The organism is Providencia sp. 2023EL-00965, assembly GCF_033550225.1.
GTDB classification, from domain to species: domain Bacteria; phylum Pseudomonadota; class Gammaproteobacteria; order Enterobacterales; family Enterobacteriaceae; genus Providencia; species Providencia manganoxydans.
In genome coordinates this window covers 57011-110363 of record NZ_JAWUEH010000003.1, presented here as the reverse complement: position 1 = coordinate 110363, position 53353 = coordinate 57011, and the positions used below count along the sequence as shown (strand labels likewise).

Annotated in this window: 80 protein-coding genes (2 of these 80 cut by a window edge); 12 read left to right on the top strand and 68 right to left on the bottom strand. The window is 47.5% G+C overall.

Going from position 1 to position 53353, the window contains the following annotated elements:
* The 17 genes from SC428_RS05650 to SC428_RS05570 all read right to left on the bottom strand — a co-directional run.
* Positions 1-592, bottom strand: a protein-coding gene (locus SC428_RS05650) for an IS3 family transposase (RefSeq protein WP_094963266.1) whose coding sequence is annotated in 2 segments (ribosomal slippage) — positions 1-343 and positions 343-592 — 1170 coding nt in all (it extends 577 nt beyond the left edge of the window). Because the reading frame shifts where the segments join, the coding sequence is not laid out codon by codon here.
* Between the two features lie 42 nt (positions 593-634).
* Positions 635-1963: an NERD domain-containing protein kinase family protein gene (locus SC428_RS05645; protein ID WP_204162592.1), complete on the bottom strand. Its 1329-nt coding sequence runs from the start codon at positions 1961-1963 to the stop codon at positions 635-637.
* Positions 1964-2568: 605 nt separating this feature from the next.
* The gene (locus tag SC428_RS05640) at positions 2569-2958 is read right to left on the bottom strand and encodes a hypothetical protein (protein ID WP_042847106.1); all 390 of its coding nucleotides are present in this window, start codon (positions 2956-2958) and stop codon (positions 2569-2571) included.
* A 40-nt stretch (positions 2959-2998) separates the two neighbouring features.
* Positions 2999-3280, bottom strand: a complete 282-nt coding sequence (locus tag SC428_RS05635) for a hypothetical protein (protein WP_042847108.1) — start codon at positions 3278-3280, stop codon at positions 2999-3001.
* Positions 3281-3367: 87 nt separating this feature from the next.
* On the bottom strand, positions 3368-3874 hold the full coding sequence (locus SC428_RS05630; RefSeq protein ID WP_373370580.1) for a GNAT family N-acetyltransferase: 507 nt from the start codon (positions 3872-3874) through the stop codon (positions 3368-3370).
* 2 nt (positions 3875-3876) lie between these two features.
* The gene (locus SC428_RS05625) at positions 3877-4164 is read right to left on the bottom strand and encodes a DUF1778 domain-containing protein (RefSeq protein ID WP_042847112.1); all 288 of its coding nucleotides are present in this window, start codon (positions 4162-4164) and stop codon (positions 3877-3879) included.
* Between the two features lie 145 nt (positions 4165-4309).
* Positions 4310-5596: a sel1 repeat family protein gene (locus SC428_RS05620; protein ID WP_042847114.1), complete on the bottom strand. Its 1287-nt coding sequence runs from the start codon at positions 5594-5596 to the stop codon at positions 4310-4312.
* A gap of 95 nt (positions 5597-5691) precedes the next feature.
* On the bottom strand, positions 5692-6606 hold the full coding sequence (locus SC428_RS05615; RefSeq protein ID WP_042847118.1) for a tetratricopeptide repeat protein: 915 nt from the start codon (positions 6604-6606) through the stop codon (positions 5692-5694).
* A gap of 279 nt (positions 6607-6885) precedes the next feature.
* Positions 6886-7518: a hypothetical protein gene (locus SC428_RS05610; RefSeq protein ID WP_052219367.1), complete on the bottom strand. Its 633-nt coding sequence runs from the start codon at positions 7516-7518 to the stop codon at positions 6886-6888.
* Entirely contained in the window at positions 7515-8075 is a 561-nt protein-coding gene (locus SC428_RS05605) for a hypothetical protein (RefSeq protein ID WP_052219368.1), read from the bottom strand. The genes SC428_RS05610 and SC428_RS05605 overlap by 4 nt, the downstream gene beginning before the upstream one ends.
* A gap of 59 nt (positions 8076-8134) precedes the next feature.
* Positions 8135-8311, bottom strand: a complete 177-nt coding sequence (locus tag SC428_RS05600) for a hypothetical protein (RefSeq protein WP_162762197.1) — start codon at positions 8309-8311, stop codon at positions 8135-8137.
* Positions 8312-8417: 106 nt separating this feature from the next.
* Positions 8418-8906 (bottom strand): hypothetical protein, encoded by a 489-nt coding sequence (locus SC428_RS05595; protein ID WP_166268109.1) that lies wholly within the window; start codon positions 8904-8906, stop codon positions 8418-8420.
* 335 nt (positions 8907-9241) lie between these two features.
* Positions 9242-9673: a hypothetical protein gene (locus SC428_RS05590; protein ID WP_042847127.1), complete on the bottom strand. Its 432-nt coding sequence runs from the start codon at positions 9671-9673 to the stop codon at positions 9242-9244.
* 6 nt (positions 9674-9679) lie between these two features.
* The gene (locus tag SC428_RS05585) at positions 9680-9934 is read right to left on the bottom strand and encodes a hypothetical protein (RefSeq protein WP_042847130.1); all 255 of its coding nucleotides are present in this window, start codon (positions 9932-9934) and stop codon (positions 9680-9682) included.
* Positions 9931-10488 carry a hypothetical protein gene (locus SC428_RS05580; RefSeq protein WP_042847132.1) on the bottom strand — a complete coding sequence of 186 codons (558 nt, stop codon included), beginning with the start codon at positions 10486-10488 and terminating at the stop codon, positions 9931-9933. Before SC428_RS05580 ends, SC428_RS05585 begins: the two co-directional genes overlap by 4 nt.
* Positions 10485-10949, bottom strand: a complete 465-nt coding sequence (locus tag SC428_RS05575) for an ASCH domain-containing protein (protein WP_052219369.1) — start codon at positions 10947-10949, stop codon at positions 10485-10487. The genes SC428_RS05580 and SC428_RS05575 overlap by 4 nt, the downstream gene beginning before the upstream one ends.
* On the bottom strand, positions 10946-11248 hold the full coding sequence (locus SC428_RS05570; protein ID WP_042847133.1) for a hypothetical protein: 303 nt from the start codon (positions 11246-11248) through the stop codon (positions 10946-10948). The genes SC428_RS05575 and SC428_RS05570 overlap by 4 nt, the downstream gene beginning before the upstream one ends.
* A 326-nt stretch (positions 11249-11574) precedes the next feature.
* Between SC428_RS05570 and SC428_RS05565 the strand changes: the two genes are divergently transcribed.
* The 3 genes from SC428_RS05565 (at position 11575) to SC428_RS05555 (ending at position 13861) form a co-directional block, all read left to right on the top strand.
* On the top strand, positions 11575-11835 hold the full coding sequence (locus SC428_RS05565) for a hypothetical protein (RefSeq protein WP_318706259.1): 261 nt from the start codon (positions 11575-11577) through the stop codon (positions 11833-11835).
* A gap of 45 nt (positions 11836-11880) precedes the next feature.
* Positions 11881-12624 carry an HNH endonuclease gene (locus SC428_RS05560; protein WP_318706257.1) on the top strand — a complete coding sequence of 248 codons (744 nt, stop codon included), beginning with the start codon at positions 11881-11883 and terminating at the stop codon, positions 12622-12624.
* 151 nt (positions 12625-12775) lie between these two features.
* A complete protein-coding gene (locus SC428_RS05555) occupies positions 12776-13861 on the top strand; it encodes a hypothetical protein (protein ID WP_042847135.1) in 1086 nt (361 codons plus the stop codon).
* A gap of 17 nt (positions 13862-13878) precedes the next feature.
* Here the strand turns inward: SC428_RS05555 and SC428_RS05550 are convergent, their stop codons facing one another.
* From SC428_RS05550 to mobI, 39 genes are all read right to left on the bottom strand, one after another.
* Positions 13879-14208: a hypothetical protein gene (locus SC428_RS05550; protein WP_042847137.1), complete on the bottom strand. Its 330-nt coding sequence runs from the start codon at positions 14206-14208 to the stop codon at positions 13879-13881.
* Entirely contained in the window at positions 14205-14978 is a 774-nt protein-coding gene (locus SC428_RS05545; protein ID WP_166268107.1) for a hypothetical protein, read from the bottom strand. The genes SC428_RS05550 and SC428_RS05545 overlap by 4 nt, the downstream gene beginning before the upstream one ends.
* Positions 14965-15543 (bottom strand): hypothetical protein, encoded by a 579-nt coding sequence (locus tag SC428_RS05540; RefSeq protein WP_042847139.1) that lies wholly within the window; start codon positions 15541-15543, stop codon positions 14965-14967. Before SC428_RS05540 ends, SC428_RS05545 begins: the two co-directional genes overlap by 14 nt.
* A 108-nt stretch (positions 15544-15651) precedes the next feature.
* Entirely contained in the window at positions 15652-16176 is a 525-nt protein-coding gene (locus tag SC428_RS05535) for a hypothetical protein (protein WP_042847142.1), read from the bottom strand.
* Positions 16176-16550, bottom strand: coding sequence for a hypothetical protein (locus SC428_RS05530; protein WP_042847144.1), 375 nt, complete (start codon positions 16548-16550; stop codon positions 16176-16178). Before SC428_RS05530 ends, SC428_RS05535 begins: the two co-directional genes overlap by 1 nt.
* Before the next feature lie 14 nt (positions 16551-16564).
* Entirely contained in the window at positions 16565-17470 is a 906-nt protein-coding gene (locus SC428_RS05525) for a DNA cytosine methyltransferase (RefSeq protein WP_080750912.1), read from the bottom strand.
* A 10-nt stretch (positions 17471-17480) separates the two neighbouring features.
* A complete protein-coding gene (locus SC428_RS05520; protein ID WP_042847145.1) occupies positions 17481-17702 on the bottom strand; it encodes a hypothetical protein in 222 nt (73 codons plus the stop codon).
* A gap of 22 nt (positions 17703-17724) precedes the next feature.
* Positions 17725-17913: a hypothetical protein gene (locus tag SC428_RS05515; protein WP_042847147.1), complete on the bottom strand. Its 189-nt coding sequence runs from the start codon at positions 17911-17913 to the stop codon at positions 17725-17727.
* 11 nt (positions 17914-17924) lie between these two features.
* Positions 17925-18329 (bottom strand): hypothetical protein, encoded by a 405-nt coding sequence (locus SC428_RS05510; protein WP_166268103.1) that lies wholly within the window; start codon positions 18327-18329, stop codon positions 17925-17927.
* A gap of 13 nt (positions 18330-18342) precedes the next feature.
* Positions 18343-18672: a glutaredoxin domain-containing protein gene (locus SC428_RS05505; RefSeq protein ID WP_052219372.1), complete on the bottom strand. Its 330-nt coding sequence runs from the start codon at positions 18670-18672 to the stop codon at positions 18343-18345.
* 177 nt (positions 18673-18849) lie between these two features.
* The gene (locus tag SC428_RS05500) at positions 18850-19161 is read right to left on the bottom strand and encodes a hypothetical protein (protein ID WP_042847150.1); all 312 of its coding nucleotides are present in this window, start codon (positions 19159-19161) and stop codon (positions 18850-18852) included.
* A gap of 57 nt (positions 19162-19218) precedes the next feature.
* Positions 19219-19593 carry a hypothetical protein gene (locus SC428_RS05495; protein ID WP_042847151.1) on the bottom strand — a complete coding sequence of 125 codons (375 nt, stop codon included), beginning with the start codon at positions 19591-19593 and terminating at the stop codon, positions 19219-19221.
* 78 nt (positions 19594-19671) lie between these two features.
* Entirely contained in the window at positions 19672-20352 is a 681-nt protein-coding gene (locus SC428_RS05490) for a hypothetical protein (RefSeq protein ID WP_052219373.1), read from the bottom strand.
* A 40-nt stretch (positions 20353-20392) separates the two neighbouring features.
* Positions 20393-22453: an ATP-dependent DNA helicase DinG gene (gene dinG, locus SC428_RS05485; RefSeq protein ID WP_072035186.1), complete on the bottom strand. Its 2061-nt coding sequence runs from the start codon at positions 22451-22453 to the stop codon at positions 20393-20395.
* A gap of 106 nt (positions 22454-22559) precedes the next feature.
* Positions 22560-22868 carry a hypothetical protein gene (locus SC428_RS05480; protein WP_042847153.1) on the bottom strand — a complete coding sequence of 103 codons (309 nt, stop codon included), beginning with the start codon at positions 22866-22868 and terminating at the stop codon, positions 22560-22562.
* A 17-nt stretch (positions 22869-22885) separates the two neighbouring features.
* Positions 22886-23164 carry a hypothetical protein gene (locus tag SC428_RS05475; protein WP_166268101.1) on the bottom strand — a complete coding sequence of 93 codons (279 nt, stop codon included), beginning with the start codon at positions 23162-23164 and terminating at the stop codon, positions 22886-22888.
* Between the two features lie 276 nt (positions 23165-23440).
* Positions 23441-24460 carry a ParB family protein gene (locus tag SC428_RS05470; RefSeq protein ID WP_042847158.1) on the bottom strand — a complete coding sequence of 340 codons (1020 nt, stop codon included), beginning with the start codon at positions 24458-24460 and terminating at the stop codon, positions 23441-23443.
* A 2-nt stretch (positions 24461-24462) separates the two neighbouring features.
* The gene (locus tag SC428_RS05465) at positions 24463-25710 is read right to left on the bottom strand and encodes a ParA family protein (RefSeq protein ID WP_042847160.1); all 1248 of its coding nucleotides are present in this window, start codon (positions 25708-25710) and stop codon (positions 24463-24465) included.
* A gap of 215 nt (positions 25711-25925) precedes the next feature.
* Positions 25926-26204: a hypothetical protein gene (locus SC428_RS05460; protein ID WP_042847162.1), complete on the bottom strand. Its 279-nt coding sequence runs from the start codon at positions 26202-26204 to the stop codon at positions 25926-25928.
* Between the two features lie 56 nt (positions 26205-26260).
* Positions 26261-26605, bottom strand: coding sequence for a hypothetical protein (locus tag SC428_RS05455; RefSeq protein ID WP_042847164.1), 345 nt, complete (start codon positions 26603-26605; stop codon positions 26261-26263).
* A gap of 105 nt (positions 26606-26710) precedes the next feature.
* Positions 26711-26971: a hypothetical protein gene (locus SC428_RS05450; RefSeq protein ID WP_042847166.1), complete on the bottom strand. Its 261-nt coding sequence runs from the start codon at positions 26969-26971 to the stop codon at positions 26711-26713.
* 30 nt (positions 26972-27001) lie between these two features.
* Entirely contained in the window at positions 27002-27238 is a 237-nt protein-coding gene (locus tag SC428_RS05445; protein WP_042847168.1) for a hypothetical protein, read from the bottom strand.
* Positions 27235-27504 carry a hypothetical protein gene (locus tag SC428_RS05440; RefSeq protein ID WP_042847169.1) on the bottom strand — a complete coding sequence of 90 codons (270 nt, stop codon included), beginning with the start codon at positions 27502-27504 and terminating at the stop codon, positions 27235-27237. The genes SC428_RS05445 and SC428_RS05440 overlap by 4 nt, the downstream gene beginning before the upstream one ends.
* A gap of 50 nt (positions 27505-27554) precedes the next feature.
* A complete protein-coding gene (locus SC428_RS05435; RefSeq protein ID WP_161595377.1) occupies positions 27555-27701 on the bottom strand; it encodes a hypothetical protein in 147 nt (48 codons plus the stop codon).
* Positions 27702-27821: 120 nt separating this feature from the next.
* Positions 27822-28262, bottom strand: a complete 441-nt coding sequence (locus SC428_RS05430; protein ID WP_042847174.1) for a hypothetical protein — start codon at positions 28260-28262, stop codon at positions 27822-27824.
* Between the two features lie 208 nt (positions 28263-28470).
* Entirely contained in the window at positions 28471-28653 is a 183-nt protein-coding gene (locus SC428_RS05425; RefSeq protein WP_162762199.1) for a hypothetical protein, read from the bottom strand.
* A gap of 30 nt (positions 28654-28683) precedes the next feature.
* A complete protein-coding gene (locus tag SC428_RS05420) occupies positions 28684-28989 on the bottom strand; it encodes a hypothetical protein (RefSeq protein ID WP_162762190.1) in 306 nt (101 codons plus the stop codon).
* 75 nt (positions 28990-29064) lie between these two features.
* Positions 29065-29292 carry a hypothetical protein gene (locus tag SC428_RS05415; RefSeq protein ID WP_042847181.1) on the bottom strand — a complete coding sequence of 76 codons (228 nt, stop codon included), beginning with the start codon at positions 29290-29292 and terminating at the stop codon, positions 29065-29067.
* Positions 29293-29316: 24 nt separating this feature from the next.
* Positions 29317-29550, bottom strand: a complete 234-nt coding sequence (locus tag SC428_RS05410; RefSeq protein ID WP_162762200.1) for a hypothetical protein — start codon at positions 29548-29550, stop codon at positions 29317-29319.
* A 164-nt stretch (positions 29551-29714) separates the two neighbouring features.
* Positions 29715-30233, bottom strand: a complete 519-nt coding sequence (locus SC428_RS05405) for a hypothetical protein (RefSeq protein WP_042847185.1) — start codon at positions 30231-30233, stop codon at positions 29715-29717.
* Between the two features lie 170 nt (positions 30234-30403).
* On the bottom strand, positions 30404-30703 hold the full coding sequence (locus SC428_RS05400) for a hypothetical protein (protein ID WP_042847189.1): 300 nt from the start codon (positions 30701-30703) through the stop codon (positions 30404-30406).
* 75 nt (positions 30704-30778) lie between these two features.
* Entirely contained in the window at positions 30779-31336 is a 558-nt protein-coding gene (locus SC428_RS05395; RefSeq protein ID WP_052219409.1) for a hypothetical protein, read from the bottom strand.
* 177 nt (positions 31337-31513) lie between these two features.
* Positions 31514-31891: a hypothetical protein gene (locus SC428_RS05390; RefSeq protein ID WP_042847192.1), complete on the bottom strand. Its 378-nt coding sequence runs from the start codon at positions 31889-31891 to the stop codon at positions 31514-31516.
* A 205-nt stretch (positions 31892-32096) separates the two neighbouring features.
* On the bottom strand, positions 32097-32354 hold the full coding sequence (yfaE, locus tag SC428_RS05385) for a class I ribonucleotide reductase maintenance protein YfaE (RefSeq protein ID WP_080750913.1): 258 nt from the start codon (positions 32352-32354) through the stop codon (positions 32097-32099).
* A gap of 181 nt (positions 32355-32535) precedes the next feature.
* On the bottom strand, positions 32536-32832 hold the full coding sequence (locus SC428_RS05380; protein ID WP_042847195.1) for a hypothetical protein: 297 nt from the start codon (positions 32830-32832) through the stop codon (positions 32536-32538).
* A 202-nt stretch (positions 32833-33034) separates the two neighbouring features.
* A complete protein-coding gene (locus SC428_RS05375) occupies positions 33035-33454 on the bottom strand; it encodes a hypothetical protein (protein ID WP_144139060.1) in 420 nt (139 codons plus the stop codon).
* Between the two features lie 116 nt (positions 33455-33570).
* Positions 33571-33786, bottom strand: a complete 216-nt coding sequence (locus tag SC428_RS05370; protein WP_252446774.1) for a hypothetical protein — start codon at positions 33784-33786, stop codon at positions 33571-33573.
* Positions 33787-34636: 850 nt separating this feature from the next.
* The gene (locus SC428_RS05365) at positions 34637-35125 is read right to left on the bottom strand and encodes a hypothetical protein (RefSeq protein WP_042847204.1); all 489 of its coding nucleotides are present in this window, start codon (positions 35123-35125) and stop codon (positions 34637-34639) included.
* Positions 35126-35193: 68 nt separating this feature from the next.
* A complete protein-coding gene (mobI, locus tag SC428_RS05360; protein WP_042847206.1) occupies positions 35194-35625 on the bottom strand; it encodes a conjugative transfer protein MobI(A/C) in 432 nt (143 codons plus the stop codon).
* Between the two features lie 1013 nt (positions 35626-36638).
* Between mobI and SC428_RS05355 the strand changes: the two genes are divergently transcribed.
* The 7 genes from SC428_RS05355 to SC428_RS05325 all read left to right on the top strand — a co-directional run bounded on the left by SC428_RS05355 (position 36639) and on the right by SC428_RS05325 (position 41152).
* Positions 36639-37664, top strand: coding sequence for a ParM/StbA family protein (locus tag SC428_RS05355; protein ID WP_042847207.1), 1026 nt, complete (start codon positions 36639-36641; stop codon positions 37662-37664).
* Positions 37665-37680: 16 nt separating this feature from the next.
* A complete protein-coding gene (locus tag SC428_RS05350) occupies positions 37681-38211 on the top strand; it encodes a hypothetical protein (RefSeq protein ID WP_042847210.1) in 531 nt (176 codons plus the stop codon).
* 29 nt (positions 38212-38240) lie between these two features.
* Complete coding sequence (locus SC428_RS05345) at positions 38241-38804, top strand: transglycosylase SLT domain-containing protein (protein WP_042847212.1); 564 nt, start codon at positions 38241-38243, stop codon at positions 38802-38804.
* A complete protein-coding gene (locus SC428_RS05340; RefSeq protein ID WP_042847215.1) occupies positions 38797-39330 on the top strand; it encodes a hypothetical protein in 534 nt (177 codons plus the stop codon). The genes SC428_RS05345 and SC428_RS05340 overlap by 8 nt, the downstream gene beginning before the upstream one ends.
* Complete coding sequence (locus SC428_RS05335; protein ID WP_042847218.1) at positions 39327-39842, top strand: FlhC family transcriptional regulator; 516 nt, start codon at positions 39327-39329, stop codon at positions 39840-39842. Before SC428_RS05340 ends, SC428_RS05335 begins: the two co-directional genes overlap by 4 nt.
* The gene (locus SC428_RS05330) at positions 39842-40261 is read left to right on the top strand and encodes a hypothetical protein (protein WP_042847219.1); all 420 of its coding nucleotides are present in this window, start codon (positions 39842-39844) and stop codon (positions 40259-40261) included. Before SC428_RS05335 ends, SC428_RS05330 begins: the two co-directional genes overlap by 1 nt.
* A gap of 144 nt (positions 40262-40405) precedes the next feature.
* Positions 40406-41152 carry a hypothetical protein gene (locus SC428_RS05325; RefSeq protein WP_042847220.1) on the top strand — a complete coding sequence of 249 codons (747 nt, stop codon included), beginning with the start codon at positions 40406-40408 and terminating at the stop codon, positions 41150-41152.
* 52 nt (positions 41153-41204) lie between these two features.
* Here the strand turns inward: SC428_RS05325 and traN are convergent, their stop codons facing one another.
* Entirely contained in the window at positions 41205-43919 is a 2715-nt protein-coding gene (gene traN, locus SC428_RS05320; RefSeq protein WP_196053746.1) for a conjugal transfer mating pair stabilization protein TraN, read from the bottom strand.
* A gap of 192 nt (positions 43920-44111) precedes the next feature.
* On the opposite strand from traN, the gene SC428_RS05315 reads away from it, so the two are divergent.
* The gene (locus tag SC428_RS05315) at positions 44112-44288 is read left to right on the top strand and encodes a hypothetical protein (protein ID WP_200129300.1); all 177 of its coding nucleotides are present in this window, start codon (positions 44112-44114) and stop codon (positions 44286-44288) included.
* A 52-nt stretch (positions 44289-44340) separates the two neighbouring features.
* Here the strand turns inward: SC428_RS05315 and SC428_RS05310 are convergent, their stop codons facing one another.
* From SC428_RS05310 to SC428_RS05295, 4 genes are read right to left on the bottom strand one after another with little or no spacing between them, the layout of a single operon-like run.
* Positions 44341-47499, bottom strand: coding sequence for a conjugal transfer protein TraG N-terminal domain-containing protein (locus SC428_RS05310; RefSeq protein WP_052219375.1), 3159 nt, complete (start codon positions 47497-47499; stop codon positions 44341-44343).
* Positions 47500-47513: 14 nt separating this feature from the next.
* Positions 47514-48950 (bottom strand): conjugal transfer protein TraH, encoded by a 1437-nt coding sequence (locus tag SC428_RS05305; RefSeq protein ID WP_042847221.1) that lies wholly within the window; start codon positions 48948-48950, stop codon positions 47514-47516.
* 21 nt (positions 48951-48971) lie between these two features.
* Positions 48972-50033 (bottom strand): conjugal transfer protein TraF, encoded by a 1062-nt coding sequence (traF, locus tag SC428_RS05300; protein WP_042847222.1) that lies wholly within the window; start codon positions 50031-50033, stop codon positions 48972-48974.
* Positions 50011-50349: a hypothetical protein gene (locus SC428_RS05295; protein WP_166268095.1), complete on the bottom strand. Its 339-nt coding sequence runs from the start codon at positions 50347-50349 to the stop codon at positions 50011-50013. The genes traF and SC428_RS05295 overlap by 23 nt, the downstream gene beginning before the upstream one ends.
* A 36-nt stretch (positions 50350-50385) precedes the next feature.
* On the opposite strand from SC428_RS05295, the gene SC428_RS05290 reads away from it, so the two are divergent.
* Complete coding sequence (locus SC428_RS05290) at positions 50386-50787, top strand: hypothetical protein (protein ID WP_042847223.1); 402 nt, start codon at positions 50386-50388, stop codon at positions 50785-50787.
* Positions 50788-50838: 51 nt separating this feature from the next.
* Here SC428_RS05290 and SC428_RS05285 read toward each other — a convergent pair whose 3' ends face one another.
* The 7 genes in view from SC428_RS05285 to SC428_RS05255 are tightly spaced (at most 60 nt apart) and all read right to left on the bottom strand, a layout consistent with a single transcriptional unit that may run on beyond the window.
* Positions 50839-51051 (bottom strand): hypothetical protein, encoded by a 213-nt coding sequence (locus SC428_RS05285; RefSeq protein WP_042847224.1) that lies wholly within the window; start codon positions 51049-51051, stop codon positions 50839-50841.
* A 42-nt stretch (positions 51052-51093) separates the two neighbouring features.
* Positions 51094-51603: a hypothetical protein gene (locus SC428_RS05280; protein ID WP_042847225.1), complete on the bottom strand. Its 510-nt coding sequence runs from the start codon at positions 51601-51603 to the stop codon at positions 51094-51096.
* Between the two features lie 37 nt (positions 51604-51640).
* The gene (locus SC428_RS05275; RefSeq protein WP_042847226.1) at positions 51641-52030 is read right to left on the bottom strand and encodes a hypothetical protein; all 390 of its coding nucleotides are present in this window, start codon (positions 52028-52030) and stop codon (positions 51641-51643) included.
* A 35-nt stretch (positions 52031-52065) separates the two neighbouring features.
* On the bottom strand, positions 52066-52326 hold the full coding sequence (locus tag SC428_RS05270; RefSeq protein ID WP_042847227.1) for a hypothetical protein: 261 nt from the start codon (positions 52324-52326) through the stop codon (positions 52066-52068).
* 43 nt (positions 52327-52369) lie between these two features.
* Entirely contained in the window at positions 52370-52597 is a 228-nt protein-coding gene (locus SC428_RS05265; RefSeq protein WP_042847228.1) for a hypothetical protein, read from the bottom strand.
* Between the two features lie 3 nt (positions 52598-52600).
* Positions 52601-52915 (bottom strand): hypothetical protein, encoded by a 315-nt coding sequence (locus tag SC428_RS05260; protein WP_042847229.1) that lies wholly within the window; start codon positions 52913-52915, stop codon positions 52601-52603.
* 60 nt (positions 52916-52975) lie between these two features.
* A protein-coding gene (locus SC428_RS05255) for a hypothetical protein (RefSeq protein WP_285316587.1) crosses the window boundary here: on the bottom strand, positions 52976-53353 show its 3' portion. The gene runs 168 nt beyond the window's last position; only the last 378 of its 546 coding nucleotides appear in the window; its start codon lies beyond the right edge, outside the window; its stop codon occupies positions 52976-52978.

Below are 53353 nucleotides of genomic sequence, written 5' to 3'. Positions count from 1 at the left end.
TTATACCGGTGAACAGGCTGCTGACAGCTCACCAGCCCCATCTCCTTCATTAGCCGTCCGGCAAGCCATCGTCCCATCCGGAAGCCCCTGTGTGTTGCCATTACAGCGATACTTCTTGCACCTGCTGAGCCATGACTGAGGCCGTGCAGCTCCTGAACCTGACTACGTAATACGGCTCTCCTGCCGTCCGGATTGTCAGGCCGGTTTTCCCGGTATCTATAGCTGCTGCGGTGAACTCCGAACACGCAGCAAAGAGTGGCCACAGGATAATGCGCTCTGAGTTTCCCGATCACCGAGACCTGTTCAGGGAGTCTGACATCAAGAGCGCGGTAGCCTTTTTTAATATTTCGTTTTCCATTTCAATACGTTGAATTTTTTTCTTCAGCTCACGTATCTCAATTTGTTCCGGCGTGATAGGGGATGCTTTCGGTGTTTTGCCTGCCCGTTCGTCCCGTAATTGCTTTACCCACCGCGTCAAGGTGGAAAGCCCGATATTCATGGCTTTCGCGGCATCTGCAACTGTATAGTTCTGATCCACAACCAGCTGGGCTGATTCACGTCTGAATTCTGCACTGAAATTTCGTTTTTTCATTAAGGCACCTGTGTTGTTCTGAGGTGAGCATATCACCTCTGTTCAGGTGGCCAAATTTATTAAACCACTACATAGGTAAATACCATCCATTTTTATAGGAGGCTTACCAAATGCTATATAGTGGCATGCAGCAGTAGCTAAATATACATCTCGAGTAAAATGTGTGCCGTCTGAATCTTCGTATAACTCTTCAGGTGTAGCAATCTGATTGTGCTGAAGAATTTTACGAATATTAGAGACTGTTTTATTTTGCGGATCTGGATACGTTGCGGTCAGGAAATTAGACAATACTACCTTACTAGGGAGGGACACCCAGATACTGTGATTACCAATATCACGGTGAGCCACATCTATATCATGAAGATTCGCAAGACGACTAACAAGAGCTTGAATTAAGTTAATTCTATTTTCTTCAGTAAGTTTTAAACTATTCTTTCTAATAAATGTATCAAGACGCTCTTTTTTGTTTGGCCACTCATACAATTCAACAAAGTCAGAAGATAACTCACTAGGTAAATATTCTAATCGCAAATATGTATCCCTAAGATCTTCATCCTGACTTGCTATATAACCGAGTACATCACTTTCTCTGTGGGCAATTAGCGACCTCTGTTCAGGTGTTCTGGCATGCTCAATGATACAAGGAGAAGTAAAGTCCCAGCGCCGCATTAGTGCTTTATAATTATGATTATCAGAACGTTGACTCAGGTACTCTGCATAAAGTCCATCACGATGCCGGAATTGAGGTTTACCTTGAAGAACATAATTATTGATAGAAAAGTCTTTGGCTTTAAAATCAGCACTATTATTAGAGAAAATCCTATCCCACTGTTTCAGGTTCTTATTAGGCGCATCTTCCTTACGCTTAATCATCCACGACTTATCTTTGAAGTATTGTTTATAAATCTTATCATCACCAATTTTTGAAAATTCTTCTAACGAGAAAACGTACTCTTGTTCGTCAGGAGGAAGATCATCTTTGGTTGCGGTTCCACATAGAACCACACAAAAATCAACCCAAGGTATAAACTTATTGCCCAACCTTTCTTTTAATTTGGTTGAGAGTATCTTTGCAGATCTACGAGACTGATTAACTCCATGTTTTCGATGTTCTTCATTACCATTAGGAAACTGAACTACCCATTGACCGTCCTTCGAAAAAACTCTTCCTGACCACTTTTTAAACTCAACATTTATTATTCTATCGTGAGTGATAATAATTAAGTCACCTTCAAATTCTCCACTTTGTCTACCTCGCATTTCCAAGGATGAATAACCTTTCCAGTTTTGAGGTAGACTAGCTTCAAGTTTTTCATTAGCTTCTCGTTCATAACTGTTAATTCCTAAAGGGTCCAAGCATTTTATTTTCATTATTTTTATTCCTAACTAACCTAAAACATATTGGTTATTGACGTACATAAATCCTGATTTATGATTTTAATTTCTTTGTAAATATGTTATTTCTATTTTCGACCTACGCGTTCTGACTTTCTACAGCCATTGCATTCTCTTTACAAATAATATCAAATAACTATATTGCTGTTTTAATGCTCGGTTGTGACCGATTTCCATCATTTCATCAGGTTTTTATCTTTAAAGTTGTTCCAACGCACATTGCTTTCATTTTATCTAAACATTGACTGGGCACTGGTTTGTCCCATAGTTCAGCGTGTTCAGTATTTTTTAGCTCATTTTAATGTCAGATGAGTAAAAAGTAAGAACTACAAAAATGGGATTGCAATACCACCTGTTCAAAATTTCCCTAAATTTCATCTAGTTGATTGAGTACTTCCCTGTTAACATGGAGTTTCCCATCAATATGATCAGCCAACTAATTTACTTATATTGGATTCATTTTACTGAATAAGCGCTACTTTAGCATTTTGTTTTCCTAGTTATAGGACCATTATCCCGGCTTTTGACTGCTGGCAAAGAAAAGCCCGGACATTGCCGGGCTCAGTTCGCACTCGCTGATCTTACTTCTTGAACAAACGTGAGATTAACTTAATCCCGAATTTATCCAGGCCGTCAAGTTGCTTATTGATGACTTGTGACAGCGTATGGATTGACAACAGACTCATGCCAATGAACACACAGATGAACAGCAATGTGATGCATCCCGCCCCACCAGCAACGAGGTATCCCCAAAACGTTGTTGGGGCATCAATGATGGTCAGACAACCGGGCTCAGGTTGCCATTGCCAAGAAAACCCTCGGAGCGCATAAGGGAAAGCATCAAGCCCGTTCATAACGGTGGTGATCAGCCATCCCGTCCCGAAGAGCAATGCCACTCCAGAAGAGAACAGCAAGAACATAAAGGTAATGCCCGCCCCTCTGGGCAATTCGCGGCTTTGTTTAAAAGTCATTACGGCCTCTCGATTTTGACAGCAACACTCTGCTATTGGTTTATGGCTTAGCCTTTGTGTTGACTGCTTCGGAGAATTGCAGCCCAGCTCTTCTCAGCCAGAAGGCCACCGCCTTTTCAACGGCATCTTTGGCTGCGGCCATATCAGGGAAATGTCCCAGATCGCCTTTGAGGCCTGGCAGGCTGCAACGGGTAGCATAAGCCTCCTGCCCACGCGTATGCGTCGCATCGTAGTAAGCTGAACCGATCTTAAATTGACCCAAATAAAGTTGCTCGCCTTGGTTCCAACGGCTTTCGCTCGGTTTCCAGTTAAGAGTTGTCATTGCGGTGTCTCGATCGTGAAAAAGGTGCTTTCATTATGCGAGCAGTAAGGCGGGTGACGAAAAAAAAGCCCTGCATTCCGGGCTTGATCAGTTTGGATGAATACCCATTGCGAGTTGCAGATCGGCGAGTGTTATCATTAGCATCATAGGGTCAAGTGGTGAAGGGACGAAACCAATGTGTTCATAGAAGCGTTTAGCATCATCAGTTAGAGCGTGGACCACTATTCCTCGTATGCCCACCAGCCCAGAGGCCTGAATAACACGATGACAGGCATCTTTGACCAATCCCCTTCCAACTCCAAGCCCTTTAGCTCTTGTATCCACTGCCAGTCTACCGAGAAGGATGACTGGTATGTCAGAAGGCATATTGCGGCGGAATCGGCCAACAGCTTGATTGGTGCTCACAATCCCGGAAGACAAGGCATAATACCCCATCACTTGGTTATCAGAAGTGGTTACAAATGTTCGTGAAGCTCCTGAGTTTTGATTACTCATGGCCCGATTTTTTAGCCAGAGATCTAAAGCCTCTTCACCAGATGAAAAGCCTTCCAGCAAATGGCCTGTTTTGAGGGGTTCGGGTGCTGTCAGCTTCAATGTCATTTCTCCCAAGGGGATTTAGACATCAATGTTTTTCGTAATGCCTCATTGTTCCTTGGTGCGGCATCAAGCTGATTAATAAACTCCTGGTATACCTCGGGGCTGACGTTAATAACCCGCAGGTCCGCCAGTGTCTCTTCAGCAGCTCGTCGAGCGGCTTCCAGAACGAACTCAGTTCGATTTTTGCCTACCGCATTTGCGGCGCGGTCGATCAGGATTTTGTCTTCCGGTTTAATTCTCAGGTTCAGAGATGAGCGTGTTACCGCTACATCATTTTGAGTTGCCATATATGCCTCCCAATTAATTGCTTATTCTGCTAAGTATATAAGAGTGTAATGTCGTTGTCATTACAATTATAAATAGGCTACTGCACAAGAAACCTAGCAAAAACTAACAATTTACAGCGCTAGGTATCTAAGAGAGATGGAAGAGTTAATCTAAGTGTTTGTTAAAGATATGATTGAATAGATTTTTAACTAGATTGCACCTTAACTTGATTATATCGCTAAAGTCCTCCGTTTTTCTAAGAGGTATGGTGACATGATCAAAAATGTCACTAAAAAGCGATGCGTTAGGGGTCAGCTCCTCCCCTCCATTTCGATAGAACTCACTGTTGGGTGATATTTCATGGACATATTGCTGCGCTAATTCATTACCTATAGATGCACAATCGAGCTCATATCTTATCCAGCTAACAATATCACCTTCGCTTAAGCTATTAATTAAGAAGAAATAAAAGAAGTATAAAACAGTTCCGTCATGTAAGTGACTTGCTTCATTTAATACCAGAGGGTAGTTGGATAGGTCGGCAGACAGTTCCTTAGCTTTTACCAGTTCTTTTATGTGCCTCAGAGCCCCTTGATGTCCTTCATCTTGTGATTTTATGAACAATTGCATGGAATCTTCATAGCTATAATCACATCCATTTCCATTTTTATACATTAGTGCCAAATTGAATGTAGCTGAAGTATGTCCATATTTAGATGCAATCTTAAAATTATTAAAGGCCATTTTAAAATCAGCTATTTTTAGATATTCAACACCTTGTTCATATATTTTATTTGCTGATTCGTTATCGCTTTTAATGCAACTTGAAGACACAGAGTATTCAGTATTGGTTTTAGGGTAACAGTACACCTGTGCTTCAGGTTCACTATGTGTAGTTTGTTTGGTATGCCAAAATTTTTCCTTCAGCAAATCCCCTTCCCCTTGCTCGAAAGTATCTTCACTAATTAAATAACCAAAGGTTTGGTTGGCGTTAATCAGAAAATTTGTACTGTTTTTATTATATAATTTATATGTGTACTCATACTGAACTGAATATCCTTCCCACGAAAACACACCATTAATACGATTGCTGGAAAAGAATCGCATCAAAGATTGCCCAACAAATTCAAATCTATCTTGTAAGTTAGCTTGTAGAGTGAACATTATATAGGCGTCATTTTCATCAAAGCCAATAAAGACTTGCACTTCATCCTTTGTTGTTTCACCTAAGTATTTGTAGTTCACTACGCGACCTTTGAAAAGGCGGTCACCACCACGATCGACCTCAAAGAGGTTTTCTATTTCATGGTTTACATACAAAACATCGCCATTCTTAATTATAAAGAGGATATCCACTTCGGCATCGTTTAATCGCGCTCCGTTACTCAAAATTTTCTTATCTACCAGAGGTTTACGGTTTGGTCTGGAAAATATCTTATTGAAGAATCCCATTTTAAATTCCCTATTACTAGTGAGATGTTATAAACCTAATTAAACCTGTTAAATCATGCGCTTAAATACTCTTTTTTAATGGGGTAACTATATTGTTATTCCTCTAATCTATCGCAGGCCTTGTTACTTCCAAGCGAACATGACTTCTTAAATAGTTTGTTAGCTTTTGATTTATCCTTTTCAACTCCGTTACCTGTTAAATACAGCAAGCCGAGAAAGTAATTTGCATCTGCATTTCCTTGCGCTGCTGATTTCTCAAACCAGTATTTTGATTTTTTATAATCTTCTTTGACATACCCATTTGAGTCACCATACATAAATCCCAATTGCAATTGAGCATAGGCATTCCCTTGCTTGGCCGATAATTCAAACCATTTAAAAGCTTCCTCATAATTATGGCTGTTATAATAGTGTGAGCCAAGGCCATATTGAGCTTGGTCATTTCCTTGTTCAGCCTCCCTTTTAAGTATTTTTAATGGTTTATCATCCATTATTCCAACTGTACTTTTACCATTTTCAGTTTGATTATTTAACCTTGCCAGTACATCAGCAGCCTCTTTAACTCCTCTGCTCGAGGCTGACTGAAGGTATTTAATACCTAAGACTTCATTTTGCTTCACCCCCTCACCGACCATGTACATAGAGCCCAAAACTACGTCAGCTTGGCCAGAACCGTTCTCAGACGCTCTCTTTAGCCAATACAAAGCTTTTGAGTAGTCTCGTTTCCCGTCATAGCCCATATAGTAAAAAAATCCAGCCTGAGCTTGAGCTTCAGGGTTATTTTGTTCTGCTGATTTCATATACCATTTAATCGCCTCTTCGGGGTTTCTTTCGACTAGCCGCCCCTCTAGGTATACATTGCCTAAAGCTTGTTGAGAAAGAGCATCGCCATTGTTTGCCAGGGTTGTTAGTTTAGATATCAAGGATTGCTCACTTTTGACAGGCAAATTATTAGCAGTAGCACTGAGGCTTAATATCAATGTTAGCGATATAAAAAAAATCCGTTTCATATGTAAACCCTTTAATTGCTTATAAATACTTGGTGATTTTTGATAATTATACGTATCAACCTAAGATTGGCTGATCAAGCTGAAAAGTCTAAGAAATAGTATTTTTAATACCTTTAATTAAAGACAATAAAATAACGTATTTTTTCAGTATACATAAGGGGAATTTTGATATCCTCACGTACAGGTCATCAGCTGTTAATGATTAAAAAAAGCCCGACATAATGGGGTCACTTCATAAGCAGGACTTTCTGGGGGAAGTAGGAAAAAGAAGGAGAGGTGTTATTTTTGTACTTTGACCGCTTCAGCCTTCATGGCTGCATCAATTTGTTCTCGCAGCTTAGTGGCGTGATGATCATCCTCTTCATCGGTTATGGTTTGGGCTGTGAACATAGCCTCACTTCCATAGCGAAGCGGTTTTCTAACCGCAACATGATGCGCCACCAGCCAATTCATGCGCCGGGCATCGTCTGCTAACGTGTAACAGCTACTTACAGGCTGAGCAAGCAATGCGGTGCGGTAGGCGTTCCAGCCTTTGCACTCAGCAATAGCTTCGATAACCTCTCTATCTTGGCTGGTAGTGTCGAGATCTGAATAATCGACAGCATCTGGCACTGCTGGCGCTGGTGGAACGGCGACATTGCATAGAGCAGCACGTAGACCGACCTTGATTTCTTCTAGTTCGTCGTTGCCGATACTGCCATCAGTCAGGGCGTGATGAAAGTCGAGCGCCATCCGTTCTGTTACTTGAACTGCCTGAGCCTCTCGGCTCGCCCGCCCTTTCCACCCTTCCCACATGGCCGCAGCCATCATAAACCAGACGTTGCCACAGCTGTCTTTTTTGTTGTCGAAGAACCAATTCACAAAGTCCATCGACATGGCGTTATCTTTGGCAAACTGCTCACGTTCGGTCATGCTATCGTTTCCTCTGACTGCCCGGCCAAAGCCAGGTGCTGTTGCAGTGCAGCCCGAACGATGTCAAACATGCTATTCAGGCGGATAAAGACTGGGTTCGGCACCGTCGGCCACGGCAGGTACCACGGTTCAGTGCTGAAGTATGGCACCTCACTGATCACTGAAGAATAGGCACAGACTGTGCTTTTGATATCGTCAGATCCGTCGATTTCCTCCCAGCACACACGGGCTTGGTCTTTGGATAACTCCCCTTCCCGGCGCAGGCGCAGCACTTCACTGAACATGAAACGCATATTCGCCTCATTGTCATTGTCGATTTCGCTGCTCACGTTACCGGCCATGCAATTGACCAGGTAATCATTGCCGCAGTCACAGAAAAACTGCTCAACGGAGCGGTCGCTCATTGCGAACCAGGAGCCTGTCCACGCCTTGCCCTCACACGTTATCGTGATTCGGCCACGCCCAGGCCCGTAGTTTTCAGTCACCACGCGGATCGGGTCAAAGTCCCGAAGCTCGCTGATCTCAAGGCTCATCACCTTGGTTTCAGTTACTTTCATCGTCATTACCTTTTGTATAAGTTGACTTTCATCAGCGCGCGGGTGGCTTAAGCCAACATCTACTGATCGGTTAGTTTTACCAGCAAATTCCACATCACAACTTCTTCATCAGTGGCCGGACAGCACCCACCGCCAGACTTCCATTGTTTGACCCAAATACCCGAACGGTCTTCAATGAAAAAATCCAGATCCTGGAGAATTGGATTTTCCGCTGGCTTCTCTTTTGCAATTGGCATGATTAACAACCCCAATAATTTTCAGAAAGATAGAACACGGTACTTTAACGCTTGAATTTTTGAGTCTAACACCGGGTTCACCTTCCGGGAATTACTGACATTGCTTTTAACTCTGCTTGATTTCAGTAGGCAGATCCGCCTCAGGTGAAGCACACATCGCCGCAGCATACTGACGGGTAGCGACATCAATGTCGTCTTCAGTCTTTTTCGCTGACTTCGGCCCGTTGTCTGGGTGGCGAAGGTGTTCACGGTAGATCGCAGGCCACTGCACTGCGAGCATCGCCCGCAGCTGTTCGTCGGTCGGTTTTTTCGGTACCAGCATAAACCCGACAGGAATATGCAGCGCTGGTGGAGCGGCAAACACCGGCACCGGGTTTGTAATGCGATCGGCACGGTCAACCGGATAAATGAAGCCTTTGCCGTTTTCGGCATAACCCAATGGAGGCGCTTCCTTCAGTTCGGCCAGCTCTTCCAAAGCATCAGCATTATCCCGCAGCCGTTTCGTTTGCTCGGAATAGCCCATGTCTTCCCAGCGCAACGCCTCCAGACGAAATGCCGCAGCGCGCGTTTTTAACTGCTCTACTGTCATTGCCATTACGATTTCCTGTTTTGCTACGTCAATTAGAGGGTATGTGGCTTTTCAAACAGCTCACGGAACTGGTATGAACCATCGGTATGAATAGCCCGCATACGTTGGTACAGCGATTCGTTAGGGATGGAGTGCCGGCGCTCCACATACTGCGATCGGAAGAACTATACCGGTATTGATACTCCGCCACCGGCATAGGCGCTGTTGCCCTGTATAGTTCCGCCTCCACAGAGGCCTTTTCACGGCGCGCAGTGTCCAGGTCTGTCTGAAGCTGAATAACCCAGCGCGCGAGCTCACCGGTTTCATTCCGGAGGCGGCTCAGGTCTTGAATCTGGTATTTGTCAATTTTGCCCATTAGCAGGGAATCCCTTTTCAGTGAAGAAAGCCAGCCCTTCGGAGTACATCTGCTTCAGTTCAGCAGAACCCGGCTCAGCAGCGCACTCCGGCGACCATTTCGCCATGTCGGCCAGACCGACAACCAGCTTTTTAACGATCACACGCTGAATGTATTCCCGTCGCTCTTCCAACAACCAGGCAGAAGCTTCAGTCATGTAGAAATGCAGGGTCTTGGCGAAGCCCACTCGCTCTGTCGTTTCAGCCCGGCCAGCCAGATAGTCGCAGCGTGCGATCGCAATGCTCAGACCATCTTCAGTGAGTGCATAAGCACTATCCCCCTCGGAGTGGGTTACACCGGACTTCATCACGCAGTAAGCATCTTTATCGCGCAACACCCAAAATTTTCCATTCTCGTGAACGATGTCTTTTTCCTGCATGGGGTATTACTCCTGCTTTACAGCCGAATCGAAGTCAGTTGCCCGGAACGAACGGCAGGTATTGAAGATTGCCCAGCAATTGGGACAGTTAACTTTTGCGCCACGAGGTGCGGGTTTGGTTTCCATCGCCGTGTCGCTCAGGCCACCATCAAGGCCGCACAGAGTCGTATAGCCGCCACCCGTGCCCAAATCCCCCACGGGCAAGTGAACATGCTCTTCCCCGCCGTCTTCCAGCAAAGTCACAACAACCAGGCGGCTCATCGGGCATCTTCCACGACTTTGAAGTCGATCACCCAAACCATCGGATTGGCCTCCCAGCAGTCAACGCCGTGGATAACCGACCACTTACGGGCGAACACATCGGCCAGGCAGTCACCGCTGCGGGTATCCCTGATAGAACAGCCTTCCCTCAGCGCATCGGCATCACTGATGTCGCGAAGGGGCTCAATACGAACCGCCGTAATCTCCAGCGTAATTCGCGACTCAAACTGCGTCATTTGCTGCGCCGGAAACCAGCGTTTAACTTTATTGGCTGAGCCATCTTCAAGGTCTGCACGATAGACCAGTCGCACACCGCAATCGCCATAGGTTTCACGGACCCACAACCGATCGCCTACATGCCCGAAACGACAGAAAAACGTCGGCCCAAACTTGGGGGGCAAAACCTTATCCACCAGCGCGCGCTGGCGTTTGGTCAGGGATTCCGGGAAGGTATCGAGGCAGATTTCTTTGATCAGTTGGCGGGTTTGCACCTTCTGGCCGCTGTGGATTGCCCGTACCTGTTCGTCGGTGAAATTGATAGGAAACAGTTTCATGCCCTTTCCCCCTGCAAACATGCTGCTTTGGTTTCGGTATCATCCGTATGCTCATTAGGTACGAGCAAGCTGAATACCGCATGTGGACGAAGGCCAGTCTCGAAAAAGCTCAGTCGGCCGCGAATAGACACTGGCTTCAGCGTCTTGGCATCCGCCAGCGTGAAGCCTTTCGGCCCGAAGAACCACGGAGATTCGCTCTCTTCGACACAGCCTGTGATTGTGGCTACGCCGACAATCGCGCCGTAAGATAAATACTTTCTTTCAGGCAGCATCAGGGAATCGCCATATTTGGCGCGCAGGATCTCCCGCGCCTTTTCCATGTCGGCTTTGGATGCCAGTTGCGCACTGGCGTGAATGAGCACCGGTCCGCGCTGGTGGGTGTTCCAGCTGCGGTTTTCGATGTCCTTGTGGCCGTGAGTGATAAGCCATGCCCACGGCTGTCGGATAGATAATGCTTTCATGCTTTGGCATCCTTCGCTTCGGAGCGCTTAGCTGCACTCAAAATGGCTTCCACCACGGATTGTGCGATAACGGAGCTACCCAGACCGCCGACATATTTCACGATCTGTTCACGGAACGCCACAGCACCCGGAGCGCTGATCGTTTGGCTTATTTCAGCGCGCTGCGCCGCATCAATCACTTCATTAGCCCAATCGCGGTCGAACCCTGGCATTGCAGGCAAACGTGACACAACATCAGACGGCAGCGCGTCGATGTAATCGCGCATTGCAATGACAACTTCCAGCAGTTCGTTTTTCATGTCAGATCCTTATCGCGCTGATGGCGCATAAATTATTTATGGATTGTGTGGCGGTGTTGCTTGCCGTGAAACCAGTATTACCCCACCCGTTCAGCTGACGAAGTTATTGAAGGCGCCTATTTTATTGCTTACCGATCTGATTTTTGGCATGAGGCATGAGTGATGTATAGAATGGATATTTTGTGTTGGAAGGTTTGGCACTCACAACCTTCCATACACTTTAATTTGATAGTTGTCATTCGCTACAGTTGCGTTAATGAATTATAGTGAACGTCGTAACGGAATCTGTTATTACTCAGCTCAATTCATTTTTGCTAGAGGGGCTTATGGAATTAAATAAAAATGGCTATCCAACTGGCTTGCTAGTGCGGGCGGTTTGGGACTGTTGTGATGATCTTTATGAAAAACTTGGCCGCGCTCCTAGCCGTCAGGAATTTAACAATGAAATACGAAAACGTGAGCCCCATCGAACTGGTATTAGCACTCATTCTCGGCAATGGGGAGAATGGATTCGTTTTCATAACTTTTCAACTTATGTAGCAGACATTCCGGGGATTATTCCTGAAGAAATGCTTCATCCTCAATAACTTCGTGTTTGGTATGCTGTCACTCAGCTTAGTTCTGCTTCAGCAGTGGATATTGTCAAATGGATTCTTAATAGCAATGCTCCGTTAAAGGAATCTGAAGTTCGTATTCAATTAGATGCATTAACAGTTAACAGCAAGGCCAGATATAGATATCTTGGTAGCCGCAAAAATGCACGTTCTGATCAGGGCAGCCCATATGACTTATTATTCCGTACAGGAAAATTGAGAAATACAAGATATGAGCTATATGTTCAGGAGCTTCATGGAGTTTGGGATATTAGTGATGATGGCAAAACGCCAAAGCGCATTATTTCCCCTAGGCAATGTGATCGCTTAGTTGTGGAAGCTAGGGATGAATTATTTGCTGATTTATCTGAAGAAGAAGTTGATTCCCGATTAAAAGCTTTACGTGAAGTTGTTATTCGACAAGGCCAGCCAGCGTTCAGAAGAAAGCTGATTGAAGCTTATGAGGGTAAGTGCGCTGTGACAGGGTGTTCTATCCAAGTGTTATTAGAGGCTGCTCATATAATTCCCTATGAAGGCCTCTGGCACACCCAAGTCCAGCATGGATTGTTACTTAAAACAGACATTCATACTCTTTTTGACCGAGGCTTGCTTTGGATTGATTCCAAAATGTTAATTAGGTTATCTGATTTGTTAGCTGGAACAGAATATGCAGAACTTGATGGGCAAAAACTAAGATTACCAAGTGATAAACGACATTGGCCATTAGAAATTCACTTGGAAGAACATCGTCAATATTGTAATGAAGAATTAAATGAAAATTAATATCTTTTTTATTCCTTATTTACTGGAACTCCAATCAACCCCCGATGTTCTGTTATGAGGAAAGCAGAGCTATCGTACTATCTTTGGCAGCCTTATCGTGCCAAGTATGGCATATTCAAGAGGGGGAAACCTCTGAAAGGAGATATAACCAATGTTTCGTGTTGATGTAGAAAATAAGTCATTAATCAAACTAAAACCAACAAGCTTTTCGGAGCTTGGGCTAAAGGAACGCTTTGATATTCAGGAGTGGATCGAAAAAAGTCCAACTATTTTAGGCCAGGAACTCCTTGTTATTGGAAAAGAGGTCACCCTTACTTCCAACAAGCGTCTTGATTTGCTTTGCGTGAATAAATCGGCAGCACTTGTTATTGTAGAACTAAAAAGGGATGATTCAGGCTCGTCCGTTGAATGGCAGGCAATAAAATATGCATCGTATTGCTCAAGCCTTTTACCCAGTGAGATTTTTAAGCAATACGCGTCGTATTTAGGTAAATCAGAATTTGATGCAACAAAAGAAATTGAGCAATTTATCGATGCTGATATCACGTCACTTAACACTAAACAGCATATTATCTTGGCCTCAAAGGAGTTCAATTCGGAAGTCATCTCAGCAGTATTATGGTTGCGAGAATATGGTGTAGACATTCAATGCACTCGCTTGGCTCCATATGTTGATTCCAATGGGGAGCTATTTATTAAGCCTGAAACGATTATTCCGTTACCGGAGGCTAAAGATTATATTGAACGAAAAGAAGTTAAGCAAAGAGTCATTGCTTCAAGTCAAGATGATTGGACTGGTAGTTGGTTCGTGAATGTAGGTGAATGCGAATATAGAACTTGGGATGATAATAGAAAATTTGGATTCATTGGCGCAGGTCAAGGGAAAGTGTATTCATCTGCGCTTAAGCGACTTGCAGTTGGTGACAAAATTTATGCTTACATGAAGGGATGTGGTTATGTCGGTTTTGGAGAAGTAACCAAATCAGCAGTTATGATTCGCGATTTCATTACTGATTCAAATGTTCCTCTTCTCTCTGCCGGATTAAAAGCGCAATACCCAGACGAAAACGCTGACAATGAAGAGCTTTCAGAATGGGTTGTTGGTGTTCGCTGGATCAAACAACTTCCGAAAGAGCAGGCGAAAACGTTTTCAGGCGTCTTCGCGAACCAAAATGTCGTTTGTAAATTACGGCATGAGCAGACATTAAAATTTGTACAATCCCAACTTGGTCAGTAAGAACTGCTAAGTTGGGACTATAACTGCCTACTTTCACCTTTCAGTTCGCTGATCATCTGCTCAGCCAATACCGCCGCAGAGCGCGCCTGGTTAATCAGCGCCGTGCTCATGCTGTCGTCCACTAGCTGATTAGCGCGCTGGTACATGCGAGCAACAAAGCGCTCCAACCCAGCGATTTCAGCCCCAGCCAGCAAAGGTGCAACGCCTTCAGTCAGCTGGTTAAGCGCTTCGTGCATACCGTCCACAAAGCCTTCGCAGTAGTCGCCGCTTTTACCTGTGCGATCGCTCACGCAGTCCATATCATCGCCATCCAACATCCGGCGCATCGTTGCCTTCAGGTTGTTCATTGGCCGTTCCCTACATGTTCCGCCAGCACAAGGAGGCGACGACCGACGGCCTTGACAACTTCCTGGCTAGTTTCACGCGTCATTTCCTGCGCAATGTTACCGGCATGGTTTGCCGCTGCGATGGTGGCATCCTTCTTGATTTTCCGCAGGCCGCGTTCAATCGCCGGGTAGTCCGTGTTGTGGAGAGCGTCGTTTGCGATCATAGCCGCAGTACCGGCCGCGCCTTTGTCCGTCACGTCGATGTGCTCAAGAATGGCCGCATGAGCATCTTTCAGCATTTTACCTTCAGCCATCAGCTGTTCCACTTCAGACGTCGGGATGTAACCTTTCGTCGGGCTGTTTTCCAGTGCAGGCATCAGTGCATAGCCACAAACCTGAGTGATGTGACGGCCCACGCTGTCTTCCGGCCCCACTTCGCGCAGGTCGGTCTGACTGGCGCGTTGCACGACGATACCCCAAACAACCTGGTCTGTTTCTTCAGGCCAGCCGTCACAGGCCTCTCCCCGGTAGTAGTCGATATGCTCTTCAGCGGCTTTTCGGGCTTTGTCGGCGCTGTCGTGCTCATCGTAACCGCCGTCGGTACTGTAGGAGAAAAACTCCAAACCGTCGGTCACGCGCTTGAGCTCTTCCACCAGATGGATGTTCTCAGCGCGCATCTGCTCGCCTTCAGTCAATTTGCGCGCCAGATAATTCACCAGCGGCTCGTTGACCTTCATGTCGCGAGGAATGCATTTGCCGTCCAGCAGACCTTGGATCTCAATTGGTGTCATCTTTCTTCTCCTGATATACCAGTTTGCCAGTCAAAATGGCGTCGCGGATGGTGTTGAACTCCTTCGCCCAATACTGCGAATCGACGAAAATTTCCAACTTGTTGTAGTCGTGCTTTTTGCGTTGAATGAAGGCCTGCGCGGCTTCGCGCGTGAAGTGTGCGTTGACGTATTCCCACTCCCAGACGTAGCCGGTTACGGTATGCTCTGGTAACTCGCCGAGCACATCCCATTGCTGATCGACGCGAATAGCCAGAAAATCAGCTTGGTATTCGGCCTGGCATTTTTGGTTGAGCTCGTTTCGCTCGTCCGTATCCAGGTCATCCCAGTATTCTTGGGGGCTAAACCAGCGAGCATCATCTACGGCCACCAGCCGGTCTTCGATGTAGTCCATATCCAGCCCCGTGATCAGGCGTTTCTTTTGAACGACGAACAACGGGTCTGCGGTACAGTGCTCATCAACGCCTTTGCCGACGCAGTGATATTTCAGGCGGGAGACAAAATCAGCCCAGGTTTCCGCGTTTAATGGCGCACCGGTCGCGAGCGAGGGTTTCTGTTCAGTAGTCATTGTTTCGTTTTTCCATCCAAAGGGCGCTTATATTCCACAACCAGTATCGCCCCGCCCTCTCAGCCAACGAAGCTATTGCAGGTACAAAAAAAGGGGCTTTCGCCCCTGTCATTTGCAACATGACCAGAAATGTTTGGCGTGCTCTCCTGGCAATGTATATTGCTTCAGCGGCGAGACGAACTCAGTCAGCAGCGGATCCCTCATCCAGACGTTGAACAGCGTCGTTAACGTGAGCACTTCATTTTTAAAGCACTCACCTTCAGCCAGATCGCGCGCGCGGATGCGGGCTTCAGGCGACAGTGTTTGCCCCGCAATCTTCTCCAGAAAATTCACCAGTTCTAAAGGGATCCGGCCTAGCGATGATGGTGCAGGTGGCTCATTTAACAGGTGAGTGATGATTTTGAGCCAATCATCATTGTTAACGACCACCAGGGGGATATTGCCAGGACGGAAATACTCAACCGATACAGCCCCGCCGTCATAGGCCTTAACCGTTGCACAATCGGATAAGACAGCCCTGTTTTTGCCTATCACATAATACCCCTGGTGATCGCTGTGCGTGCAGGTGTGAATTATCCGCAGCCCCGCTTCCAGTATCTGTTCGCTGGTGGTTTTAGCTGGTGAGTGGCTCATTACTGCATATCCTTTTTTTCCTGCCGACGGTATAGCGCTGTAACGATGAACACAATCAGCGCGGCCATAATGAGTGGGTTTTTAAACGGTGGTTCAAAGGGACCGAAACCGATCACGATCGGCCCGCCAAGGGCACACGCCCACAGCGATAACCAATAGATGGTTTCAGGGAAGTTCTCTCGGACAGAAGGCCTGGAAAAAATGAGAACATGAGAAACCAGCGCAATCGCGACTCCCATCCACAGTGAGTTGATATCCAACGCTCCCAGAATTCCCGCGACGCCTGCACCAAACAGTGCGTATGCCAAAGCGGCATACTGAACCAGCATGGCAAGTTCCCGACGGTCGGCTTTTTGCTCTTCCGTTAATTTCATCTTTTTCTCCAGGGTTAATGAATGAGGGAAAACTTATCGCTAACCTGCGCCATGTAGCGGATCATCTCAATCCCTACCCACTCGCCGACGTAGGTGCTGACACCGTTACCGATCTGCTTATACGCGGAGGTATCGCATACCGGGAATTCAAACCAGTCTGGAACCCCTTGCAAACGTGCATATTCACGCACTGAATACGGACGCGCTCCCAGAGGGAAACGTTTATCAACGACTAATCGTGTCGATTTATCCTTTGCATAGTGAGCTACACACGTCGGCGCGATATCGTCTTTGGCCGGGTCGCTAATGATGGGTAAATCGCGATATCCGCCCTGTAGGCGTGTTTCTACCGACTTAGGGATACGAACATCCGGGTTATCCTCTAAAATCGCGCTGAGGGGGATTGGGCGCGTATTTTCCGGCGGGCGGATATCGAACGGGCGTCGTGTGCCAATGATGATCAGGCGGTGCCGACGCTGCGGTACCCACAGCTCAGATTTCACGGGGCAGAATACCTGAATGAAATAGCCCGCCAGCTTGGTCATGGCTTCCATAACGACCGGGAAAGCCTGCATGCCCGGCACGTTTTCAATGACATAGAACTCAGGCCGGGCGACAGCCAGGTGGCGCAGTGCGTGAAGGAATAGCTCATCACCCGTTCGCGTGCCGTGGATGTCGCCGATCGTCGAATACTTCGTACAGGGATAGGTAAACGACATGCCGTGGCAGCTATCCTGCTCCAGCACCATTTCCTGTGTGATATCGCAGTGTTTGATATGGTCGCCCAGGTTGTGGCGATAGGTCTTAACGGCATCTTCGTCCAGTTCGAAAGACTGGGCGATCTGAATACCGGCATTCTTCAGGCCGATATCCATCAGCCCGGCACCGCAAAAATAACTGTTCATCAGAACTGGTGACATTCGACTTTCCTCAGAGATGGTCGATGATTTCTATGGCTATGCTCAGCCATATTGCACAGAGAGAAAGTGACAACATCACGCGGTAACGTTTAGGAATGTCATTCTCGCTGTTGAATTGAAAAAGGGCCCAACCGAATATCACACTCATCAGCCCAAGAAGAAAATAACCCAGGGTAGCGTGCCCTTCTGGTGTTTTACCGATAGCCGATAAAATCTGGTTTAAATGGCCCATTAATGACAAATCGCCTTAAGGTCTAAGCAAAGTTAATCCAAAGAATTGTGGCAATTGCACCCAGCCCAGCAATTCCGCCCGCCACCATCAGACCCAATGATGGGCGAGGGATACAGCACGCTACGACGAAAAAGAGGATGAAAAAGGCCAACATAACAATGGCAAAGGGTGAAATGCCACTCGCTCCTGATACAAAGTCGTGTACAGTCATTATCGATACTCTTAGTGATTGGTTTGACGTTCAGCGGCATACAGGCGAGCCAGAATGCCATCCAGCGCGCCATCCAGCGCTTTGTAAAACGAATCTGTGCCAGCCATTTCGTCACGCATATCCAGCAGCGCTTCCAGCTCGGCATCGTCGATCGGCTGCACGGCATTGCTGGTGGCCGACACTACTTCGCCCGGATCAACAGGAACCCCGGCTTTAAACAGTACGTCGATAGCGTCCTGTCGGTACATCACCGGACGGCCGGAAGGCGGCGTCCAGTTGATAGGCTCCAGCATCACTTTCATTTCGACTTTTGCATCCACCAGCGCTTGTGTCAGCTCGGCGAGCAAGACAACGTCAGCCCCGCTTGGTGGTTGAAGCCCTAAGGCTGGAGGGATTGCGACGGTTTGATAGCTCACGGCATTCACCTTCTTACTTGGCTTCGCCAGGAGCCGAAAACAGTTCAGGCTCGCGCATCTCGATCATGACACACATCCGGGTATAACCAGAGATAGCATCGCCTTCTGGCTTTCCGTCAATCAGCGCCTTGATACAATCGGGGCGATAACCCGACCAGGACACCGCTTCGCCTGCATCAGGCTCCACCAGCACAACCGGCGCAGACTTGAAGCCCATATTGCGGAACAGCTCGCGATGAATTTCGATGCTGCCTTCTACGAACTCAACACCGTTTGCGGCCAGGCGCTCTTTGGTCATACGGCAAGGCTGGCAATTTGGGAGGCTGAAGATAATGACTTTCATGGTGACCCCTGTTATCGGTTAGTTTGTTTACCTGCAACCAGTATCCCCTCCCCCCAACGGCTGACGAAGCATTTGACATAAAAAAAGCACCTCGAAAGATGCTTTTATTTTGGTATTTTAAAACGCCAGGCCCGCATGATGTTTGGTGGAAAAATGGGGGGCGCTGCAACCGTGCTTTTACTGATAATTGGAAAGTGGTTGACCGATCATCCCAGTGACCTTCAACAGTTCTCCAGCGGTGACTGTGCGCAGCATTTCGGAGCGCCCGAACTTAACGTAATCCTCACGGGACATGGTTTTGTAATCCGGATGTGGCCTGTCGTTACAAAGCTGCCAATTCTGGTCAGCGCTATCGCGGCGAAGCACGAAGACATCGACCGACATGTGCAGGCCAGCGCCAAACATTGCCGTAGCAACAATTTTTGCCTGCGAACCATCATTGCGCTGAATAAGCTGTTCCGCTTTGGTGACCAGTTCTTGTTCTTTCATTTTTCGTTCCTCAGCTGGTGGTTGTCATAAACAGGGGGAACCCCCCTGCCCTATTGGTTATGGACGGTCTTCCAGTGCCAGGATCTGTTTATCAATCGCCTGAAGCTGTGCAGCGAAACGCTTTTCGATTTCGTTACGCAGTGCCTGATAGGCAAGTAGCTTGGTCGAATACAGCGGCAAGCCACCGTAGAATTCAGTTGGGTTACCGGCCGCGCCGTGTGAGTTAGGTTTTGACCAGGCCGGATAAATAGCAATGGTTTCACCTTTGAACGAACCGATCTTGGCAGCGTCGTAGGTAAAGCCAGTAGTTTTACCTGAAGCCGGGATAGCAATATCAGGCTGAACCTGATCAGTAACACGCAGAGCAGCAAGAAGAGTTTTCATGATGATTCCCTTATGTTGTTTGTTTTGTTTACCTGCAATCAGTATCATCCCACTCCACCCGCTGACGAATAGCTAAAACAAAAAAAGCACCAAAAAAGGTGCTTTCTATGCATAGTGGGATTTGCCTTACAACGACAGTTCGTTAATCCTGCCCTCCGGCCGTTTACCCAAGGTCGTCATCTCGCCGAATTCAAAGAGGCCGCAAATCTCTTCCCCGATCGGAGCCACCAGCACGCGCCAGCGACCTGTACCATTCTCACCCCAAAGCTTAACACCAGCAGCGTCCAGCTCTTCTTCTGTGGCGAAGAACTTTGCTCCTTCCAGTTTATCGACAGCGATCAGTAACTGGCTATCTACCGTAAAGCATATCCCGTGCTGGTTCATGAAGAACAAACGACGTTGTGCATCACGGGTAGAGATAATAGTTTCCCCGTTTGGTAGCGGGGTGGCTGAAGTGGTTTTCACACTAATCAACCGCCCTGCTTTCTCCAGTCCACCGATCAGGATACCTACGGCATTGGTCAAATCGCTGTAAGGCGGTAAACCCACCAGCTTTTGGAAAGCCATACGTTCATCGTGTGTTTTCAGCTCCGTAGTGCGAGTATGAATTTTACCATCGTCGTGATCGGCTGCGCCCTGCTCTGCCAGAATTTTTTGCAGCATCAGGTTGCCTGCTGTCCCAGGGTCATTCCACAGTTTCTCGCCCTTCAGTAGGTTTTCGGCAAACAGGCTGCTTGTGGAAAAAGGTGCGGGCACTTTGCCTACAAACTGAAATACCACAGTGATGACACTTTCATACTTTTCCATTACACACCTATTCATTCGTTTTGTTTACCGAATGATACCACTATCTGATCACACGGCGAAACGGCGGAAGCGAGTCGAGAATGTTCTGGCCGTACCGTGTGTTCTTGATGCGAGAGTCCAGTATCGTCACTGCACCTGTATCGGTCTCGGTTCGGATGAGTCGCCCCACAGCCTGGATAAGTTTGATACACGCCTGAGGAACGGTTATTTCTTCAAAGGTGTTACGCCCCGCCTTCTCCATCCACTCAGTCATCGTCTGACTAACCGGATCGCTCGGTACGCTAAATGGCAGCTTGGCAATAATCACGTTATCGCAGTAATCCCCAGGCAGGTCCACGCCTTCACTGAAAGAGGCCATGCCGAAGATAATGCTTGGCTCGCCACGATCAATACGCAGCTTATGACGGGAAACGATTTCCGTTTTCGGCATCGTGGTCTGCATGAGGATGTGCTCTTTGATGTCCTCCGGCATACCCTCACACACCTCTGTCATTTGCTTGCGGGATGAAAACAGCACCAGACATCCTTTACGCCGTAACATCAGCTTAGGCATCAACTCGATCAGCTCATCGGTATGCGCCTCGGCATTCTTTGGGGTACTGCGCATCCTGGGTACGAACAGAACACCGTTGTTCTCGTAGTCGAACGGGCTTCTCGCCAGCAACGTTGGCGTGTCCATTTTCAAACCCGCTTCATTCAGGTAGGCATTGAAGTTGCCCATTGTCCGCAAAGTCGCTGAAGTAATGATCACCCCATAGGCTTCGTTCCACAGCTCTCTATCCAATTGCTCACCAGCATGCACTGGGCTGCTATGAATAATGACCTCGGATTTATTGTCACGCTTGATGTTTACCCAGCGCGCTACCGGTACTGCAAACTCACCTTTCTTCGCCGGGGCAGCAAAACGACTCATCGCTTCAAGCAAGTTTTCTACACGGTTCTTTAAATCACCGATAGCCATTTTGTGGCGGGCATTATCCTCAGCGACAATTTTATCGCCTGCCTCATCAATGATGATTATCATTTTCTCAACCAAACTCTGCATTTGGTTTGCCAGGTACAGCCCGTTTTTAAACAGTGCGCGCACATCATTGGGTACGTCACCTTCAGGGAACCGATAGACGTCAATGTTACCGTGGTCGTTCCGGAAGTTGAGTGAAGATAAAAGAGTTCCGCGAACTGTCATCATCTCGGCAGCCGTGTCCGATGCCAGCGCCACCAGCTTGTAAACGTGGTCATTCATCTTCTCACCGTAAGGGGTCTGCATGTCCATCACCATGTCACTGACGTCACCCAACCAGCGCGCCGTGTTATCCAACGAGGCATTTGCGGCAAAGTGCTCAATGGCCTTACTTGTAAGGTGATGGCCTTCGTCGAAAACGTAGATGGTTTCTTTCGGCGGTGGCAGGATGACACCACCACCCAAAGACAGATCGCTCAAAACGATATCGTGGTTAGCTATCACCACATCGACTTCTTCCAGTCGGCTACGCGCGGCAAAGAAGGGGCAGTTTTTGTAATGCGGGCATTTAATCTTAGGGCACTGGCTGGCGACCGCATTAACTTTGTTCCAGGATTTGTCGGCAAGCTCCAGCGGATATGTATCACGCTCACCATTCCAGTCACCACTTGCGAATTCGTTACCCAGACTCGTCATGTCGTCGCGAACGTAACCATACGCATTATGCTCGGCATCGACGTGCGCATCGTAGCGCAGTCGGCAGAAGTAACGGCCACGACCTTTCGCCATAGCGTATGAAAATTTAAGACCGCCCTGGCTTTGGATTTCCGGCAGGTCTTTAACGACAACTTGCTCCTGAAGCGCCACGGTTGCTGTAGACAGAACGAGAGTCTTTCCCTTTTCCATCGCCAACGGGATCAGCGGCAGGCAGTACCCCAGCGTTTTACCGGTGCCGGTACCGGCTTCAACTACACCGACAATAGGCTTGTCGTTATCTTCGGGAATGTTGGTAATGATGGATGAGCAAAAGCGGATCATGTCTTGTTGACCAGCACGCGGCTTCAGTCCCTTGGATTCCAGGAAGTTGCTGTATGCTTTTGCCGTTTGTTCTTCGGCGGTCAATTTGGTTTTGCTGCTCATCGTTCTATCCCATAGATTTATTATTTACTGATTTAATTTTATCGCACCACCAGCGCTGACAAAGTGACATCCAAAATTAAACCGCCACAAAGGCGGTTTAGTTCACTTACTCCACAAACCAGAGCGAGGCAAGATAGGCGCACCCGGCAATCTTTTGTTCGTGCTTCGGGTCGAAGCTTTTCAGGATAACCACGATATGCGCCAGCGCCCATTTCAGTTCGACACCTTCCTTGGCTGCTGGTGGGCATTCAAGCCCGTGGTAAAACCAACGCTCAATGAATGCAATCCAGGGGTTCTTTCCCTGTTTGAATTCGTCAGGGATGAGATCCCATTTTGGCAGAAACTTTTCAATGTCCGGAGGCCCAAATGCCAGAATGACCTGTGTGATGTTCTCGTTCGGCGTCCACGTCTTCATGATTTTCCTTTCCAGCGTCAGGATTTGGTTTTCAGTGATTCGGCAATTTTGGTGAGCACCGCACGCAGCTGAGTTTCATCGGCGATGATAGCCGGGATGGCGTTCAGGCATTCCTGGGGCAGGTAGATATTACCGAAGAATACCAGCTGATCTTGAGTTGGTTGGAAGCTGCAAATCCACTCCCAATCGTTATTGGTTTCCCAAATACACAGCAACTCGGTACCGTCGTTGTTTTCGGTCGTCAGTTCCAAACCGCGACGCTCGGCAAAGCTATGGGTTGTCTTTGAGATCTGCATTTTTAATCCACGAGTAAGGGCGGTATTGAGTTCTATTATCCAGCAGTTCTACAGTTGACGAAGGGGGATGGAGGTGTTTTTTGTTTTGGCGAACAAGGGGGTGGTTTTTATTGGTTTTTCTTCTGCTTTAGTTGATATTCTATCGTAACACGCTGTTTATTAAGCGATTTTAAACTTTGGTTTTTTTGGCGAAAAAAATGGTTTTTGCTACAGGAAATGAGGGGAGGGGAGGGCTGTAAAGAAAAAGCCACCGGGGTAGGTGGCTTAGAAAAGAACTTACTCACTGTCTTCCTGAAGACTTTTTGTTAGCTTCAGACGTATCAGACGCTCTATGTCTTCGACGACTTTTTGATTGAGCCTGTTAAACTCAAAGCGGACTTTCCGGCCGTTACCACTGTAACTGATTCGTGCATACTGATCCTTGTTCTCGAATGCGACAATATCAGATGTTTTCCATGCAGCGGCGGGCTTCGCTTTATCAGCCATGATTTCCAACATAGTGGCTACTTCTTCCAGGATATCTTTCTGCGTCTCCTGAATATTCTCAACAGGCTTGTCCTTACGGTTGTCTTGGACTTCCTGGCACAGCTCACCAATGTCGATCATTTCCTTCTTCGCCGAACCCTGCACCTTCGCTAAACGGCTATAGAAAGTATTCGGGATACCTTCGCAATCTGGGAACAGAGCGATCAGGCGAGGGTCGATTTGGGCAGCTTGAATCCGCTTACGGACAGACTCGGTACTAATGCCGATATGCTGCGCAAGTTCCTCATTGGTCGTGAAACCATTCTCTTCCATCAGTTTCAAATACTGCATACCAACTTCGCGATACGAGAATTTGCGAGAGCTTTGTGCGGCGCTGATGATAGAGAAGATATCTTCGTTTGAGATATCGTTTGGTAATACCCACAGCGGTAAATCAGCTGATAGCTTTTCACAGCAGTAGCGGCGTCGGCTACCTTCAATGAGTTGATAGATTCCATCTACGCGGACAGCGATACCTTCGGTATCCACCCCTCTTTCCCTGATCTGCTCAAGGATGTCACGCATGGAGTTCTCGTCGAGCGCTTCCTGGTTGCGTGGGTTGAGGGCGTGAACCACTGTTTGCTCAGATACTTTACTGCCAGGAACGACAACATGCTCGGCATCGACTTTACGGCCATCTTTTAAGGTGAATGTTCTCTTAGGTGCGCCTGCACCCCGCAGTGGTGGTAATCCGCTTTTTTGCTCAAAGCCGGTTCGCTTGCCTGCACCCAGATACATATCCTTGCTTGTGCCTCTTTCTACGTCGGTCATTTTTATTTCTCACTTTTCGCCGAAAAACTTTTGATTTCATTAATAAATTGCTGATACACAGAAGTGACTGACATTTCTGCCATGTCAAATTGTTTTGCAGGGCACAGGTCTTCTGACTTCTTGATATCCAAGACGGTGCGGCCTCGTTCGGCCGCAGCAACAAACGCTTCAGAGTGTTTGATGTTCGTAGTCATAAACTTGTCCTGCACAGTTCGCACCAGCTTATTCAGAGTGCGAACTTCGTGCTGGCTTTTATCATCGACATTAACAGCCAGCACCTTCATCCATTTGATGTTTTCACCCCTGGATGGAAGTTGTTGCAGACGAGCGCCGATCGTCAACATGTAGTTCGTCGTGGATGCAAAGTCATATTCACGCGGAGTGATAGGAACGAGAAGGGCGTCGGCGGCTTCGTTCGTAGACCAGATAATTGGTGAGTCCTGCGGTGGGGTGTCGATGAAGATTAGGTCGTAATGCTGTTTCAGCACAGGGATAACAACATCTCTAAAGCGCGTTAAAAGCGTATTGCGCTCTTCCTTGTTCAACCGCCAATAGGTATCAGTAAAACGGTCATCAGTAGGGAAGGCCGTGATGACGTCCATATTTGGCAGGTGAGTGCTAAACGGAATGTTGGCAATGATGTCCGCTTCTGAGTAACCGGCGTTGATGTACTGTGAGAAATCACCCTCAGGCTCGTATTCGGCTAACAGCACATCAGTGATAGTCAGATAGATATCATCTTCGCTGGTGGAGCGGATCAGGTTGTTACCGATAGACCCTTGGGGGTCAAGGTCAATGATGCAGCAACGCGCGTTCAGATTTAAATCCAAAGCTGACGCCAAGGCGATCGTCGCGGTCGTGGTACTTTTGCCTGTACCACCTTTGTGGTTTTCAACGACGATAACCCGAGACTCATACATGTCGGAGTAACGGGGCGCGCCCAACTCATTCATGATGGCCTGCACGTCAAATCGTGTGTAAAGGTGGTTTTTGTTTTGGAAGATAGGCTCACCAATAATTTTCTGATCTTGTAACTCGGTCAGAATTTTAGTGAACGTATTACGTGACTTGCCGAAGAAATCAGCGAGCATCGTTTTGTTCAGGCAATGGTTATAAATGAGTCTATCTAAGCCATCTACCTGCTCATCAGTGACCTTGATGGTATTGGCTTCGGTGATGGATTCTTTCAGAGAAATTTGCTCGGCTTTCATTCGCTGGCCGATGACCAGGATTTGATCAAGAATTGACATAAATAGCCCTCTAATTGTTTTTCATTATTATTAATGCAAATTGAGCGCAAGACAAGGTAAAAGTGCATTGTAATGCATAATTATTAAATATTCGCATCGTGAATGTCAGGGTGGGGGTTGGCGAACAAGGGGGTTGTTTTCACATTTAAAAGATAGGTCACCCCCTCCAATGCACTGGCATTACTGTGTTTGAGAGGGAATGTACGTTTGACGAATTATTGAGTCTGTAACGCAGCGACTTCCGCTCTTGTGGCAAGGCGCTGACTACCAAACAACCCCTTGATCAGAACAGGTTTCTCTTTTTTCCATCCCTTGATGGAGTTCAAGCCAAACGGCTTCGGCTTGTTGTGATTCCAGCTTGCGATAACACTGGTCTCATTGACCTCGACGATCAGGACAGGGTGTACAGACACGGTGGGAATATTCGTGCTCCCCAGTTTGTGGCGAGTGATAGACCATACGGTATCGCCCACCTTCAGTTTGCTAATGACCATAGCAGAGTTCCCGGCAGATAAAATGAAGCCGCCCGCAGGCGGCTGGTGGATGGACGTTAGGAGTTAACCCAGCTGGTGGTTTGCTCCAGCGCGAACTTAACGATGTCACATTGGTAAACGTGCCCCTCGTTAGCATCGTTCGCGATCTTAGCGCCGATAACTTCAGCCACTTCGTAATACCAGATGCCCGGCCCTTCTTTCCCGGTGAAGGTCTCATCGCACTCTTCAACGATGTCGATAGCCAGTTCACGGATCCAATCGGCACATTCGATTTCACCACCACCAGCAACGTTGAAGTCGATACGTTCCTGCGCGGTGTCATCATTCACGATGAGTGGGACGCGGGTTTCGTTGAAGCTGCTGAAGATGAACATCGCGACCAGAGTTGGGTTCAGAGACATGGTGTATCCTCGTTTGTGTTATCAGTTGTTGGACTTCCAGTATCCACCAGCACCAACCGGTGACGAAGGCAAAAGGATGAAAAAAACATATTTATTACCGCTGCATCACTTGAGGGTTACCGCAGTTCCGATATACAGCATGCCGCCGTTCAGGAGTGGTGTTGCTTTAACACCGTACACGGCATTCGCCTCGCCATTTGACGCCTCGGATGCAGCCGCACTTAATTCCTCCAATGCGACGCGAGCTTGCCTTGACGGTATCACTCCCCGCCTATTGGCTTCAAAATTAGCGATGACTTGAACCATCCCATGAATTTTTTGTATGGCATAAATATCAGGAATGAGATCGGTTGTAAGTATCAGCATTGTTCTACCTCACGCGACTTGATTCACTCGCTACGCAGCGGGTGGAACTTCTTTAACGACCAAGATCTCAACTTCAGCGCCCTGTTCCTTTTGCGTTAACTCGACACAGCGCAACGCCGCAGATTTTGCAGAGCACCACGAGTGCGCATACCAGTCACGCTCTCCAGTTCGGCAGGCAACAGCATGGGTAGCTTTCCACGTCAGTTCCGCTTCTTGCACTTTGCCATTTGGCAGTGTGCAGTAAAATTTGCGCAGCCCCTTTTTCATTTGTCACCGTCCTGTTGGGCAATACCCAGAGCTGCGATCTCTTTGCGAATATGGTCAAAGCCAGCCCCAGTATTCACATCATAATCACTGACTACCGCATTCAGCACCTGTACCTGTTCGGCTGGAGTAAGGGCGCGTTCCAGGGAAAGGTCAGAAGCAACATCCGCGACGTTTTCGAGCGTCAGTGTATCGATGGCAATCATCTGGCCTTCTTTGAAATTGCTCATCAGATAATTGATCAGGTACTCACGAGTGCCGAAATTCATACAAATTCCTCAGATTGGGAAATTAGCCCCCGTAACCGGAGGCGATACAATTACGCTCGACGGCAATATGCCTGTCTGAGTTTAAAGGCTTCTTCAGCAAGATTGAATGCCACGTTAGCCGCTTCGCTATCCCTCGGCCCCGATGGACGGTTATTGTCCCAAAGGGTAGATGCCACACCCGTAAGCGCGCTTGCCAAGAGTGAATCGAAAACAGCTTGTACCTCGTCAGAGGTGATGATTATCTCATATCCCATTATTGCCTCGTTATTGGTATAGGGAAGGGGGAGTGACCGCCGGAGCGGTCAGTCGTCAGTCAATTAAGCTGCGAGGAACGTGATCTCATACGAACTCAGTTTATCGTCACGTTCCATGCCTTCAGTCAGCGCGATGATTTCTTGCCAGAGGGCTTTGGTCTTCTCACCGCCACCTTCAACCATGCCATCGACCTTCAGGTAGCGTTCTGGGTGGGTGACGGTCAATCTGCGCTTCACGGGATCCCAGCCACTGTAATGACTGATTTGAATATCGATATCCGCCAGCTTTTCCGGCGCGGTACGTTTGAGGTTAAGCACAGCATCGAAGGTAAAGACAATACGGTCGTTATTGTCTTCGGTGTCGTACCAGACCGTGTAACGAGGCTTCTGACGCACACCGCGACCGGAGCGACCCCAATTGGTCGTGTGCTGACGGATGGATAGCAGGGTACGTTTATGGGAAGTGATACCTGCGTAACGTAACAACTCAGCTAAAGTATGCATCGGTTTTCCTCGTGTTATTTGTTTTGTTTACTCATTAAATTCTCACACGACCCGAACTGCTGACGAAGTGAATCACGATAAAAAATACGCGCCCTTTCATCCCATTCCCCAGGAAAACCAGAGCCAAACTCTTGGCCGCAAAATTGGCAAGCAGACATACCCCGCTCGACGCGCGTTCGGGCAGGGTATCGAGTTTTGAAATGGCTAATCAGTGTAGGGATTTCACCAATAGGCCGTTATCGCGGGCATGTATTAGCAAAGCATTGTGCCGTGACTGTACATCTGCCAAGTCACTTACGCTGCCGTTAGTGATCAGCCAACCATTGGTGCCTGGGGTGCTGTATTGCACCATGCGCTTGCCACCCGCCTGAGTGTAACGGTGTGCGCGCACCTCTATACCCTGAGGAAACATACCTACCCCCTAACTTCGCTCAATGAGGAATTGCATAGCATCATCGTTGCTACGCAGAACAACGTCTTTGTGCTCCACCCACTTGAAAGCACCGTTACTGCATTGGACAGGATCCCTGACAATCAGCGAACCATCAGCGCCAATGACATACTCATACCCAGCTTCTGCAATTGCTAAGCGATAATTGGAAGCCACCAGCATTAACAGTGTGTCGAATACTCCAGAGGCCAAGGCTTTTTTAGCGGCTTGAATGCGTGCCGATGTTCCGGCGTTTGGTTCCAACTGCTGAATACGCGTTGCATCTTCCAGGAGCATTACGATCAGGCCCTTCAGTTCGTCAATCATGGAGGTAACTCTCAATGCAGGGTGCCCCGAAGAGCACCGAGGGTTTTATTCAGGCTTGAAGTCCGAAGGGACGACAACGCGGAAAAAATCGAAGTCCTGCACGGTGGCCTTACGCATGTCATCCGATGGGGTGATCAGCTGCGGCTCCATAGACAGGCACGCACCTAACTGCGGCTTGCTTGCCAGAACGCCTAAGATGTTCGGTTGCTCAGGAAAGGTATAACCAAATGTGTGGCCGTTCTTGACCCAGTATGTACCGTTGATTGCGCTCATCGCTTTTGTCCTTACGCTGGTGGATCAGTGGGTCAGATAATGGTTGATGGCACGCTCAACGAACGAGACCGGCAGACCACTGCCATGCGCCAGGCGCTGAGTGTTAGAACGAACCAGCTCACGCTCATAACCAAAGCTGCTGCTGTAGTGGTACCACAACGTGCGACCTTTCTTGAACAGGTCGGACTCGTTTGCTATGCGCATGAACTGAGCCGGAGTCTGGCTCGGGCGTTTTGGTTTTTGGTTGATAGCGTTCATAGTAATGACCTCGATAACTGTTATTCGTTTTGTTTACTGCCTCTAAAAACAGTATCACCCACGGGTAACCGCTGACGAAGCAAATCGAAGGAAAAAAAGATATTTTTTTGAGAGGGGAGGGCAAAACAGAATGGGGGAGATCCCCCCATAGTTTAGATGGCGTATTACCGTTCGGTAATGCTGGTGGCATTTTGCATTCCGGAAAGTTTCACCCAGGCCATAACTTGTTCTTTGTCCAACTGGCCGCTCAGGGTGATGTAAGCCGGAGCGGCAACCAGGAGCGAATTACCGATAGAGAAATGGACGTTCACATCAACGCGGGACGCCCAAGGTATAGCAAACCAGAACACGGCATCGAATGGGGAGTGGATATTGATGCCATGTATCAGCTTCACTTCCCAGCGAACACCATATTCACCTCTGATGCCACGATAGAGGTGACCACGATCGCAGGCCCAGTCATCACCATCTACGTCACGCCAGATAAGCAGTTTATCATCTACAGCCTTAACGCTAGCCCCATAACGGGATAACAGATTCAGGATGGCCGCTGGTTCCTTAGCGAGGATGCTTTCAAGAACCACTCGCGAATCACCACGAACCTGTGTCACCGTCACAGTATCGTTTTCACCGAACCAAACTTGATGACCACTTTCTGCCAGGTGAGCAATCAGATTTAACATTGTAACTCCATGTGTTAATTATTTTTGTGTTAATAGTTAACCATGACCTTTACCGCTGACGAAGTTAAAAGGACGACAAATTTGGAAGGTGTTAAAACGGGGATTAATTGCAAAGAGATTGGCAAACCACATCATGCTTAGGTCTGCCGATATGAATGGCGCAGCAGATCTCAGTTTTTGCAGTCGAGCTTTTTGACGAGCCAGCGCTGAACCGGGAGGGTCTCTAACTCCATTTCAATGGTACATCTCTGGTCTGCAATGATGGCTTCATAGGTTAACGTGTCTTTAGAAACCGTACCCTGGGAAATGAAAATCTTTGCATTTGCTAAATAATCAAATGCAACCTTGCGAGCGATGTGCTCGTTCTCTTCGTTCAGATGCAGTTTTGGCAACTCACCCTCAGCCGTAGTAGCTTGAGCCAATGTAGGTAACGCAAGGGTCAGCGACAATAAAATAAGCAATCTTTTCATTGGATATTAACCTGTTGGGATTATAATCTGCCGAAGCATATCATTTCTGATATACCTCGGTTCTGTTTTTTTGGGTTATCCGCCAGGGTAAAGCAACTCGAAACGTTGAAGGAAAGCAACGCGGGCTTCCTCCGCCGGGAGAAGTCGTAACCCCATCAAATCCGCTGGTGGATATTTAGCGGGATCCGGAAACGCCTGGGCACCATGTCGGCCGAACATACTCATTTCAGTTGCGAGCATACGCAAATCAGCCACTTTCACCTCCGGCGACTCCACCAGCGGCAAACCATACTTTGCTCGAATAGCGCGATCGACACGACCTTCGATTTCACGGTAGTCCGGCAAGCGCGCTTTAAGAGGGCTGCTCACATCACCGCAGTATGCTTCACTGGCATCATGCATCAAGGCTTCGAACGCAAGATGCGGTTCAACCAAATGGCTGACCAGCACGCAATGCTGAGCCACGCTGTAATGCTGATCCAGGTGACCGGTAAAACGACAGATATTGGACAGAGCCGTCGCGATATCCTCAATATTAATCGCATCAGGGTTGATATCTTGGAACGAAAAACGTTTCCCGCTGTGGGTCAGTATCCAATCCGGGGCGGAGCCTTGTTTTACTTGTACGTGCATAGCTGCCAACAACTGCGCCACCAGCGACCGCTCCAACACAGTCAAATTACCAGACGTATCTGCCTGAAGGAATTCAAGCTGCTGTTTAGTGTACTTCGGCAAAGTCATCTTCTCTCCGATTTCATAAACGCTTTAACGCGCAGATTTTAAAGCCAACTTGTAACGGGTCTTTACTGCTTACTGACTGATTTTGCTCTTCTGAATTTGTTGCCAGGCCTCAATCTCTCTTTGAGAATCAGCATCCATGTCACCGGCCTGCAATGTGATTTGTTCCTCCAGAATGGAATCGAGATAGAGGTGATAGCGAGCACGCCGCTGTATACGCATAACAAAGAGAGCAAATACCAATACCCCACTACCGATCAGCGAGAAGGAAATGGCTGGGAGTGATGTCATCGGCATAGAGGAACTGCCGTCGTTAATCCACATAGACAGCTTTACCACCAGCACCGCAATGACCAATAGAACTACTGGGCGCATGATTGGGCGAATGGTACTGAAGCGGTCATCCCGGATGGAAAGGAGAACACCTTGAGAGGGGTCGTAGAGTGCCATCGTAAATACTCCGGTTGTTAATCTTAAAACAAAGCTAGCACGGTGCATTTGGCTGACGAATAGCGAGCGGCCACAGTAGAACGTCTTTTTTGGGTAAGTGAGAGCGCTTGATTACGTATGAGAGATACCAGAAAAAAACGCCACTGTTGCTGGTGGCGCTTAATCATATCGTGTATGAATTATCGAACGGAACAGACGGAAGCGATTAGATATCCAGCTCAACGTCAGTTCGGGGACGACAACAACAAGGCAACACTTCGCCTGGATTCACAAAGGCCAGGGGCTTAGTCACATACTCCACCGTACCGGCCAGTAAAGACACTCGGCACGAACCGCAGTAACCTTCCCGGCACTGATACTCAACCACAATGCCTACTGACTCCAGTCGTTCGAGGATGGTACTCACGTCGCTGGTGGCTTCAATCCGCTTTTTGCTATGTACTGCATGGATACACCCAGACATAATTCCACCCTATGTAGTGATACTGAACCAAGGGATCTTAAAATGTGCTAAAAACGCCTCAGCGGCTCCCAGAGGCGTTTCTTTGTTTCCAGTGCAATCGTATGTGGATTTAAATCAAAAAGTCGCCCTGAGACGTTTTCATGGCGAATGAGAAGGGATCCCGATCCTTCTCCGATCTACTTTACGACGCCGTGGAGCGACTCACGGCGTCGATAAAACGTTTTTCCCCAACACCAAACAAGAACGAGTCCAGCGCTTTACGGCCCGCTAACTCAGCCCCTTCCAATGCCGTTGCCAGGAAGTCGATCGGGCACACCATGCGGCCAGACAGCTTATGGGTGACCACCAGGTGATGGTCATTCATGGAGCGGGTAACCAGAAACTCTACTTGTTCACCATGTACCGATCGGCTGAAGCTCGCTTCCACTGAAACATGCGCATAACCATTTGCCGTTTTTACCTTGCCTGCCAACTCCATACGCTTCTCCTGTGTCGTTTTCTTGTCTGTGGTCAATCCTACCACCAAGCACCCTCCGACAAAGCGGGATTAACACAACTTGCCAGCGATTCTCTCGGCCAACCCCTCACAGGAGAACAACAAGTTATTTTCCTGTTCACGGTTCCCAAAATGAAAAAACCGCCCAAGTGAAGGCGGTTTCAAATCCAGCATATTGCTCGCGTTATTCCTCGGTCAGAGGCTTCAACGAGAAACGCCCAATCCGGGTATAGCGACCCAGATAGAACCCGACGAACGAGCTCAACACCACACACATGGTTCCAGTAAACCCAATTGGTTCATGCAGTACATGCTGCTGAATGTTCATGATCGCCCACATGCAACCGGCGTAACACAGAAAACCAGGAACGGATACCAAACGTTGCTCTCCGTTTGTCAATGGCCTTAGCCACCCATACACCGCGCAACCAAATAAAGCGAAACAGATAAACAGGCTCGGAAACGCTCCATCAGCCAGGGCATTCATCCCCGCCACAACCAGAAACAGTAACGATACGTTAAACCAGTACAGAGATCCCGGTGCCGGTATTTTAGTGCCAAACAATCCAGACTCACTCGGTGCCTTTGCCGCTTCGATGCTCATGCTTACCCCTCGTTGATTGTTAGTTCGTGATCGGCCAATCCAATCACTTGAGCCCTCGACATCCCCCACGGATAACGAGAGCAAAACTCAGAACTTTAAAACCCTGCCCAGCCTCATCACCAAATCGCGATAAAGCCACTTTCTTCGCCCCCGACAGAGTGACCCACCTTGTGACACAACATCACCAGATGAATATTAAGACCCATACGCTCCGTGACGAAATTGCTTAACGAAGCCAATGATGAGTATCCAATTTCGTCACTGAATGCCTTGCCCGCGAAATCACAAAGTAACTTCACCAAACCTATCTCATCCACCAGCGCCAGGCTCAACGTCAACGCAACTACCTCTGTGCGCTCTCCCACCCCAGATGCTCGTTGCGCCGATCGCTCTGTGGCAATTCCGCCGCATCCGACAAGCTCGGCTCCACACTTTTCAACAGCGTGAACTATGGGGACCCCCAAAACTCTCCCTCAGGGCTTCCTTCTCAAATAACCGGGTGGAAAGCTGAACCCTCTTTCACACCCGAGAAACGACTCAAAGAGTACGGGAGCCAAAAAAATCAGGCAAAGGTTATCGGCCTCGTTTTGCGCCCGTTTTGGGACGGACTCAAAACCAAATCCGTTAACACCCCCAGTGGAATAAACCGTAAAAAACCCCAAAACCCCCGGAGGAAACTCACTCCAAAAATCCAAAATGCATTCACACCCCTCAACAACCCCCGGAGGAAAATCATTCGAGGCATCCTGCTCATCTAAACCTCATACTGAACCCGCCATCCGCGACCCGCGAAGTGCTCTAACTCAACACCCTAAACAATCCCACCCATATCATTGCCCGCAATCCCTGAGAAAAAACAAAGCGCCATTTCCGTACCTCATTCTCACTTTGTTTACCCGAATTACATTCACATCGAGAACAAAACAAAAACAAAATCGCTCCTTCTTGTTTCGTTTACCTTCCCACCTTTCCCGATCGCAAATAGTCACCGCAAAAAAAACAAACCCGGCCATCCCGAATTCATTCTTGATACCCCAGCGCCCGTTGAAAGCCCGAGAGTCGCCTAAAGGCTCACTAACTGATCGCCTGAAGGCTCACTTTACAGAGGGAGACGTGTTTAAAATTAGGCGTAAAAAACCGGGACGGTGCCCGGCTTCAGATGTGCTATGGCGATGCGTTAAGTTAGCTCATAGAGGCAAGCTCATGGATTGGCGCGCTCATATTGAGAGACCAGCGGGAGACCTTGTTCTCAGCATCAACTTGATAGCTGACCAGGAACATGTAAATCCCGAAGCACAAGCGTGAAGGCTCAGTGAAGCCCAGCATGCATTTCGATTCCCTCGCCCCGAACAATGCCATCACCTTCAAGAGAACGTCCTGATCCCATTCATCAGCATGATGGATATACACCAGAGTGTTGCGTTGCAGACCCTTCGCAAATACTTCAAGTGCAGCCAGATCACTATTGGTATCAGCCAACACCTTAACGGCCGCGATCTTTTTGTGATTCGCCATTGTCATTACCGTTTCGACAGTACCGTCCAAAACTTCATGGGTCGCCTTTAGTCCCCAAAGTAACTCTTCGTGTTTTGTACCCAGGTTGCGGGTGAAATTTGCGCACACTTCACTGATTGCAATTGTTGCGTGTCTGTTAACGTTTTCGTGAGACATTCTCAACATTCCTCTTGAGTTGATTTTAACCATACCGGTCGTTTTGTTTACGCAGCTATAACCCCACGCTAAAGCTGCTTCCTACTCTCTGTTATCCGCCGGGATAACAGCTGGCGAATTGCCCGGTTCTTTTTCATCTCAGAACGGATCAAACTCAGCTGCGGTTCGTAAGTAACAATGAGCGTCAATTCACGGGGTGTAGCATCCGTGAAAACTTTCGCTGGATAGCTTTCCCCTTTGTTCACTTTCAAATACTTCGGAACCACCCTTGCAATTTCCCCTCCCGCCTTTCGCAATGGAGTCATCCTCGCCCAGCGGATCCGAACGGATGGACCCTGCTTAACAACGTTGAATGAGTAATGCGCTTTTTCACCACCGGCCGTTGCCAGCTTCCAAAAATCTTCTCTCAGCGTCGTTGCTTCGGCAGTCAAAACATCAGCCGATCTGTCCAAGGCTTTGACGCTTTCCTCCAGATGCTTGATGTAGCTTTCCACATCCATAGAGTTACCCTCACTTTAAAAATTCAAAAAGACCAAAAAAACGGAACCCCTATTATTACCCCACATGAGATCTCTTCCGGCTAAAGCAAAAACACCCTAAATAGGTTCAAAAACTCAGCCCCCCCAAAAAAAGCGGTAATATTATTACGCCGCCTTAGTGATCTCATGGACTGTTTCTCTTCTTTTGCACTCTCATGGCGAAAAGAAAGGCATCAGAGTTGTTGGGTGAACACATGAAAATACCTTTTTGAGCAAGACTGCGATTTTGGGGGGCAAAGAGGCTAAATCACTGCCTTTTAACTAACCCCGTATATAATATGGCAGCAGAGTGATCTTGTGGCATTTCCCTTGATTAACACTCTTATGGCGAAAAGAAAGGCATAAGAGTTCAATAGTCGTTACGTAATCCAGTCACCAGGCACACTAAGCACTAAAACAGCACATCAACTCAAGGTTTTTCGTCCCCGAAACGAGGCGCTTTTCCGGCTTGCGATCGAAATCGTCCCATCAAAATCTATCCTGGTAACAGCCGAAACATCGTGGAAAAGAGATGAAGATTAGCAGGTGTTGCCACTCAAAATAATTTGGTTCAATCGGTGAGTTTCTGACCTGTATTTGGGTTAGTTAATTTCGTCAGCGGTTATCCCCATGATAAAACGAGAGGGGTAATCCGTACCAAAAACAAGAATTATTTTTAAGTCGATAGCCCTGATTTACGGCCATATCTAGCCGTAAATCAGGGATAAAAAAGGCCATGAATGAAGGCTAAATCTGGCCTTAAAAATTGGCTAAATATAGCCGTAAATCATGTCCTTTTTCGTCCTCGTTTTGTCGATGAAAAAGGATGTTTTGTGATTTTCGAATGGCTATGATGTGCTCCGATTGTCTCGGGGCGAACGAATTTTTCGGGGTGATATCTCGACTGTCTCACTTTGTTAGCAGCATGAAGTGGCAAGGATGGGGGGGACGGAAGGGTATCACAAGCTGTAATTGTGTTAATAAAAGGTTAACAAATGAGTAAGAAAAACGCGATCGTATGTGGTGTGGACATTGGTTATAGCAACGTCAAAATTGCGACTGGCGATGCTTTTGCTTCTGTACCAGACGTCTCAATCTTCCCAGCGTATGCCACCACGGAAGAAGAAGAGGATGTAAATCTGGTGAAGCGCAATCGTGACCACGAAGTCACCGTCTACCCGAACGGAAACATGTGGCGAGCATTTACTGATCGTCCAGATGGGCGTGAACTACATGACAGTTATCACACCACGGAAATGTACTTGGCGCTGTACTTTGGCTCGTTGGCAAAAATTGCCGAGAAGGTCGGTAGCACCATTGACCTGTTGGTAACTGGTTTGCCTGTAAGGCTCGCCAGTGATGATAACGAGCGCTCCAAGTTGGTCGCCAGGTTGACAGGTACATTCACGATTAATCCGTCCACAAAAGTGACGGTCAAGCAAGTGATGGTAATCCCGCAAGGTGTTGGTGTTATCAACGATGTCGCGAACCGCGAAGGCTTTATCAGTGAAGATGAACTGTCAGAATCTAATATTCTGGTCATCGACCCTGGTTTTTTCTCGATGGACTATGTGGCCTTCAGTAATGGTAGCCGCGTGATGGGCTCCAGCGGCTCTTCACTGAAAGCCACCAGCACGATCATTGAAGGAATTGTTCGCACTCTCAATGAAGAAAACCCGCATGAGCGGCGTGATGATCTTCCTGAAATGGTCGAAATTGCGTTACGCAAAGATGCGGCTTCGTTCTTCAATGGTGCCCGCCACATTGAAGTAAAACCGCTGCTAAGCAAAGTTATTCCGCAAATCGCTGGTGGCGTAGTAAAAGAATTGCGCAAAAATGTCCGTGCGTTAGGGGCTATTCACATCATTGTGACCGCTGGTGGTGGAGCTCCTTATTATGAGCAGGCCGTGCGCGAAGCGTTCCAGAATGCCCGTATTGTAACGAGCCCAAATCCGGTCGCAAGCAACGCAATTGGCTTCTGGAACTACGGCGTTGACACCGTCATCTACGGTGACGAATAACGGATAAGGATACGTAATGCAGTTACGGGTGACGATTAATGACATTCTTTGTCCCGAGCTCGCTGCGTACCTTGAGTCCTGTCCACCAGGCAAAAGAAGTAGCGCACTGGTTGCCCTGGCGAACAGGGCTTATCTTGAAGGGTTAGGGCGTGAGGCAACGCCCAACATCTACAAGAAAGGAAAGGTAAGCGAGAAGCCGCGCTCACAAAAATTGGCAAAAGGAGGAAAAACAGGGCAGAATATTTCGTCGCCGGTGGGGACCGGTCTACAATCGTCTTATTCTGAAAACCAACCTGAGTTAGCAAAGCAGCAAGTAGCTCAGCCGTTGGCATCAAAAGCAGTAGAAGCAGTATCCGTTATACCAGGAAGCAATATTGAGTCTTCGGAGCCGCGTGGGGCGGTGTTGATGAAGAGCGAGGCAGGAAGCGAAAATACATTGTCGGTATCAGTAGATACTCAATCTACTGAGAGGGATACCGATGTTAACGCTGAAAAATCGATCCATACAGAGACCGCGTTGCCGCGTAAGCGGTTCCGCTTAGGCTAAGCCACTCTGTTGGGTTAGGGGTAAACAAAATGGGTAAATTACTGTTAAGCGCCAGTGTGGCAGCAGTAATCCTCTCATCTCAAATACTCCCGGCACAAGCTGGGGTGGTTGATTTGAAAGGAACGGCATGGGAAAAACATGCCAAGAATGAATGCGGTCTGGACCCGCATCTCTTATACGCCGTTGCTTTGTGGGAAAGCAAACAGCGTGCCGGTGGCGGCGGTTATGTCGCCCCAAGCCCTTGGGCACTGAATAATGCAGTTTACGGTGCCTACTATCCAAAAAACTACGAAGATGCGAAGCGCGCGCTTAAGCGCTACATAGCCGCATCTAAAGTAACCGATATCGGTATCGCCCAGGTCAACTATCGCTGGAACGGGAAGTATGTCAGCAAGCCAGAGGATCTTCTGGATGTAGACACTAACATTCGGGTTGGCGCGAAAGTGTTATGTAACGCTATCAAAAACTCCCCAGATGACATCGTTTTAGCAATAGGTAGTTATCACACTCCGAACCCGGAACTGCGTGACAAAGCGCGTTGGTACGGTACGAATGTGCTCAGAATCTGGAAGAGGCTGATTGAAAATGGTTAATGAAAACATATCGCTATTGAGCTGCGCTGCTTCACTGGAAACACGCGCGCAATCTTTTTTCCGCAGTCCGTTTGTTCTGTCTGAAGATGATCGCTTAGTGTTAAAAGACAAAGACCTTCTAGCGCAGCTGACAAAATCTGTTAAATCATACAACGTACCTGTTTTTATAGTTGACTACATGCCTGGACGCAAACTTACAGAAGTGGATAACTTCGTCCGGCATGACTCCTATATTCTTCGGCTTGCACTTCTCGTGTACAGCATCAGGGTGAAAATTCTCAACGGCACGCTGGCCGAGTCATTTTACTGGTTGGGCTCCGATGAAGCGTTGAATTTCATTGAGCGGCTTGACGATAGTCAAACCATTGACGCCATCATCAAGGGCGAACTGTATATCAAACCGGTTCGTTCGCTGCGGGAGCTCGCTTCTGGGGAGTGGAGCTCTGTTTTTGGCAGTGATAACCCGCACATGACTTTGCCAGCTTATTTGCAATTACGTTTTGAACATTGGAGCACAGATCTATGAAAGCCGCACTCGTAAAAGATGAAGACATTTTTGCTTTGGCACAGCGGATGGTCAAACTGGGCTTCCGTCGTCGTATCATTACCACGTCGCTTAATGCAAGTGACCGACTCATTGACCATTTGAAAAAACAGTTCGGTCAGGAAGAAGTGGCAATCGGACGCTTGAAACTGTCGGAAACCTTCTTGGCTTCGCAGCCAAAAAAGATGGAGGCAACCAACTTTATGAGCATCTATCTACGTCGCGCGAAGGACCCTAGCAATCAGGATGACATCAGTGAAGTGGTCGATTCGTTTGAAGTGTATCGCGAGTTAAATATGCGATTCAGACCGACTATTGCGGCGGATGTTATGCTTCATCCGAACGAAGCCTGGACACTGGCGCGTGACTTCCGTTCTGATGAGATCCGAATGGTGAAATGCGTACATTGTAAAATGTCCTTTATCACTCCCTTTGATGGTGATCGTTCGAATAAAAAGCATAAGTGCCCGTTCTGCGAAGATAAGGCTCATTAATGCAAACGCGAACTTTGATTGGAATATTCACAGCGTTAGCTTTGCAGGGATGCACTTTTCATACGTTGCCTGGCAGCCAGTTGGTTGCTCCCGGTTATATGCGCGTGAATCTGTGCCAAAAGCTGGACTCGCCCGAGCTTTGCAAGTCGAAGTTTGGCGAGTTCAAGAAACGGCTGATCGTGAAAGACATTTCCTCCACGGCGGGGTATATCATTCCAGATTCTGTTGGTTGGGGATGGGTGGTAAACAAAGTGAATGCACCTTTTGTTTTCTACGACCCGGAACTGAAGACAGAAATCCCCCCTCTGGAAGGGGAATTTATTCCGGGAAATTTCGAACCAGCCCTTAAAGTACCTTGCACGAAAGATGCGACATGCAGCCACCAGCAAGTGCTAACCGCTTGGAAAGATTCAATTTAAATCAAATTCACAGTGTTAGATCCCTTATTTAAACAATAGGGGATTTTTTTTAGCCAGATTTCTTCGTCAGCTGTCATGGCGGGGTTACTATGCTCTCAACACGAAAAACTACTTACCTGCAACTCTACGAATAAGGTACCGAACATGAAAAAGATTCTGACCGCTTCTTTGATTACTCTGGCAATGGCAATGACGGGCTGTGCTTCTAAACCTGTTCCGATGCCGGTGGATACCAATCCGTCGGAGGCTTTACAGTTTGCCCGTGCAATGGAGATGCGCCAAATTACAGATGCAGGTGATAATTATGTCATCTATAACAAGCTGGTTGACGGCGGGCGTATTCTCCCACTTGAGAATCCAGTAAGAGCAGGAGAGGTTGCCAAAACTCAACGGTCAGGTGCCGGTACGGCAGATGTTGTTGGTGGGTTGGCTATTAAAGATCCATTCATTGCTTTAACAGGTTTTTTAACCGCGAAAAGACCTCAGCCTTATACTGATGGGGTTGTTTTATTCGGTTCCTGGGCAGGGGGAGACCGGGAAGTAGATCAGTCTCAAATGTTTGAAGCCTTTAAAACCTTCGCCCCTAAAATGGCAGGTTTTAATGAATATGAACTATGCGGGCAGGACAAGAGCTGGAGTTGGTTCTCGTTAAGTAAAGCTAAAGAAACCGGGCACCTACCAAAACCGCCTGTTTTAGTCAGCCCTGAAGAGTATCGCTCTGGGTACGCATCGGCCTGTTTCTTCTATCTTGCGGCGAAAAAAGAAAACATGCCATTGATGAAGGAACTATCTGTGGCCCTTGGTGCAAAACGAGCTCTGTTTGTGCCAGCCTCCCAAGAGCATGCTCCGTATGTGTTTTACAACGGTAAGGTTCTTGAATTCAAAAACTAATATTACAGACGAAAGTAGAAACCCCGCCAAAACTGAGCGGGGTTTTTTATGATTAACGCACTTGTATTGAAGCGCCTGCTTTATCCTTCAGGTCATTTATATCAACGCTATCAACGCCATCCTTGAAACGGTCGAGGCTGTTTTTACGTTTACCGTCAACGTTGAGAATGCTGCCTGAACCGGTAATGCTGTCGAGATTGACTGATTCGGGCGTTGGCAGTAAATCGGCTGAGTAAAGTGAACCAATCCATTCCGACAGATCGACTTTTTGGAAGTCAATTCGACCAAACTCTTCCAACGTTAAGCCACGGCAATCCGGATTCTTGTTATCACCCCAACCAATGCCCAACTGGGCGCGCCCTTGTTCTTGGAAAATTCGCCCAATCTGTGAGTTGAACGTGCAGTAACTTGACCGTTTTTCAATGCACTGCCCTAACACTTTGGATTGGCACCAGCTATCGATGAAGGTCGCAAGTTTGGTTTCTTTTTTCACAGCAAGCTTAAATTCATCTGCTGTACAAGCCCAGATGATGTTTACCAAGATGTTTGCAACCTGATATGCCATGTAGGCATAACCGACAACGGAAATAGCGGAAGTAAGGGTGGAAGACAGCTCTACAGAACTGGCTAATGCGCCGTCGGACCCGACCGCAGCAACCGATTCTGACCCAGCAGCTGTGCCCCCGGCCTGGAATAACGCATTTGTTACGCTCGAACCAAAGGTGTCCAAAGTCCATTGAGCAACTTGTTTAGTTAAAGTGCCCACCGCCTGATCCATCATTTCTCCGATACCGAGATCTGCAATTTTATCTGCAACCGCTGACCCTGCATTACCAGTTAAGCTATCCAGTGCAGACATTGCAGGTTTAGTGATTGCATCAATAGCACTGTTAGCCAATTCAGAACCCATGTCGAACATGCCTTTACCTTGCTCGAACATGCCCGCTTTAACGGCCAGCGCATCTGAAACTTTCAGGGTGTAGTAGGTTAGCTGAAGATACTCAATCCAGCTGACATCAACAGGCTGGTTGCAGCAATCGACCCAGCCACCCAGTGCTGATTTACAAGTAGCAGCTTCACCTTTGAATAAGGTGCAAGTGCGATTGACGTTGATAGTTTCATCACCGCAGGTCATTTCGTTAACCGCGTAAGTCGCCGCTTGAAGCATTGCGACTGCCGTTTGGAAGTCTCCACTAGGTTCCGATTCTGGCGTTAAACAGGTACCGTTGATGCACTGCACCGCTCCAGCACACTGGTAAGTCTCGGTTTGTGTAGTGCTTGGCACTGTAACATCTTGACCGCAGTCCCAGGTCTCAGAAGCTTGCCAACAACCGCTTTGCCCACCAGCTGCGCCTGTGATGCAGGAAGACTTAATAAATTTGCAGGCATTGTTATTATCAAAGTCTTTGCATGAGTTATTCACTCCGGCATCAGTACCACAGTTAGATACAACGGTTGCACTACGGCAGAATGGGGAAAGCCCGCCGATCGGTGGTGTTTTAAGATCCTTTTCGCACACAGTAACCCCATTGATATAAGCGCAGCCATTCGCGTCAGGTGTGACTGTTTCATTGCAGGTGACCGAATAGTTTTGGCAATAACCCTGATTGACTGCATCCAGAAAAGTATTGAACCCTTCTTGGTTGTCGGCAATCCATTCATCTTTGCTAACGGCCTTAGATGGGTCGTAGCGAACTTCCAATTTCGCATAGCCTTCACCATTGCCATAAACTGAAACGCGTGTTTTGAAAATCAGTTCATCGCCGTCTTGTACTTCCTGGAAGTTCTGAGTCACGTCAGCCTGTGGATCAACACGCCAACTGGTATCCAACTCGCAAGGCCCTTCGGTTTCTGGTGGGAATAACTCACCTTTGCTGTAGTTCCAAGGTCGGTATTTCCCATCAGTACCTGCATCCTTCATTCCTGCAACAGGGCCCGCAAATACTTTTTTCTCACCAAGGTAGATCTGCATATAATCATCCCAGGTTGCGTAAGTCAGTTTTGCACTGGAAATGGCTTGCGGGTTGTAAACGCGAACACCTGTATATTCTTCATATATTTTACAACGACCATCCCAGTAGTTATCGCCGACTCTACCCACCCAAAGAGTTACGCAGGCTTCACCGCAACCTTCAATGTTGGCAGAACCGGAGCTATGGCTCAGGAAGCCTGCCACGTAAGGGTGGGTTAAACGATAGGTGCCACTGACGCTGGTGGTGCGAGTGCACTCTTTATAATCAGGAATGTGTTGCTTAACACCGTCCGTATTCAGTTCGGAGGTCATTGAGCAGTCATCCAGATCCTGCATGTATTTATCCTGGTTCGCCAAGAAATCTTTGTGTTTGTCAAAGATAGAATCCGTGGCTTTCAGTTTTGCAGTCGTTTTCGTTGAGCCTGAAACGGCGCGATAGGCTTCGCCTCGCAATGACGATTCAGAGGCAAGTGCAGAACCAGTATCAAAGCCTAACTTTTGGGTTTCACCATCATTACCATACACGGATTTCAGCTGATCCAGGGAGGTGGATGACGCCTCGCCAGGATACACGTTATTTAAGTTAACGGCCTCACCATCCCCATACTGAACAGTGCCGTTACTATTTGCAGAAAGACCGGGTAGAGACTTATAGAATTCAACCGCTGACTGAGCATTTGCTGCCGAGTTTGCCGAGTAAGCGTAGGGGGCATACATCGCTACACCCAAGTGGCTCATCGTGAACAACGTGCAGACCGTTTTTGAAAACCAATTTTTCCTAAAAAGGGTTATCATTCGTAATCACCTTGTAGATTGCAGGCATTGATGGCTAGGCGTATCACAGAAAATTTCGTCACCTGAAAGAACTGTGAGAGAATCAATGCATAGAGACGCCATTGAGCAAGCATAAATCAATGACGTATACGGGCAACAAAGAAGGGCAGCAAAACGAGGTGCTTTTCTTTTACTGATATTTGGGAGTAAAACATGAGTACATTTGGCGCACACGGCGTAGCCTATCTACCCCCCATTGTGGTTCACAGAGTTCCAATAAGCACGAAAAAGTCACCACCCAAACCACCGGGGATCCAAAGAGACATTGCGCTTTGCATGTTTTGGCTGGTACTCAGCGTTCCCGCTGCTTATATGCTCTATATCGGTTGAGTTTTTTAGGCCAAAAAAAAGCCTCCGACTGGAGGCTTTTGTATGTTAAGGGTTATTTCTTCTCGTTATCAGACATCAGCGCCTCGACAGATTCTTTTACGACATGAGCATCAGTACGATGCATGTTGCTCTTCGTGGATTCTACCTTGCCAATAATCGCCATTGCTAGCTGCTGATCGCCGCCTTCAAGCCTACCGTTCACATATTCACCGCCGGTTGCGAGGGTGACAGCGTGGAAGGCCTGAATACGAGCGTGTTCCATTTGCTCTGGCGTATTGTCTTTGTCTTTGACGGTACCGTACAAGTGTGAGATGGCATTTTTAGCGTATTCGCCTCTTTCACCTCCAACACCAGTTACTTGAGAAGCCATTTCCTGTCCCTGACCGTAACCTTCCTGATAAGAGAACCCCCCCGGCTTAATGCCGTTTGAAACCTTGTCTAAGGCGCTTTGAACCTTAGGCATCGCATCCCCCGTCATTCCATAATTTGATTTGTTCACCAGTTCATATCGTGCAGCATTGCCTCTCATAGTGTTGAGTTCTTGGGTTGAACGGGATTCATGATTCTCAACCTGTCCTTTATTATCGAAATGCTGATCAATAACGTGCCCCTGGGCTGTGCCTGGTGCTGATTGGGCATAATTACCAGCTATGCCTGCTGCTGCCTGACCCTGGGTAGAACTTGAACCATTATTAACACCACCAGCAATACTATCGATATGCGCTTCGGCTTGCTCTGCGTTAGCTGCGATCCCTTGGTTTGCCCTGGCAGCATCAGCGCTGACCTCTGGTTGTTGCGAACCTCCACTAACGAAACCTGACAGTTTAGCTACTTCGCCAGCTTGACCTATTGAAGCCGCTGCGCTGAACTGAGCGAATGTATGCGCATCTTCCTGTGTCATCCCTAGTGAAGAGAGGCGTGCTGTATCTTCGTTGATCCGCTGAGATAAGTCTTCGCGACCAGCCAATACCTGAGTTAGTGCGGCTTGAGCTTCGTTGCTACCTCCAATGGATTGCGCAATCTGTGCTGAGTTCATGTTTTGGCCCAGAGAGCTACTCATCGAATACTGTTGTGCTTCAGAATAGGATTTTTGAGCCGACTCCTGTTTTTTATAAGCTTCACCGTATTGTTGGGTTGCCGCAGTGCTTTGTCCTGCTGCCTGCATGCTGCTGTAATAAGCCATTGAAGACTGTGACCTGATTTGACTGAGTTGCGAGCTTAGCGCGTCACTGTTTGAAGCGTTATCACTGCTTGAGTAGCTCGCGTCCGCCGTGTGAGTTTTACCTTTTGAAGCTGACTCATTACGCTGTAAGGATGCCGACCCAGAAACTGAGGCACCAGACCCTCCAATTTTCAAACCAGCAGATGCCTCAGCGCTACCTTGAACAGAGCCCATATTCAAAGCTGTCAATGCTTCAGCTTCGGAAGTCCCGTTACGCGAAGCGACATCTTGAACAAACGAACGCTGGGAAGAGGTTAGAGAACCCAAAGCAGCTTGCATGGCATCCTGGCTTTGTTGAGACTGGGTTCCATTTCGCATGTTGGAAGCAACCTCTTGGAACATTTTCCCTTCTGATGCAGAGCGTTCAACCGAGGCTGACTCGACGTTCTGTTTAGCGCTGGCGAGGTTAGTAGAAGCAGATTGCTTCATATCAAATTTAGGCAATGCGGAAGATGCACCACCCATGACAGACCCACTGGAGCGATCGAAGTTCACATCAGCGCTTCGGTTGTTCATGGCTGGCGCGTTCGATACATCAGGAGCCATCTGCTTGGTATCAGCTGCGTGAGGCGCAGCGGCGGAGTTTGCCAGTGAGTTAAAGGCGACCGAACTACCCCATACGATAAAGCCACCCAATGCAGGGATCATCGCATATAAATTCCCAGCAAGGCCGATGCTTTTTTGAGTTTCAAATAGCATCAGATATAGCTTATCGAATGAAATCGGATCTATACCATTGAAAATGGCAGACAAGTTAGTTTGAGTGTGAACAAGCACGTACATGTTTACAACTGCTGCCAGTGGCATCCAAGTCTGAGTCCAGATAATGACCAGAAAATATTTCATAACCAAGCGAACACCCATAATGCCCAGACCGAATAAAAAGGCCATGAATGGCGTAAGAGCATAGATTAGCCCTTGGAAAATTGGCATAAACGCCGCCATCCAAGACAGGAAAGACGCGCCGGAGGATGCCCACTGGAAGGCTTGTTGGGTTTGCGTTTGAGTTCGGGTGATAGCAGCGGCACCTCGGAAGGAGGCTTCATATCCATACTTAGGCACATCACGAAGGTAGGGGTACATGATCATCGTCATTTGGAAATCACGCATCGTTGTACCGCTTAGGTTGTAAAAATTCATGATCTCCTGAACTTTTCTGCTCGTATTACAGACGTCACCATCGCCCTGACAAGTCCGGCCCAAAGCGGCATAAGAACGCTGGTAGGCTTTACGGAACATGTCAGAAGAGGATGCATGTTGCATGATCAATTTATCAAAAGCATCTGCACAAGAATATTGTGAAGATACACCTTTCATATCTTCCATTCCTGGAGCCCAGCCCACCATATTGCCATCATAAAGCACGACGTGCTGGAAGCGGTCATCAGATCTCAGCCCTTGCACGCCTTGAGTGCCTCTATAAAGAGTTGAGTAGGTTTTCGCCCCCCGAATAACATCTTTAGTCACGCAGGTTTTCATATAACTTTCCACGCTTCTGGCGAAATCTACACGCGGTTTTTCGTTGGCTAAAAACCAGCGCATTGGGTTTTTTAATGTGTCATAAAGAGACGTCATTGCCACCAATGGATCCAATGCACCATACTCAGTCATTGAAGGAGTGGAGAATGCTTGCTCCATTTTTTCTGTAATTGAATACCCGACAGTGGATATGATGGAGGCCGATGCTGCAAGGCCTGCCGGAACGTTATCAACTGCACGGAAACGTCCGCTAGTAACATCTTCGATGTTGACACGAGCCGAAACCTGGAAGAACACCATATACATGACAATACAGACGGCCATGTTTTGGAAGGAGACGGTTTTACCTGCTGAAATAGCCGATGAAATAACAATCCCGATCACCCCTAACAATGCAGCAATGCGAAATAGATCTGAGAACATCCCACTATTCATTAGCATTGCAACTGCGTTGAAAACATTATGCATAAATTCAATGTCACCAACGGTATATACGTTCCACTGAGTCATTTACTCATATCCTCTTAGAGTGCGCCGTCTACCGACCCTTCACCTTGATATTCAGTTAAAGGCAGGGATTGCATGTAGGACTGGAAGGTTTCCTGGATCTTCTCTTCACCGCCGTATCTGGCCGCTAATGTGCTATAGGAAATTGCCAAATTACGTCGCGCATCTTCTATCAACTTATACATCTCTTCGTAGTAAGCTGAAGCAGAATCATCGTTAGACTGCGCCATACGGGCCCCTGTTGCTGCGGCCGTTAGTAGATCACTGAGGTATTGATTCGCAGCCGAGTAGGATAGGACAGGTGAGATGGCTCGAATATACGAATGACTGGCGTTCAGGTCATGCCTTGCCAAAATGATAGCTTTATTACCAGCGCCACCAACGTTGTAATACCCAGCCTGTTCATGCCGCTCTCTAGATACTTCACCACCCGATTTTGCCGAAACCAGATACCCATCATCAATGAAGAATTTATTAATGGTGTTAGCAACGCCATTCAAGCCAATTTGCTGTTGCACTGGGTTTTCGCACGTTTCGGTTTGGTTTACGCAACTCCACATATGGAAGGCGGGGTCACCATGAATAATAGAATCCAACACGGAGCTAGTTGCCAGAGGGCCAAGTCGAACAACGCTTTTTTTAATGGATCCGTCTTTGTCTGTACTGATATCTTTTCCAACAATAATCGTACCAGTGAGAGACATAACCAATTCTTTCTGTTGTTGCTCAGAGCCTTCGAATTGAGATGAGAACTGTCCATTTTGCAGCAAGCACCACATGAGGTTGCCATAGTCGCCACAAGGCTTACGTTTCCCTGTATCACCTTTGACTTTCTCTGGGGCTTCACCACCACCTGAGTTACCCCACATTGCCTTGAACTGGTCAACAACACCATCAGACGAGAGTTGGGATGACACGGACATTTTGGCATTTTCACCAAATGCGGAAGCTGTATCTACCAGTAATCCTTTTGCTAATTGGCAGGAGTTAACGGTCAGATCGTTCATTTGCTGAACAACAGCCTGCATTTTTGAAATGGCATTATCCAGAACTGCATCCATTGCGTTAAGTGCCAGCTGAAAAGCCAGACCAGCCGCGTTAGCGGCGATGTTACGTAGCATCTGAACAAACTGCTCGGCATTGATAAATGAGAAAGACCCACCAAAAAGGTCGATCCCTCCACAGCCGCCCGACGCGGCAGGAAGATCGATTGTGACTGGCGTAAGAGTTCTTAGTTTATTTCGGAGAACAAAGCCCCCACCAGTGTACCCATCACGAGTAATGCTGTGATAATCTCCCGCGCCAGTTACATTGGACATTGAACCGAACATACTATCGAGCTGGGTACTGATATCCGCAGCATTGGAAGAAGACGTGAACACACCCGACAGAGCAATCGATATTGCTAAGATAGTGCGTTTGAGCCCTTTAGATTTTTGATGTTGTAAAACCATTTTTTGTTACTCCCGCTACTGTTATTTCGCCTTTGTAGATGCTGCGTAACCAGATTTCTTCTGAATGTATTTGATAAAGTCGTCCGAGTTCTCCAGGTACTCTTCCGGCATATCTTTCAGGATGCTCGAATCGATATACCCATTGTCGTTATATGGAAGCGTGCTTTTGTACTGCTCGTTGGTGATGAGCCCCGAGTCATGTGCAATCATGATTGTGCGGGATATCAACTGATCGGCACTGAGAGGCCCGAATGAAAGAATCCGCGTTGCCTCTGGAGGAATAGCCAGTGCGAGCGCAGGAGTGTTGGTGATCTGCAATTTTGCTGCTTGACCAGTATCTGCACGCCAGTTCTCCATGATGTTTCCAGGCATTGGTTTACCATCAATCGAAATTGGAATAACTTTCATACCGGTCATGTAAGTGAACGTATTCATGATCGCCGCTTGTTTCACACAGATTGAGCAATCTTCGCCACGGAAGAAAAAGAAAACCCCAGCGCGTGTGGCAATGTCTTTTATAACAAGCCGTGAGTTTTTTTCAGCCTCCGCAGACTGGTCCATAGCGCCGAAGGTAGACGTAGAGCGACGACTGCTTTCATCAATCAATGGATCTGTAGATGTCACTAAGCGCGCCATATCAGTAAACCGGCTCGCCTTGTCCAACATAATGCGCTGCGCAAGGTAATAGGCCCGGACGTTTTCCTGGGTTGGCTCGTCAATTGCGCGGTCACGTAATTTCTGTACGTTTTCACGGTACCAGGCCACGGTAAAGGCTTCAGGCCCCTCTTCAGGAGTAACCGCAACGGAAGGTTCAGGGACAGGCATTTGCTTGTCCTGCTCTTCGGTTTTGTCCGCTTTAGCAACAGTAGTCTCAGGTTCGATTTCTTTCGGCGGTTCAGGAGGCATTTTTTTCCAGAACCAGCCTTCTTCTTTTCCATCCAGAAACGAGGTACCTCCAGCGGTAACCTGCCCGTTGGAAGCCTTTGGTTTATTATCTTTGCCACCCTCTGCTACCGCATGAGCAGAGAGCACCCCAAATACCAGGGTAGCGATGACTGTTTTATTGAAACTTTGGAATTTCATCTTCATTACCTTTGGTAAGAATTGCCGCTATCCTGTCAGTCCAAAAAAAGGAGTTTTTCCCCTTAAAAACCCTGGCTTTTTCAAGCTGTTGGCACAGTTGATAGTGTCTATATCTTTGTTGCCCGATCTTCTTAATGATGCTTTCGGGTTTTATACCAATTTCCTTACAGGCCTCATCGAGGGTCATGCGTCCGCCGTACTTACGTTCAAGTTCACGCTGCAAGCTGAGACGGTTAGAGTCAGTGCAGAGTATGGCTGGCAGCTTAAAAACAGGCATGAGCATCGAACGGCTGTGAGCACATACGAGAAGTTTCATCAAATCCCTCATCTGATGAATCAATGAGCGGTCATTTTGTCATACACAGGCAAGGAAAACGGCAAAAAAGGCCAGCAAAATGAGGCCAAAAACCGGTGTTCTCAAAGGGTTGAAGGAATCGCATGTGCTTGCGTTTTGTTTACCATCCTTCCGTTGTCTGTGAATGCAGCTCCGGTTATGGCTGGTAAAAAAAAGCAAAAAAAAACCCTGTCCGAAGACAGGGTTTTGGGTGGTTACCCTAGGCTGGAATTACGATTTGCTCTTGTTGCGAGTAAACGCGATCGGCATCGAGACAATCAAAAGAACTTTGATGACAAAGTCCTCTGTCACCTTGATGCCAAAGTGACTACCGAAAACAATCACCATGACAGCAATTGCAACAGTAAAAACAAGAGAGAAGAAGCGAAGGGTATTAAGTTTCATTTTAGGGCTCACTGAGGGAAGTTAAGCACAACGAGGATGTTGTGCGGAGGGGAAGTTAAATCGAAGTTATAGAGAGTGACGCAGTTTCATAATTTTACCGTAGACATCCTGAAGGATGAGCACGATGAAATAAGCGGCCAATGCAACACAACCGGCAGCAATGACAGACATGACAACAATAACAACTACCATAGTCATGACATCAAAGCTGAAAAATACCGTTGCAGCTACAATGATTACCGCAGGAATCAGCGGCAGGAATTTAAATATGTTTTTCATACATCACCAGTGAAAGAGAGTTTGTGGACAGCAAAAAAGCAATTAGTGAAACAGGTGTGCTTTTAAACCGATGGTGTAACGAGAGTAGATACCACCAAAGAGAGAATCTTTGAAAACATCCGGTTCTTCATTATCAGACAAAACAGCCTCAGCCATCTCCACGATACTCACCAACATCTGCGCGCAGAATGAGTTTTTCTTAAACAAATCCCGGTACAAACTGGTATGAATCACCCCATTCAAGTCCATCGCCAAGTTAATCAATAATGCTTGATTAACAGACAGCGAAGGGCAGTCAGGGTCATTGAACGATTCCGTACCAACACCAATTCGGTTCATTGCAAGCAATGTCCGAACCTCGCCTTCCAAATCAGCAAAGCGATGATTGATGTCAATATAGGTTTCTTCATTAATCACCACACCGAGATCATCGCGTAAATCAGAACCGCGCGAGTAATCTTCTTCATCAACGGGCACAATTTCCAAAAGGATGTTGCGAACAGCGATAGGGAAAGTTGTGGTGTAGCTATTGTCAGAGGTAACGTAACGCATGAGAAATACTCCTGTAGATAAAAATGAAGGGTAAGGATTACCAAACACATTGTTCTTTCATGAACTCGGGCTCATGTGCCACGAAACGAACAGCCTCAGCCATCGTTGAGTCGAAGAACCTGGAACACAAACTCCGGCCAAGCATGACTATCTCTTTTTTGAGAAGGTCAAGGCTAGGGTCGGAGAAACGGCCACATGCACAACAATACGCAAAACGAGTCGCCAGCTTTAATACCTGGGATTCGTTCTGATTAATACCAAACGCAGTATTGGCAATGCCAAGTCCACGATCGTTAAGCAATTTCACAGTTAACATATCGGAATGAATTAACGCCAAGTCAGCTTGCTCCTGAACATCAGAAGTGGGCCAAAGGCGCATCTTTTCAGATACGAATCCGTAAATGCTCAATTCGACAGAATGAGACATACGTACCTCTTTAATAGATTTATGAATTTAGAAAATTAAAAGATACCGGGCTTGCAACGAGCCAATGCGGCCAGAATGCGTTCGCGAGCAGGGGAGGGGCTAACAGTTGCCTGAATGCCTTCCATCCAATCCTCAACCGGTATGCGGGTGAATTTGTCGTCTGTATTGCGGATACGAAATGCAATCACTGCCCAACGTGATAAAGCATATTTAATACAAGCTTCATCACCCGGAACGACAACGCCACGCAGTTTCGCGGAAGCGTTATTGTATTCAATCAATGCACAAGCACTCATACAGTTCACCAAAACGAAAGGCCCGCTACGGGGCCTTTGCTTTTCAGAAGTTAATATTATCGTTTACTGTGACAGGAATAGGATCCTGATGTGCAGCAATATCGATGAAGTTAAAACGTTTAATGTTGGTGGCGCGAAGCACTTTGCCAGTAGAGAGCACAAAGGTCTCAACATCAGCATGGCGACTATCAGGCCAGGACTGAGAAATTGAGGTTTCGCGGATTAAATATGACCGTTTATTTGATGTGAAAGACACATAAGGTATCAGCATTGCTTAACCCTCTGAGCCCATCAGACCGTAGCCGTATGTCGTTAACGTATGCACTAAACACAGTGCATCAACGGTCATGTACGGCCACCAATTACCTGTCTCATCACGGAAGAAGTGTATTTCTAGTGAATCCGGGGCCATTGGGTGGTACGTATTGATCACGAAAGACTCTTCAAAAACGGGTAGGTTTTCAAACAAACTAACACTACGCTTTGGTGAATTGCCATGCACGTAACCAATGAGGTCATCAATCATTTCAACGGTAAAGCCGCTTTGTGGTTCAACGACAGAAGTATCAAAATTAATATATTTAGCCATGATGAATATCTCCAAGAGAAAGTAAAACGCTGACAAATGCCAGCGTTATTCTTTAAGCGGTTATGCACACTTCCGAGCAGCTTCGTTCGGGTAGTAGTGATAGAACGCCTTCTTGTATTTTTCGAAACCGCGACGCTGTGATTCAACGAAGTCCATATTTGATGGCGCATCGTAGTGGTTCGACTGAATTAAACGATCTTGTTCAGCCAGGTCATGCTTCCAGCGATGCAGAACACTCATACGAGTCTCTTCTGGGTCCAGTTTGGCGAAGAAGCAGCAGCTAGTGAAAGAGCACAGATCCGACTGATTTTTATCAGAGAAGATCCAGAGAATTTCATCAACACGCTGTTCAACGTTGCTTCTGGGGGCCGTCATGATGTACAGAGAGTCACGAATAATTTCGTAAGCCATCTGTTGCGAATAACGCAATTCATAACG

Bases quoted from the DNA above. Each gene is read 5' to 3' on its own strand.
- SC428_RS05345 (WP_042847212.1), top strand. From the start codon at position 38,241: ATGGGTAAATTACTGTTAAGCGCCAGTGTGGCAGCAGTAATCCTCTCA.
- SC428_RS05365 (WP_042847204.1), bottom strand. From the start codon at position 35,125: ATGTCTCACGAAAACGTTAACAGACACGCAACAATTGCAATCAGTGAA.
- SC428_RS05270 (WP_042847227.1), bottom strand. From the start codon at position 52,326: ATGAGTGCTTGTGCATTGATTGAATACAATAACGCTTCCGCGAAACTG.
- SC428_RS05430 (WP_042847174.1), bottom strand. From the start codon at position 28,262: ATGCATACTTTAGCTGAGTTGTTACGTTACGCAGGTATCACTTCCCAT.
- SC428_RS05600 (WP_162762197.1), bottom strand. From the start codon at position 8,311: ATGCCAATTGCAAAAGAGAAGCCAGCGGAAAATCCAATTCTCCAGGAT.
- SC428_RS05500 (WP_042847150.1), bottom strand. From the start codon at position 19,161: ATGAAAGAACAAGAACTGGTCACCAAAGCGGAACAGCTTATTCAGCGC.
- SC428_RS05475 (WP_166268101.1), bottom strand. From the start codon at position 23,164: ATGCAGATCTCAAAGACAACCCATAGCTTTGCCGAGCGTCGCGGTTTG.
- SC428_RS05570 (WP_042847133.1), bottom strand. From the start codon at position 11,248: ATGAAAAACGAACTGCTGGAAGTTGTCATTGCAATGCGCGATTACATC.
- SC428_RS05310 (WP_052219375.1), bottom strand. From the start codon at position 47,499: ATGACTCAGTGGAACGTATATACCGTTGGTGACATTGAATTTATGCAT.
- SC428_RS05455 (WP_042847164.1), bottom strand. From the start codon at position 26,605: ATGTCTCTGAACCCAACTCTGGTCGCGATGTTCATCTTCAGCAGCTTC.
- SC428_RS05595 (WP_166268109.1), bottom strand. From the start codon at position 8,906: ATGGCAATGACAGTAGAGCAGTTAAAAACGCGCGCTGCGGCATTTCGT.
- SC428_RS05335 (WP_042847218.1), top strand. From the start codon at position 39,327: ATGAAAGCCGCACTCGTAAAAGATGAAGACATTTTTGCTTTGGCACAG.
- SC428_RS05440 (WP_042847169.1), bottom strand. From the start codon at position 27,504: ATGAATTTCGGCACTCGTGAGTACCTGATCAATTATCTGATGAGCAAT.
- SC428_RS05530 (WP_042847144.1), bottom strand. From the start codon at position 16,550: ATGAAATTAACGGAAGAGCAAAAAGCCGACCGTCGGGAACTTGCCATG.
- SC428_RS05325 (WP_042847220.1), top strand. From the start codon at position 40,406: ATGAAAAAGATTCTGACCGCTTCTTTGATTACTCTGGCAATGGCAATG.
- SC428_RS05465 (WP_042847160.1), bottom strand. From the start codon at position 25,710: ATGTCAATTCTTGATCAAATCCTGGTCATCGGCCAGCGAATGAAAGCC.
- SC428_RS05590 (WP_042847127.1), bottom strand. From the start codon at position 9,673: ATGCAGGAAAAAGACATCGTTCACGAGAATGGAAAATTTTGGGTGTTG.
- SC428_RS05295 (WP_166268095.1), bottom strand. From the start codon at position 50,349: ATGAAACTTCTCGTATGTGCTCACAGCCGTTCGATGCTCATGCCTGTT.
- mobI (WP_042847206.1), bottom strand. From the start codon at position 35,625: ATGGATGTGGAAAGCTACATCAAGCATCTGGAGGAAAGCGTCAAAGCC.
- SC428_RS05275 (WP_042847226.1), bottom strand. From the start codon at position 52,030: ATGTCTCATTCTGTCGAATTGAGCATTTACGGATTCGTATCTGAAAAG.
- SC428_RS05260 (WP_042847229.1), bottom strand. From the start codon at position 52,915: ATGGCTAAATATATTAATTTTGATACTTCTGTCGTTGAACCACAAAGC.
- SC428_RS05505 (WP_052219372.1), bottom strand. From the start codon at position 18,672: ATGAAAGTCATTATCTTCAGCCTCCCAAATTGCCAGCCTTGCCGTATG.
- SC428_RS05605 (WP_052219368.1), bottom strand. From the start codon at position 8,075: ATGAAAGTAACTGAAACCAAGGTGATGAGCCTTGAGATCAGCGAGCTT.
- SC428_RS05625 (WP_042847112.1), bottom strand. From the start codon at position 4,164: ATGGCAACTCAAAATGATGTAGCGGTAACACGCTCATCTCTGAACCTG.
- SC428_RS05495 (WP_042847151.1), bottom strand. From the start codon at position 19,593: ATGATACTGATTGCAGGTAAACAAAACAAACAACATAAGGGAATCATC.
- SC428_RS05380 (WP_042847195.1), bottom strand. From the start codon at position 32,832: ATGGAGTTGGCAGGCAAGGTAAAAACGGCAAATGGTTATGCGCATGTT.
- SC428_RS05445 (WP_042847168.1), bottom strand. From the start codon at position 27,238: ATGAAAAAGGGGCTGCGCAAATTTTACTGCACACTGCCAAATGGCAAA.
- SC428_RS05490 (WP_052219373.1), bottom strand. From the start codon at position 20,352: ATGGAAAAGTATGAAAGTGTCATCACTGTGGTATTTCAGTTTGTAGGC.
- SC428_RS05540 (WP_042847139.1), bottom strand. From the start codon at position 15,543: ATGACTACTGAACAGAAACCCTCGCTCGCGACCGGTGCGCCATTAAAC.
- SC428_RS05645 (WP_204162592.1), bottom strand. From the start codon at position 1,963: ATGAAAATAAAATGCTTGGACCCTTTAGGAATTAACAGTTATGAACGA.
- SC428_RS05395 (WP_052219409.1), bottom strand. From the start codon at position 31,336: ATGCACGTACAAGTAAAACAAGGCTCCGCCCCGGATTGGATACTGACC.
- SC428_RS05350 (WP_042847210.1), top strand. From the start codon at position 37,681: ATGCAGTTACGGGTGACGATTAATGACATTCTTTGTCCCGAGCTCGCT.
- SC428_RS05405 (WP_042847185.1), bottom strand. From the start codon at position 30,233: ATGTTAAATCTGATTGCTCACCTGGCAGAAAGTGGTCATCAAGTTTGG.
- SC428_RS05375 (WP_144139060.1), bottom strand. From the start codon at position 33,454: ATGAGCATCGAAGCGGCAAAGGCACCGAGTGAGTCTGGATTGTTTGGC.
- SC428_RS05555 (WP_042847135.1), top strand. From the start codon at position 12,776: ATGTTTCGTGTTGATGTAGAAAATAAGTCATTAATCAAACTAAAACCA.
- SC428_RS05285 (WP_042847224.1), bottom strand. From the start codon at position 51,051: ATGAAAAACATATTTAAATTCCTGCCGCTGATTCCTGCGGTAATCATT.
- SC428_RS05550 (WP_042847137.1), bottom strand. From the start codon at position 14,208: ATGAACAACCTGAAGGCAACGATGCGCCGGATGTTGGATGGCGATGAT.
- SC428_RS05525 (WP_080750912.1), bottom strand. From the start codon at position 17,470: ATGTCACCAGTTCTGATGAACAGTTATTTTTGCGGTGCCGGGCTGATG.
- SC428_RS05390 (WP_042847192.1), bottom strand. From the start codon at position 31,891: ATGGCACTCTACGACCCCTCTCAAGGTGTTCTCCTTTCCATCCGGGAT.
- SC428_RS05620 (WP_042847114.1), bottom strand. From the start codon at position 5,596: ATGGGATTCTTCAATAAGATATTTTCCAGACCAAACCGTAAACCTCTG.
- SC428_RS05520 (WP_042847145.1), bottom strand. From the start codon at position 17,702: ATGGGCCATTTAAACCAGATTTTATCGGCTATCGGTAAAACACCAGAA.
- SC428_RS05460 (WP_042847162.1), bottom strand. From the start codon at position 26,204: ATGGTCATTAGCAAACTGAAGGTGGGCGATACCGTATGGTCTATCACT.
- SC428_RS05410 (WP_162762200.1), bottom strand. From the start codon at position 29,550: ATGAACGCTATCAACCAAAAACCAAAACGCCCGAGCCAGACTCCGGCT.
- SC428_RS05575 (WP_052219369.1), bottom strand. From the start codon at position 10,949: ATGAAAGCATTATCTATCCGACAGCCGTGGGCATGGCTTATCACTCAC.
- SC428_RS05315 (WP_200129300.1), top strand. From the start codon at position 44,112: ATGAGTACATTTGGCGCACACGGCGTAGCCTATCTACCCCCCATTGTG.
- SC428_RS05470 (WP_042847158.1), bottom strand. From the start codon at position 24,460: ATGACCGACGTAGAAAGAGGCACAAGCAAGGATATGTATCTGGGTGCA.
- SC428_RS05515 (WP_042847147.1), bottom strand. From the start codon at position 17,913: ATGACTGTACACGACTTTGTATCAGGAGCGAGTGGCATTTCACCCTTT.
- SC428_RS05330 (WP_042847219.1), top strand. From the start codon at position 39,842: ATGCAAACGCGAACTTTGATTGGAATATTCACAGCGTTAGCTTTGCAG.
- SC428_RS05265 (WP_042847228.1), bottom strand. From the start codon at position 52,597: ATGCTGATACCTTATGTGTCTTTCACATCAAATAAACGGTCATATTTA.
- SC428_RS05585 (WP_042847130.1), bottom strand. From the start codon at position 9,934: ATGAGCCGCCTGGTTGTTGTGACTTTGCTGGAAGACGGCGGGGAAGAG.
- SC428_RS05340 (WP_042847215.1), top strand. From the start codon at position 38,797: ATGGTTAATGAAAACATATCGCTATTGAGCTGCGCTGCTTCACTGGAA.
- SC428_RS05640 (WP_042847106.1), bottom strand. From the start codon at position 2,958: ATGACTTTTAAACAAAGCCGCGAATTGCCCAGAGGGGCGGGCATTACC.
- yfaE (WP_080750913.1), bottom strand. From the start codon at position 32,354: ATGTCTGGGTGTATCCATGCAGTACATAGCAAAAAGCGGATTGAAGCC.
- dinG (WP_072035186.1), bottom strand. From the start codon at position 22,453: ATGAGCAGCAAAACCAAATTGACCGCCGAAGAACAAACGGCAAAAGCA.
- SC428_RS05610 (WP_052219367.1), bottom strand. From the start codon at position 7,518: ATGACCGAACGTGAGCAGTTTGCCAAAGATAACGCCATGTCGATGGAC.
- SC428_RS05450 (WP_042847166.1), bottom strand. From the start codon at position 26,971: ATGCTGATACTTACAACCGATCTCATTCCTGATATTTATGCCATACAA.
- SC428_RS05415 (WP_042847181.1), bottom strand. From the start codon at position 29,292: ATGAGCGCAATCAACGGTACATACTGGGTCAAGAACGGCCACACATTT.
- SC428_RS05635 (WP_042847108.1), bottom strand. From the start codon at position 3,280: ATGACAACTCTTAACTGGAAACCGAGCGAAAGCCGTTGGAACCAAGGC.
- SC428_RS05545 (WP_166268107.1), bottom strand. From the start codon at position 14,978: ATGACACCAATTGAGATCCAAGGTCTGCTGGACGGCAAATGCATTCCT.
- SC428_RS05565 (WP_318706259.1), top strand. From the start codon at position 11,575: ATGGAATTAAATAAAAATGGCTATCCAACTGGCTTGCTAGTGCGGGCG.
- SC428_RS05355 (WP_042847207.1), top strand. From the start codon at position 36,639: ATGAGTAAGAAAAACGCGATCGTATGTGGTGTGGACATTGGTTATAGC.
- SC428_RS05580 (WP_042847132.1), bottom strand. From the start codon at position 10,488: ATGAAACTGTTTCCTATCAATTTCACCGACGAACAGGTACGGGCAATC.
- SC428_RS05280 (WP_042847225.1), bottom strand. From the start codon at position 51,603: ATGCGTTACGTTACCTCTGACAATAGCTACACCACAACTTTCCCTATC.
- SC428_RS05535 (WP_042847142.1), bottom strand. From the start codon at position 16,176: ATGAGCCACTCACCAGCTAAAACCACCAGCGAACAGATACTGGAAGCG.
- traF (WP_042847222.1), bottom strand. From the start codon at position 50,033: ATGAAATTCCAAAGTTTCAATAAAACAGTCATCGCTACCCTGGTATTT.
- SC428_RS05400 (WP_042847189.1), bottom strand. From the start codon at position 30,703: ATGAAAAGATTGCTTATTTTATTGTCGCTGACCCTTGCGTTACCTACA.
- SC428_RS05420 (WP_162762190.1), bottom strand. From the start codon at position 28,989: ATGCTCCTGGAAGATGCAACGCGTATTCAGCAGTTGGAACCAAACGCC.
- traN (WP_196053746.1), bottom strand. From the start codon at position 43,919: ATGATAACCCTTTTTAGGAAAAATTGGTTTTCAAAAACGGTCTGCACG.
- SC428_RS05480 (WP_042847153.1), bottom strand. From the start codon at position 22,868: ATGAAGACGTGGACGCCGAACGAGAACATCACACAGGTCATTCTGGCA.
- SC428_RS05615 (WP_042847118.1), bottom strand. From the start codon at position 6,606: ATGAAACGGATTTTTTTTATATCGCTAACATTGATATTAAGCCTCAGT.
- SC428_RS05305 (WP_042847221.1), bottom strand. From the start codon at position 48,950: ATGGTTTTACAACATCAAAAATCTAAAGGGCTCAAACGCACTATCTTA.